The 56,284-nt window shown below is 59.5% G+C and carries 42 protein-coding genes and 1 other RNA gene; 20 read left to right on the top strand and 23 right to left on the bottom strand.

Annotated elements, in window-relative coordinates:
• From KDL09_RS19195 to cysS, 3 genes are all read right to left on the bottom strand, one after another.
• Positions 1 to 409: DUF1552 domain-containing protein (locus KDL09_RS19195; RefSeq protein WP_294388820.1), on the bottom strand; the 409-nt coding region annotated here is incomplete at its 3' end.
• Positions 410 to 464: 55 nt separating this feature from the next.
• Positions 465 to 1,067, bottom strand: coding sequence for a DUF1080 domain-containing protein (locus KDL09_RS19190; RefSeq protein WP_294388818.1), 603 nt, complete (start codon positions 1,065 to 1,067; stop codon positions 465 to 467).
• A gap of 17 nt (positions 1,068 to 1,084) precedes the next feature.
• Positions 1,085 to 2,494, bottom strand: coding sequence for a cysteine--tRNA ligase (gene cysS / locus KDL09_RS19185; protein ID WP_294388817.1), 1,410 nt, complete (start codon positions 2,492 to 2,494; stop codon positions 1,085 to 1,087).
• Positions 2,495 to 2,598: 104 nt separating this feature from the next.
• On the opposite strand from cysS, the gene ssrA reads away from it, so the two are divergent.
• The 3 genes from ssrA (at position 2,599) to KDL09_RS19170 (ending at position 5,842) form a co-directional block, all read left to right on the top strand.
• Positions 2,599 to 2,950, top strand: a transfer-messenger RNA (tmRNA) gene (gene ssrA, locus KDL09_RS19180).
• Between the two features lie 128 nt (positions 2,951 to 3,078).
• Positions 3,079 to 4,533, top strand: coding sequence for a DUF1501 domain-containing protein (locus KDL09_RS19175; RefSeq protein ID WP_294388815.1), 1,455 nt, complete (start codon positions 3,079 to 3,081; stop codon positions 4,531 to 4,533).
• Positions 4,534 to 4,588: 55 nt separating this feature from the next.
• Positions 4,589 to 5,842, top strand: coding sequence for an NAD(P)/FAD-dependent oxidoreductase (locus tag KDL09_RS19170; protein ID WP_294388813.1), 1,254 nt, complete (start codon positions 4,589 to 4,591; stop codon positions 5,840 to 5,842).
• Here the strand turns inward: KDL09_RS19170 and KDL09_RS19165 are convergent, their stop codons facing one another.
• Both KDL09_RS19165 and KDL09_RS19160 read right to left on the bottom strand, forming a co-directional pair.
• Positions 5,843 to 7,261 (bottom strand): DNRLRE domain-containing protein, encoded by a 1,419-nt coding sequence (locus KDL09_RS19165; protein ID WP_294388812.1) that lies wholly within the window; start codon positions 7,259 to 7,261, stop codon positions 5,843 to 5,845. It abuts the gene before it with no gap.
• Complete coding sequence (locus KDL09_RS19160) at positions 7,258 to 7,788, bottom strand: sigma-70 family RNA polymerase sigma factor (protein ID WP_294388810.1); 531 nt, start codon at positions 7,786 to 7,788, stop codon at positions 7,258 to 7,260. Before KDL09_RS19160 ends, KDL09_RS19165 begins: the two co-directional genes overlap by 4 nt.
• 113 nt (positions 7,789 to 7,901) lie before the next feature.
• Here KDL09_RS19160 and KDL09_RS19155 point away from each other — a divergent pair, with 113 nt between their 5' ends.
• Positions 7,902 to 11,249 carry a PSD1 and planctomycete cytochrome C domain-containing protein gene (locus tag KDL09_RS19155; RefSeq protein ID WP_294388807.1) on the top strand — a complete coding sequence of 1,116 codons (3,348 nt, stop codon included), beginning with the start codon at positions 7,902 to 7,904 and terminating at the stop codon, positions 11,247 to 11,249.
• A 16-nt stretch (positions 11,250 to 11,265) separates the two neighbouring features.
• Here the strand turns inward: KDL09_RS19155 and KDL09_RS19150 are convergent, their stop codons facing one another.
• Positions 11,266 to 12,201: a TlpA disulfide reductase family protein gene (locus tag KDL09_RS19150; RefSeq protein ID WP_294388806.1), complete on the bottom strand. Its 936-nt coding sequence runs from the start codon at positions 12,199 to 12,201 to the stop codon at positions 11,266 to 11,268.
• Positions 12,202 to 12,311: 110 nt separating this feature from the next.
• Between KDL09_RS19150 and KDL09_RS19145 the strand changes: the two genes are divergently transcribed.
• Positions 12,312 to 13,751 carry a DUF1080 domain-containing protein gene (locus KDL09_RS19145; protein WP_294388804.1) on the top strand — a complete coding sequence of 480 codons (1,440 nt, stop codon included), beginning with the start codon at positions 12,312 to 12,314 and terminating at the stop codon, positions 13,749 to 13,751.
• An 87-nt stretch (positions 13,752 to 13,838) separates the two neighbouring features.
• On the opposite strand, the gene KDL09_RS19140 is transcribed toward KDL09_RS19145, so the two are convergent.
• The 5 genes from KDL09_RS19140 to KDL09_RS19120 all read right to left on the bottom strand — a co-directional run bounded on the left by KDL09_RS19140 (position 13,839) and on the right by KDL09_RS19120 (position 21,501).
• A complete protein-coding gene (locus KDL09_RS19140; protein WP_294388802.1) occupies positions 13,839 to 15,737 on the bottom strand; it encodes a DNA topoisomerase IV subunit B in 1,899 nt (632 codons plus the stop codon).
• A gap of 152 nt (positions 15,738 to 15,889) precedes the next feature.
• Positions 15,890 to 16,774: a TIM barrel protein gene (locus tag KDL09_RS19135; protein WP_294388800.1), complete on the bottom strand. Its 885-nt coding sequence runs from the start codon at positions 16,772 to 16,774 to the stop codon at positions 15,890 to 15,892.
• A gap of 82 nt (positions 16,775 to 16,856) precedes the next feature.
• Positions 16,857 to 18,179, bottom strand: coding sequence for a hypothetical protein (locus tag KDL09_RS19130; protein WP_294388799.1), 1,323 nt, complete (start codon positions 18,177 to 18,179; stop codon positions 16,857 to 16,859).
• Between the two features lie 151 nt (positions 18,180 to 18,330).
• Positions 18,331 to 20,172 (bottom strand): GreA/GreB family elongation factor, encoded by a 1,842-nt coding sequence (locus KDL09_RS19125; protein WP_294388796.1) that lies wholly within the window; start codon positions 20,170 to 20,172, stop codon positions 18,331 to 18,333.
• A 75-nt stretch (positions 20,173 to 20,247) separates the two neighbouring features.
• The gene (locus KDL09_RS19120) at positions 20,248 to 21,501 is read right to left on the bottom strand and encodes a class I SAM-dependent rRNA methyltransferase (RefSeq protein ID WP_345781098.1); all 1,254 of its coding nucleotides are present in this window, start codon (positions 21,499 to 21,501) and stop codon (positions 20,248 to 20,250) included.
• A 131-nt stretch (positions 21,502 to 21,632) separates the two neighbouring features.
• Between KDL09_RS19120 and KDL09_RS19115 the strand changes: the two genes are divergently transcribed.
• Positions 21,633 to 23,825, top strand: a complete 2,193-nt coding sequence (locus tag KDL09_RS19115) for an AMP-binding protein (RefSeq protein ID WP_294388792.1) — start codon at positions 21,633 to 21,635, stop codon at positions 23,823 to 23,825.
• Positions 23,826 to 23,859: 34 nt separating this feature from the next.
• Positions 23,860 to 24,249: a hypothetical protein gene (locus tag KDL09_RS19110; RefSeq protein WP_294388790.1), complete on the top strand. Its 390-nt coding sequence runs from the start codon at positions 23,860 to 23,862 to the stop codon at positions 24,247 to 24,249.
• Positions 24,250 to 24,262: 13 nt separating this feature from the next.
• Here KDL09_RS19110 and queA read toward each other — a convergent pair whose 3' ends face one another.
• Positions 24,263 to 25,243 carry a tRNA preQ1(34) S-adenosylmethionine ribosyltransferase-isomerase QueA gene (gene queA, locus KDL09_RS19105; RefSeq protein WP_294388788.1) on the bottom strand — a complete coding sequence of 327 codons (981 nt, stop codon included), beginning with the start codon at positions 25,241 to 25,243 and terminating at the stop codon, positions 24,263 to 24,265.
• Between the two features lie 136 nt (positions 25,244 to 25,379).
• Between queA and KDL09_RS19100 the strand changes: the two genes are divergently transcribed.
• Together KDL09_RS19100 and KDL09_RS19095 are read left to right on the top strand one after the other, a co-directional pair.
• Positions 25,380 to 26,507, top strand: coding sequence for a Gfo/Idh/MocA family oxidoreductase (locus tag KDL09_RS19100; RefSeq protein ID WP_294388786.1), 1,128 nt, complete (start codon positions 25,380 to 25,382; stop codon positions 26,505 to 26,507).
• 97 nt (positions 26,508 to 26,604) lie between these two features.
• Positions 26,605 to 27,288, top strand: a complete 684-nt coding sequence (locus KDL09_RS19095) for an SDR family oxidoreductase (protein ID WP_294388784.1) — start codon at positions 26,605 to 26,607, stop codon at positions 27,286 to 27,288.
• Positions 27,289 to 27,344: 56 nt separating this feature from the next.
• Here KDL09_RS19095 and KDL09_RS19090 read toward each other — a convergent pair whose 3' ends face one another.
• On the bottom strand, positions 27,345 to 28,082 hold the full coding sequence (locus tag KDL09_RS19090) for an RNA pseudouridine synthase (protein WP_294388782.1): 738 nt from the start codon (positions 28,080 to 28,082) through the stop codon (positions 27,345 to 27,347).
• Complete coding sequence (locus KDL09_RS19085; protein ID WP_294388780.1) at positions 28,079 to 28,852, bottom strand: M15 family metallopeptidase; 774 nt, start codon at positions 28,850 to 28,852, stop codon at positions 28,079 to 28,081. The genes KDL09_RS19090 and KDL09_RS19085 overlap by 4 nt, the downstream gene beginning before the upstream one ends.
• Positions 28,853 to 28,914: 62 nt before the next feature.
• Between KDL09_RS19085 and KDL09_RS19080 the strand changes: the two genes are divergently transcribed.
• A complete protein-coding gene (locus KDL09_RS19080; RefSeq protein ID WP_294388778.1) occupies positions 28,915 to 30,075 on the top strand; it encodes an A24 family peptidase in 1,161 nt (386 codons plus the stop codon).
• Positions 30,076 to 30,164: 89 nt separating this feature from the next.
• On the opposite strand, the gene KDL09_RS19075 is transcribed toward KDL09_RS19080, so the two are convergent.
• Genes KDL09_RS19075 through rsfS form a run of 4 tightly spaced genes read right to left on the bottom strand, consistent with a single transcriptional unit; the run spans position 30,165 to position 34,855 of the window.
• The gene (locus tag KDL09_RS19075; RefSeq protein ID WP_294388776.1) at positions 30,165 to 31,751 is read right to left on the bottom strand and encodes a sulfatase; all 1,587 of its coding nucleotides are present in this window, start codon (positions 31,749 to 31,751) and stop codon (positions 30,165 to 30,167) included.
• A 56-nt stretch (positions 31,752 to 31,807) separates the two neighbouring features.
• On the bottom strand, positions 31,808 to 33,319 hold the full coding sequence (locus tag KDL09_RS19070) for a sugar ABC transporter ATP-binding protein (RefSeq protein WP_294388772.1): 1,512 nt from the start codon (positions 33,317 to 33,319) through the stop codon (positions 31,808 to 31,810).
• An 8-nt stretch (positions 33,320 to 33,327) separates the two neighbouring features.
• Positions 33,328 to 34,365 carry a substrate-binding domain-containing protein gene (locus tag KDL09_RS19065; protein ID WP_294388770.1) on the bottom strand — a complete coding sequence of 346 codons (1,038 nt, stop codon included), beginning with the start codon at positions 34,363 to 34,365 and terminating at the stop codon, positions 33,328 to 33,330.
• Between the two features lie 43 nt (positions 34,366 to 34,408).
• Positions 34,409 to 34,855 (bottom strand): ribosome silencing factor, encoded by a 447-nt coding sequence (gene rsfS, locus KDL09_RS19060; RefSeq protein WP_294388769.1) that lies wholly within the window; start codon positions 34,853 to 34,855, stop codon positions 34,409 to 34,411.
• 845 nt (positions 34,856 to 35,700) lie between these two features.
• On the opposite strand from rsfS, the gene KDL09_RS19055 reads away from it, so the two are divergent.
• From KDL09_RS19055 to KDL09_RS19040, 4 genes are all read left to right on the top strand, one after another.
• Positions 35,701 to 36,444, top strand: coding sequence for a fibronectin type III domain-containing protein (locus tag KDL09_RS19055; protein ID WP_294388767.1), 744 nt, complete (start codon positions 35,701 to 35,703; stop codon positions 36,442 to 36,444).
• Between the two features lie 127 nt (positions 36,445 to 36,571).
• Positions 36,572 to 37,600, top strand: a complete 1,029-nt coding sequence (locus KDL09_RS19050; RefSeq protein WP_294388766.1) for a hypothetical protein — start codon at positions 36,572 to 36,574, stop codon at positions 37,598 to 37,600.
• Positions 37,601 to 37,690: 90 nt separating this feature from the next.
• Positions 37,691 to 42,454, top strand: coding sequence for a hypothetical protein (locus tag KDL09_RS19045; RefSeq protein ID WP_294388764.1), 4,764 nt, complete (start codon positions 37,691 to 37,693; stop codon positions 42,452 to 42,454).
• A gap of 9 nt (positions 42,455 to 42,463) precedes the next feature.
• Positions 42,464 to 43,318, top strand: coding sequence for a hypothetical protein (locus KDL09_RS19040; RefSeq protein ID WP_294388761.1), 855 nt, complete (start codon positions 42,464 to 42,466; stop codon positions 43,316 to 43,318).
• A gap of 181 nt (positions 43,319 to 43,499) precedes the next feature.
• Here KDL09_RS19040 and KDL09_RS19035 read toward each other — a convergent pair whose 3' ends face one another.
• The 3 genes from KDL09_RS19035 to KDL09_RS19025 all read right to left on the bottom strand — a co-directional run bounded on the left by KDL09_RS19035 (position 43,500) and on the right by KDL09_RS19025 (position 48,087).
• Positions 43,500 to 44,750, bottom strand: a complete 1,251-nt coding sequence (locus KDL09_RS19035) for a DUF1343 domain-containing protein (RefSeq protein ID WP_294388759.1) — start codon at positions 44,748 to 44,750, stop codon at positions 43,500 to 43,502.
• Positions 44,751 to 44,819: 69 nt separating this feature from the next.
• On the bottom strand, positions 44,820 to 47,090 hold the full coding sequence (locus tag KDL09_RS19030) for a redoxin domain-containing protein (RefSeq protein WP_294388756.1): 2,271 nt from the start codon (positions 47,088 to 47,090) through the stop codon (positions 44,820 to 44,822).
• A 133-nt stretch (positions 47,091 to 47,223) separates the two neighbouring features.
• On the bottom strand, positions 47,224 to 48,087 hold the full coding sequence (locus KDL09_RS19025) for a ThuA domain-containing protein (protein WP_294388755.1): 864 nt from the start codon (positions 48,085 to 48,087) through the stop codon (positions 47,224 to 47,226).
• A 131-nt stretch (positions 48,088 to 48,218) separates the two neighbouring features.
• On the opposite strand from KDL09_RS19025, the gene aroE reads away from it, so the two are divergent.
• Positions 48,219 to 49,115, top strand: a complete 897-nt coding sequence (gene aroE / locus KDL09_RS19020) for a shikimate dehydrogenase (protein WP_294388753.1) — start codon at positions 48,219 to 48,221, stop codon at positions 49,113 to 49,115.
• A gap of 873 nt (positions 49,116 to 49,988) precedes the next feature.
• Positions 49,989 to 50,654, top strand: a complete 666-nt coding sequence (infC, locus tag KDL09_RS19015; RefSeq protein ID WP_294388751.1) for a translation initiation factor IF-3 — start codon at positions 49,989 to 49,991, stop codon at positions 50,652 to 50,654.
• A 42-nt stretch (positions 50,655 to 50,696) separates the two neighbouring features.
• Here the strand turns inward: infC and rpe are convergent, their stop codons facing one another.
• Entirely contained in the window at positions 50,697 to 51,371 is a 675-nt protein-coding gene (rpe, locus tag KDL09_RS19010; protein ID WP_294388749.1) for a ribulose-phosphate 3-epimerase, read from the bottom strand.
• A gap of 69 nt (positions 51,372 to 51,440) precedes the next feature.
• Between rpe and tadA the strand changes: the two genes are divergently transcribed.
• Entirely contained in the window at positions 51,441 to 51,992 is a 552-nt protein-coding gene (gene tadA, locus KDL09_RS19005) for a tRNA adenosine(34) deaminase TadA (RefSeq protein WP_294388747.1), read from the top strand.
• A 102-nt stretch (positions 51,993 to 52,094) separates the two neighbouring features.
• Here tadA and KDL09_RS19000 read toward each other — a convergent pair whose 3' ends face one another.
• Positions 52,095 to 52,604, bottom strand: a complete 510-nt coding sequence (locus KDL09_RS19000; RefSeq protein WP_294388745.1) for a hypothetical protein — start codon at positions 52,602 to 52,604, stop codon at positions 52,095 to 52,097.
• 460 nt (positions 52,605 to 53,064) lie between these two features.
• Here KDL09_RS19000 and rpsL point away from each other — a divergent pair, with 460 nt between their 5' ends.
• Genes rpsL through fusA form a run of 3 tightly spaced genes read left to right on the top strand, consistent with a single transcriptional unit; the run spans position 53,065 to position 56,174 of the window.
• A complete protein-coding gene (rpsL, locus tag KDL09_RS18995) occupies positions 53,065 to 53,469 on the top strand; it encodes a 30S ribosomal protein S12 (protein WP_294388743.1) in 405 nt (134 codons plus the stop codon).
• A gap of 34 nt (positions 53,470 to 53,503) precedes the next feature.
• Positions 53,504 to 53,977, top strand: coding sequence for a 30S ribosomal protein S7 (rpsG, locus tag KDL09_RS18990; RefSeq protein ID WP_294388741.1), 474 nt, complete (start codon positions 53,504 to 53,506; stop codon positions 53,975 to 53,977).
• Positions 53,978 to 54,023: 46 nt separating this feature from the next.
• Positions 54,024 to 56,174, top strand: coding sequence for an elongation factor G (fusA, locus tag KDL09_RS18985; RefSeq protein WP_294388739.1), 2,151 nt, complete (start codon positions 54,024 to 54,026; stop codon positions 56,172 to 56,174).
• The last annotated feature ends 110 nt before the right edge of the window (positions 56,175 to 56,284 follow it).

Genomic DNA, 56,284 nt, shown 5'->3' with positions numbered 1-56,284 from the left:
TCTTCAGCTCCTGGTCGATGGAGATGTTGCTGGCCCATCCGGCGGGATTGCCACCACCACCCATGATGTTGCCCTTCATGAGCTCGTCGCAGGTCAGCAGGCAGCTCATGCCGCGCATGTGACTGTCACCGTCGCCACGCACCTTGTTGGCGATGCCATGCAGGATGAGCATCTGCTTCTTGAAGGGCTCCAGCGGCTTCAGGATCGTCTTGAAGCTGAAATCCTCGCCCTGCTGATCGGGCCAGAACTCTTTCGGCAGCGTGCCGTTCGGCGAGAACATGATGACAAGCCGCTGGCGCTTCTGCGGAGCGGGTGCGCCGGTGATGCTGGGCAGGCCGGCGAGGAAGGGCAGGGCACCGGCGGAGATGCCGAGATCGCGCAGGAATTGACGGCGGTGAAGGTGTTTCATGGGGGTAAAACTGCTACGACTTGGACGCGTTCATCTTGCGTTTGTCGTCAGCAAATCAAGGCAGCTCTTTGAGCTGAATGTGACGGTATTCCATCACACCGCGGTCGCCTTCGAGGCCGATGGGGCCGGTGGGCGGCAGCGCGAGCGCGGCTTCGAGCACCTCGCCATTGCAGGTGCAATGCGCCACGCCGTCCTTCACCTCGACAACCATCTGATTCCACTCCTGCGGCTTGTATTGCTTCAGGTCTTTGTAGGGACCGGCGACGAGGTAATCGCGGCATTGAAGCTGAGGTTTGCGGATGAAGACACCGCTGTCGGCGTTCACGCTGGCGCGAAACTCGAGCTTCAGGATGAAGTTCTTCGGGAACTCGGCCACGGTGTAAAGCTGGCCCGTGAGCTTGTCCATTTCATCGGGGAAGGTGACGGCGATGACGCCGTCTTTGACGATGTAACGGCCTGCGTCGGCGGCCTCGGTCTTGCCATCGTGCTTCTCGGTCACCTCGCCGATCTTCGGATCCTTGCGGTCAGTCTTGGCGCGAAAGCACCAGCCGGTGAGGTCCTTGCCATTGAAGAGCGAGATGAAGCCAGCCTCCGGCTGCCAGTCTTCGGCATGCAGGGTGGACGTGGCGAGGGCAATGAGGAGGGCGATGTGTTTCATGGTTGTGGAGTGAACTATTACTTCGGAACGACGGTGAATCCTTCTTTGCTGTCCTTGATCAGCCAGCCCGCGGATTCGAGCTGTTTTCTCAAAGTGTCGGCGGTGGCCCAGTCCTTGGCCTGCTTCGCGTCCCAGCGTTGTTGGGCAAGAGTCTGGATGTCAGCGGGAACCTCGGTGGGAGCTTCAGCGACGATGGCAGGGAGCTGGAGGCCAAGGGTGTTGAGCATGAAATTAAGGCCGCCACGCATGGTGGTGGCCTCCTCATTGGAAAGCGTGGCAGGCTTGAGCTTGTTGAGCGTGCCAAAAATCGAGCCGAGCGCACCCGGGACGTTGAGGTCATGGCACAGCAGTTTCCACGCCTCGGCGAACGGGCCTGGAGTGGTCGAGTGTTGGAGTGCTGGAGAAATCCCGGAGAGCGCCCTGTCGGCCTTCGCAAGTTTTTGCAGTGCCTGCCGTGCAGAGTCGAGGCTGTGCAGGGTGAAGTTCAGTGGCGCACTGTAGTGACCGTAGATGAGGACGTAGCGCACTTCGACGGCACTGTAACCCCTCTTCGCCAGATCCTCGAGCGTGTAGAGATTGCCGAGGCTCTTGCTCATCTTGGCACCGTCCACCGTGAGATGGGCGACGTGCATCCAGTGGTGCGCGAACTTGCCGTGTGTGCTGCAGCAGCTCTGAGCGATTTCGTTTTCGTGATGCGGGAAGATCAGATCCACACCACCACTGTGCAGGTCGAAGTCCTCGCCAAGATACTCGAGAATCATCGCGCTGCATTCGAGATGCCAGCCGGGACGGCCTTCGCCCCAAGGGCTGGGCCAGTAGTTCGCTCCATCCTCAGGCTTGCGGGCTTTCCAAAGGGCGAAGTCGGTGAGCGAGTCCTTCGTGTACTCGTCCCAGTCCGTTGCGCTGGCGGCTTCACTGGCGCCGAGGCGCAGTTCACGGTCTTCGAGGTGACTGAGCTTGCCGTAGTCTTTGAAGGAGGCGACCCGGAAGTACACACTGCCATCCGAACCGGCATAGGCGTGGCCGTTGGCGATGAGTTTCTCGATCATCGCAATTTGATGCGGAATGTGCGCCACAGCGCTCGGCTCGACATGCGGAGCGAGGAGGTTGAGCACGGTGCAATCCGCATGAAACTTCTCCGTCCAGCCGCGGGTGAAGTCAGTCAGACTTTGCCCGGCCTTCTGCGAATCGCGGATCGTCTTGTCATCCACGTCGGTGATATTGCGGACATGAAGCGTGGGAGTGCCTCCAGCTTCGACCACACGGCGCATGATGTCCTGGGCGACGAAAGTGCGGAAGTTTCCGATGTGAGCCGGGCCATACACGGTGGGGCCGCAGCAGTAGAAACGCAGAGTTTTGCCGTCGAGCGGAGTTACTTCGCGTTCGGTGCGGGTCAGCGTGTCGTGGAGGGTTAGACGGTTGGGCATTCGGGGCGCGAAGATGGCAGAGTCGGGCCGTGGAGCAAGGGGAAGGCGAAGCATCACTTGCTCTTTGTTCCCTCGGACGTATTCTTTCATCCCAACTCCAAAACGGGGGCGTACCGGTTTCGACGGGTAGTCTTAGTTCGGAGCTGCATGCCGAGGATGATTCGTTGGCCTCGTTAAACACCGAATCAAAAACATAAATGTGAACTCTAACGAGCTCGCCCTCGCAGCTTAAGCACTGCGACATCCTTCAGGCAATGTCTGGTAGCCTGAACGATGACACCACCAGGCTGGGCTGATGGCCGGGCGACCGGGTCACAGTCGAGATCAAACAGGACGCTGGGTGAAGAGCAGACTGTCCCTCGTCGGCTCCCACCGAGACCAAAAGAGTGACTGAGCATGGAGATGCTACGGGCAACGGTTATTCGGACAGGGGTTCAACTCCCCTCGCCTCCACCATTTTCCCTTCAGGAGCCGCTCGATCGAGGGCTCCTGAAGTGGGGAGGTGGTGTCGGACGTCGTCAGGTTTGCGGCTGCAGCCGTGAGATTTTTCGTCCAATGGCTGCGTTGTGAGAACTGATACTGCCATGAGTCAGCCAGACGTTGTTCCCCACCACGAACTCCTCACCAACCGGCGTGATTTCCTGCGTCGTGGTGGAGCGGGTTTCGGTGCCTTGGCGTTGTCGGCGCTCATGGGTGAGTCTTCGCTGATGGCCGCGCTCGGAGACTCAGGCGGAAAGCCCGGGACGCCACAGTCCGCCAGGCTTGCCCACAAGGCAGGAAAGGCGAAGAACGTGATCTTCCTCTTCATGGAAGGAGGCCCGAGCCACATCGATTTGTTTGACCCCAAGCCGCTGCTGCGACAGATCGCCGGACAGTCGCTGCCGGACAGTTTTGGAACCGTCATCACGGCCATGGGGGAAAGTCGCGCACCGTTGCTCGCGGACAAGCGCGAGTGGAAGCAGCACGGCGAAAGCGGCCTGTGGATCTCCGACTGGCTGCCGCACACTGCACAGGTGGCGGATGAACTGTGCGTGATCCGTTCCTGTGTCTCCAATGGCATCAATCATGCCGGCGGTGTGTGCCAGATGAACACCGGCAGCGTTTTCGGCGGCCGCCCTTCGCTGGGGGCCTGGGTGAATTACGGGCTGGGCACCGAGAACCGCAATCTGCCCGCCTTTGTCGTCATCAAAGACACCGAAACGCAGGTGGTGAACGGCGTGCGCAACTGGGGAGCCGGCTTCATGCCTGCAACCTATCAGGGCGTCGAGTTCGAAGGTGGCACCACGCCGATCGACAATCTTGCCACCCCGAAGGGCATCAGTCCGGCGCGGCAAAAGGGCAAGCTCGGTTTTCTCAACAAACTGAACCGCGATTTCGGCGCCAACCGCACTGACAACACTGAGCTCGATGCACGCATCCGCGCCTATGAGCTGGCTTTTCGCATGCAGGCGGAGGCGCCGGAGGCCGTCGACATGCGGGGTGAGTCTGAGGCCATCAAGAAACTCTACGGAATTGACGATCCCAAGACCGAAGTCATGGGCCGCAACTGCCTGCTCGCCCGTCGTCTCGTCGAACGCGGCGTCCGCTTTGTTCAGCTCTATCACGGCAGCGGCAGCAAGTGGGACGCACATGACAAGATCGAACAGAACCACACGAAGTACTGTGGTGAACAGGACAAGCCGGTTGCGGGGCTGCTTCGCGACCTCAAATCACGCGGTCTTCTCGATGAGACATTGGTTGTCTGGGGCGGCGAATTTGGCCGTACGCCGATGAGTGAAAAAGGGGATGGGCGCGACCACAATCCGACCGGATTCACCATGTGGATGGCCGGTGGTGGCGTGAAAGCCGGAACAACAGTCGGCAGCACCGATGATCTCGGCCTCCGTGCCGTCGAGGACAAGCTTCATGTCCATGATCTTCACGCCACCATCCTGCATTTGATGGGCATCGACCACACGCGGCTTGTTTACACCCACAAAGGCCGTCCAGAGCGCATCGACATGAACGAAGGAAATCCCTACACGCGGATTCGCGCGTAAGTTGTTACGCCTTCTTCTTGCGAGTTCCTCGGGGAATGGCATTGCCTTGGCCTGCATGAACACAACATGGGACGTCATCATCATCGGCGGAGGGCCTGCGGGCTCGACTGCCGCGATGACGTTGCGACAACTGGGCCGAAAAGTGTTGGTGCTGGAGAAGGACAGGTTTCCACGCTTTCACGTGGGCGAATCATTGCTGCCCTACAATCGGCCCATTTTTGATGAGCTAGGTGTCTGGCCTCAGATTCAGGCCGCCGGCTTCATGGTCAAACGTGGCGCGCAGTTCTGGATGGGCGACGGTTCCATGCACACGCGGCTGCATTTCGCCCGCGGATCCTTCACCGAGTTTCCTGAATCTCTCCAGGTCGAGCGTGCGAAGTTTGACGACATTCTCCTGCGTCATGCCGAATCGCTCGGAGCCAAGGTGCGTGAGGGGGCGCTCGTCACCGGACATCGGGTCGAACAGGACCGTGTCGTTGTCACCTTTTGCGGCGAGGACGCTTCGGAACACACGGCCGAAGCCGCATTCCTCATGGATGCGAGCGGCTTGGGCAATTTCACCGCAAACCGCGAGCAGTTGCGCGAGTACTATCCCGGTCACAAAAAGATCGCCATCTTCGGCCACTACGCCGGCGTGCAGATGCCTGATGGAGACGAACGTGGAGACATCCTCATCGTGCGCCGCAAAAACTCCTGGTTCTGGATGATTCCGCTGGAGGACGACAAGGTCAGCGTCGGCCTCGTGCTGGACCTGGATGAGTTCAAGACGCTCAAACAGGAGCCGCAGCTCGTCTTTGATGAAGCCGTGGCCGGCACCAAGACGGTACAGGAGCGCATGATGAACGCCCGACCGCTGACCCAGGGGCATGTGCTCAGTGACTTCTCCTACACAAATCGCAGACTGGTCTCCGATCGCGTGGTGCGTGTCGGCGATGCCGCCGGTTTCATTGACCCCATTTTTTCCAGCGGCGTCATGCTGGCGATGCACAGCGCGCAAAAGGGCGCGGAAGTTGTTCATGCGGCGATCGCGTCCGGCAGGGCGATGACTTTCGCCATGAGGCGCTACGAGTGGCTGACTCGCAGGCACGTGGGCCGTTTCTGGCAGTTCATCGAGAAGTTCTACACCAAGCACTTCGCGCAGCTTTTCTTCCAGCCGAACAACAAGTTCCGCATGGTCTGCGCCATCAACTGCATCCTCGCCGGCCGTCCTGACATGACCTTCGGCACGTGGTGGCGGCTGCGCGTCTTTTTCCTGCTTGTCTGGATTCAGAAGCGCTTCGCACTGGCGAAGCCGATCGAGATCGGGTGATCAGCGCAGCTTGACCCGCAGCATCGGCGCGGAGCGAGTGTCGTTTTCCTTGGTGGCAAAGGCGTGCACAAGGCCGCTGGCTGCGGTTTCGTTTGTTTCGCGGCAGATGATCAGCGTGGCAATCTGGTTGGTGTCCGCGGAAAGAAAATCCACCAGATCCTTGCTCCGCAGCTTGCGTGTGCCGCGGTTCACACCTTGGGCGATCTCGAACTGGCCGAGTCGTTTCACCTTTCCGGCGACGGGCTGGTAATACTCCGCCTGCGCTGGATCATGCGCCGGGGCAAGCTGCCAGGAGAGTCCGTTTTCCTCCCACGCATCCTCGCTCTCATCCAGCACGCCATACACGGCAAAAGTGCTGTCCGGCACGAAGCTGGCGAACCCGAGCTCGCTCGGCTCGATGGTCAGCACAAGTTCCGCATCTTCGATCTGGCGACCGCTGAACTTGCTCAGATCAAAGGCGATGTAGCCTTTGCGATTCAGCTCCGGTTTTGATTCGATGCTGCGTTTCACGCGGAAGAAGGGATGCTTTCCAAAGTCCTCCGTCGGCTTGTCGGTGGACTGGATGTAGCTGTCCTTGCCGTGACCGAATGCCGTTGTGATTGCCTGCCAGCCGTCGCCAGAGTCCATCACGGTGGTGGGCTGCCAGCGGTTCGGTTCTGGGTCGGTGCCTGAGGCGGGGTTCAGCAGGCCACGGAACCAGCCGCTGTCCACGCGCTCGCCTTTTTCGAGCTTCTTGCTGGCCGCTCCGGTCTTGTCATTGACCTCCACAAGACCTTCCAGCACCTGCACCATGTACTTGCCGTCTTCGCCGGCGCTGAGACCAAACTTGGTTCCCCAGTCGATCACCTTGGCATCCTTGGTGTCGATGCTGAATCCCTTGGCCTGCGGCGGAACCTCGGCCACGAGCGTGCCGCGGCGAAGTTTGCAGTTCATCGCGTCGAGCACTTCGACCGTCGCCGGTGCTTCCAGGACAAGTTCCGCACCGCTGTCGAAGCGCAGCACGGCGAGTCCCTCGATCAAATCGAGCATGCCAGGTTTCAGACGTGCTCCCTCCACTGTTGGCAGACTGCTGCCGGCCCACTGGCATTGCTGCGAGCGAATCAATGTGGCCACCGTGCCGTCCCGGCGACCGGGGAGCCAGACGATGGCAAACGTGATGCAAGCCGCGGCAGCCGCCGTGAGCGCATGACGCCACCAGGCTGGTCGTGCGGCTGGTTTGACCTCGGCGACGGTTTGTGAATGGAAAGAGTCGTCAAAGCACAGTTCTGCTCGCTGATGGAGAGCCTTGGCGAAGAAAGCGCGGGCTTCGGCGTCGTTGCGCAGCTCGGTTTCGAGCGCTGAGATTTCCTCGGCACCGAGTCTTTCGTCCGCATAGCGTTCGGACAGTTCCAACAGTCGAAATTGATCCGCAGGCTTCATGATCCGGCTCCTTCCAGTTTGAGTTCCTTTTCCACGCAGGTCAGCAAATTCATCCGAATGCGGCTCAGCGCACGGTACACCGCACCCACCGTGCTGCGAATGCGCTCCGCCACTCCGTCGATCTCCAGATCCTCGAAGTAGCGCAGCGTGACGAGCTGGCGATGGGCGGCAGGGAGCTTTGCGACGCACACACGCAGGGCATCACCACGGCGGTCGCTGCTTTCGCTGAGCTTCGAGACTTCGTCGTGGAGCAGTTCCAGCACGTCATCGCTCAGCGGCGTGGCCTCGCGCTTTTTCTGTCGGCGGTGCGTCAGCACCTGATGAAACGCCGTCTTCCGCGCCCACGCGAGAAAGTTGGTGCCCGGCTCGAACTGGTCGAAGCAGCGCCACAGGATCATCTTCGTCTGCTGGAGGATGTCGTCCGCATCATGCGGGGCCGGCACCATGCTATAGACATAGACGCCGAGCGCGCGGTCGTGGCGCGTCAGCAGTTCGAGGAATTCCTGGGTGCGATCGGTGTCAGACATGGCATGGAAACATCGTGGAAGAGGCAGTCGTACACAACAGGCCCCTGCCGCGTAGTTTTGGACAGAAATCTTGTCCAAATCGCAGCTCAGGTGTCCTTTTCAGTGCCCAGACCATGATTCGAGCCCTTTTCCTTCTCACGGCCACCATCTCCGCAGCCGTCGCTCCGGATGCGGAGTCGTTGAAGTTTTTCGAGAAGGAAGTGCGCCCGCTTCTGGTCGAGTCCTGCTATGAGTGCCACAGCGTGCAGAAGCACAAGGGCGGGCTGCGGCTCGACAACCTGCCCTACATCCTTCAGGGCGGTGAAACCGGCCCGGCCATTGTTCCGCACAAGCCGGAGGTCTCGCTGCTGATGAAGCTGGTGAAGTATGAGGATCCTGACATGGAGATGCCCCCGGATGGCAAGCTCAGTGCTGACAAGATCGAGATTCTCAATCGCTGGATCGCCATGGGCGCTCCCTGGCCGGAGGCCGAAGTCGCGGCGGCCAAACCGGCGCGCAAGCCGGGGCAGATCACTGAAGAGGACCGGAAGTGGTGGGCGTTTCAGCCGGTGAAGAGGCCCGAAGTTCCAAGTTTCAGGTTTCAAGTTGCAAGTTCTCTCCCACCGGGGGCACAGACCAACTTGAAACCTGAAACTTCCAACTTGGAACTGGGCCGCAATCCCATTGATGCCTTCATCCAGGCCAAGCTCTCAGAGAACGGACTGCACCCATCCGCGCCCGCCGATCCGGTCGCCTTCATCCGCCGTGCCACGTTTGATCTCACCGGTCTGCCGCCGACGCCTGATGAAGTTGAAGCCTTCGTGCATGATTCGTATGCGACCAACGGATCGCCGGAAACCAAGGCGAAGCTGATCGACCGCCTGCTCGATTCACCTCGTTACGGCGAACGCTGGGCGCAGCACTGGCTCGACCTCGTGCGCTACGCCGAGAGCGAGGGCTATCGCCTTGATGCGTATCGCCCGAATGTGTGGCCCTACCGTGACTACGTCGTTCGTTCACTCAACAACGACAAGCCTTACGACCAGTTCGTGCGCGAGCAGATTGCCGGTGACGAGATGCTTTACGCCCGCGGCAAATCGGTGCCTGAAACCAGCGAAGAACTCGATCTGCTTACGGCGACGGGTTTCCTGCGTCACACGATCTACGAGTACAATCAGCGCGACTCCGAAGGCCAGTGGAAGCTCATCATGAACGAGGTCACCGATGTGACCGCGGACGTCTTCATGGGCATGAGCGTTCAGTGTGCGCAATGTCACGATCACAAGTTCGACCCGATCCTGCAGAAGGATTATTACCGCCTGCAGGCCTTCCTCTCGAACATCACCTGGGCCGAGGACAAGCCCTACGCCACGCAGGCGCAGATCGACGAGTATCACGCGAAGTTGAAAGTCTGGGAGGATGCCACGCAGGAGCCGCGGGCGATCATTGATGCGATCGTCGAACCGCGGATTGCAGGTGCGCAGAAGAACGCGATCACGAAGTTTCCCGAGGAGATTCAGGCCATGTTCGCCAAGTCGCGTGAGCAGCGCACACCGTACGAGGAACAGATCGTCGAACTCGCCGGACGGCAGATTTACTACGAGCGCGTTCGCTACAAGGCTGACAAGCTCAAAGAACCCGAGGCCACACGGTATCGTGAAGCAAAGGCGAAACTCGCCGAGTTCGATCACCTCAAGCCCAAAGACCTCATACCCACGCTCGCCGTCGGAGAAACGGGGCAACAGGCGCCTCAAACGAAATTCGCATCACGCAAAGCTGGCGAGGTCACCACGGCTCCAGGCTTCCTGACCATCCTCGATCCCAACGATGCCGCAATACCTGCTCCCAAGCCCGATGCTCTCACCAGCGGGCGCCGCACCGTGCTGGCGAACTGGCTCACGAGTCCGCAGAATCCGCTCACCGCACGCGTGATCGTCAACCGTGTGTGGCAGTATCATTTCGGCAAAGGCATCGTCTCCACCGCGAGTGACTTTGGACGCCTTGGCGACAAGCCTTCGCATCCTGAACTGCTCGACTGGCTGACGAGCGAGTTCATCAAAAGCGGTTGGAAATTGAAAACGCTGCACCGGCTCATCATGGCCAGCGCCGCCTATCAGCAGAGCGCCGCCGGCAATCCGGAGGCGCTGCTCAAGGATCCAGAGAACCGTCTCCTCTGGCGTTACAGTCCGCAACGTCTGGATGCCGAGCAGGCGCGCGATTCGATGCTTGCCGCCAGCGGCGAGCTCGATCTTACGATGGGAGGGGAAGGGGTGGAGAAGTCGAAACCGCGTCGCAGCCTCTATCTGCGCAAGATGCGCAACACGCCGGACGCTTTTCTCGCGAGCCTCGACGCGCCTCCCGGATTTCAAAGCACTCCGGAACGACAGGCCACCACCACTGCGACCCAGAGCCTGCTCATGGTCAATGGGGACTGGCCGCTCGACCGCGCCCGCGCCATGGCCGCGCGTTTGATGAAGGACGATCCGAAGGATGAGGCGAAACGCGTCGCCGACGCCTATGCGCTTGTTTTTTCGCGCCAGCCCACGAAGCAGGAAGCTGGTGCCGCACTCGCATTTCTCAAAGCACAACGCTCGCTCCTTCAGCGCGAGGCACCGCCGCCTCCTCCGGTTGCGACGCCGCTGGCGGATGCTCAGAAATTCTTTGGCCCGGAACCGGCCGCCCGCACCGCGAAGACCTTCGTGCTCCAGCCCGGGACTCCGAACGAGAAGCTTCGTGTGAATCTCGAAGGCAGAACCGAGGGGGAGCAGTTCTCCGTCGAGGCTGTCATAAACCTCCGCTCGCTCTATCCCGATGCGAGTGTGAGAACCATCGCCTCCCGCTGGAACAACGACAAGGCGGCTCCCGGTTGGTCGCTTGGCGTCACGAGCACCAAGTCAGCCCACAAACCCAACAATCTGATTGTCCAGCTCAACGGTTTCGATTTCCAAGGCAGCCCTGTCTATGAGGTGGTCGTCTCAGGTATCATCATTCCAGTCGGCAAGCCTTACTACATTGCCGCAAGCTTGGACAACCATCCTGCTTCCGGTCAGAACTTTGGTGGCACGGTCACCTTCCATGCCCGTGATTTGAGCGATCCCCACGCCGAAATGCAGACGGCGACGGTCTCACACCAGATTGTCGGCGGATATGTCAACAAAGACCGCACCTTGTATGTGGGCGGTCGTGACACCGACAAGCGCAGCCTGTGGGACGGGGCGATCGCCCGCGTGGCCCTCCGCGACGGCATTTTGGACGCAGGCAGGCTCATGACTTGGACGGTGAACAGCGATCCCACCTGCATCGCCGACATCTCCGCTGATCAGGCGGCCGCCATGTTGAAGGCGCCGAAAGAGTCCCGTTGGAGCTGGGAATCGAGTGTTGCAGCGGCCAAGACAAGCGGTGCCACCGATCCGAGTCGCGAAGCTCTCACGGATCTCTGCCATGCGCTGCTAAACTCGAACGAGTTCTTCTACTTGCAGTAGGCGACCCGGTTCAAGGTCAGTTGGCAGTCGGTCTTTCGATGCTGGCGTCGATCTTCTTGAGGGCGATCCACAGATCGGGATCCTCGGGGTGGCCGTTGAACAGGATTTTCCCCTCGGAGGTGATCAAGGTCATGCGAGGCATCGTGTCGACTTCCAGAATCTTGGTGTAGGGCCGCTCGGCGGGCTCGACGAGCCAGGGAATGTTTGTGTCGAGCTCCTTCCGGAAACGCTCCGCAATGCCTTCCGCATTTTCTTCGTCTTTGTTCATGGCGACAACGACGATGCCGTGAGGGGCAAGCAGTTCGCTCTTTCGCTTCATTGCCGGCATCAACTGCAGGCAAGGGACGCAAAATGAGGCCCAGAAGTCGATGAGTATGGCCTTTTTGCCCTGAAGCTGGTCATGCAGCGTGGTGGCCTCTCCCATCGAAGTGGTGACCGGAATTTTGAGATCGACCGTCAGGCTTGCCATCTTGGCTTCGAGCTGAAACTTTTCGATCGCCTGGGTGAAAACCGACACCTGCTGAGGATTGAGCCATATGGCTTCAAGGACATTCTTCTTGAATCCGGCTTCGTCCTTCGCTTCAGCGGCGATCAGCGCCTTGATGTAGGCCGCAAAACCTTTCACGGCCTCTGCATTCGGCATGGCGGCGGCACTGTTTGGATCGAATGACGAAGCGAGGATTTCGACTTCGGGCAGAATCTGCGAGAGGAACTTCGTGTTCTGCTGCCGGAGGCCCCATACAAGTTTGGCTTCGATGATCTGCTGGCGAGGTACGCCGACCTTGTTGGCTTCCTTGGTGAGTTCCTGCAGTTCCTCCTCGTTGATCGCCATCGAGAACATGCGTTGCAGCAGCGCTTTGACTCCGGCTGCGGCCTCTTCTGCAGCTGTGGCTTGGGCGTGCAGGGAGATGGATCCGAGGCAGAGAACGAGAGCGCAGATAAACGGTTTCATGTGCTGTAAACGTCTCGTTTCCAATGCAAGTGTCGAGCAGAAAGTCAGGTTCGGCGGGATGAATGAAAGATGCTGCTCACGGCGGGCGACTCCTGTGTCTTCTCTCAACCATGAAACACACACTCACCCTGACTTGGATGCTCGCGGCGGCTACGATTGCCGGAGCTGCGGACAACACCCCGCCGGAAGGCTTCACGGCACTCTTTAATGGCAAGGACATCTCCTCCGGCTGGTATGGCTGGGGCACCCAGGATCCGACCGATCTTTGGAACATGACACCCGAACAGCGGGCCGAATACAAAAAGTTGTCCATCGACGGCGGGTTGAAGGATGCCAAGGGCAACGACAAGGGCGACCACATCAACGCACACTGGAAGGTGGAGAACGGCGAACTCGTCAATGACGGCAAGGGTTTGTATCTCACCACTGACAAGGACTACGGTGACTTCGAACTGATGGTCGACTACAAGATGCTCCCGCTGGGCGACAGCGGCATCTACCTGCGTGGCATTCCGCAGGTGCAGATCTGGGACTACACGGAAGAGGCCAAGTTCAAGCTCGGTGCCGACAAGGGTTCCGGCGGTCTTTGGAACAACAAGAACGAGGAAGGCAAGTATCCGACCAAGCTCATGGACAAGCCTTTCGGCGAGTGGAACCACTTCCACATCAAGATGATCGGCGAGCGTGTGACCGTGATCTTCAACGGCGAAACGGTGGTGAACAACGCCGTGCTCGAAAACTTCTTCGCCAACCGCAAGGCCGGCTACCTGGCCTATGGCAAGAAGGACGCCAAGGCGAAGGATGCTCCTGCTGAAAAGGCGCCGAATGGCTGGTTCCCCGATCCTGCCTTTGCCAAAGGCCCCATTCAGCTCCAGACGCACGGCAGCGAGATCCGCTGGAAGAACGTTTATGTCCGCGAAATCCCCGCGGATGAAGCAAATCAGGAGCTCGCCAAGCGTGGCGAAGAAGGCTTCACCGAATACGTCAACGGCAAGGACCTGAGCAACTGGCAGGGCGCGGTGGACAGTTACGAAGTCGTGGATGGTGCGATCACCTGCAAGCCGGGCAAGGGCGGCGATCTGTTGACGAAGGACGAGTTCGAGAACGGCATCATCCGCGTCGAGTTCAAGCTGCCGAAAGCCGGCAACAACGGCATCGCGCTGCGCACGCCGCTGGGCGGTCACTCCGCCTCGGATGGTCTCGAACTTCAGGTCATCGACAGCGACGGCTACAACGAGAAGCAGGCCGCCGCAGGCAAGGCGGGGTTGCAGCCCTATCAGTATCACGGCTCCCTCTACCACTGCGTCGGTGCCAAGCACGGCTACCTGCGTCCGGTGGGCGAATGGAACTTCCAGGAGATCGAAGTCGATGGCCAGAAGATCAAGGTCACGCTCAATGGCACCAAGATTCTCGACGTGGACATCGCCTCTCTCGATCGCAGCCAGATCGCCCACCCGCCGAAAGGCCTCGACCACACGAAGGGCTACATCGGCTTCGCCGGCCACAGTGATCCGGTCGTGTTCCGCAGCTTTCGTGTGAAGCAGAAGTAATCGCCTCTGTGCTCATTTGATAAAAACCCGTCAGACCGCAAGGTCTGACGGGTTTTTTCTTTGACGGATTGGGCGAGGTTTCGGCGATTACGCAGCCTCGGCCAGTTCCTCGGACTTGGCTTCGCCCTTGAATTCGAGCTCTTCCTCGATGCGGAGGTTCTCGACGATGTAGGTCTGGCGTTCGGGTGTGTTTTTGCCCATGTAGAACGTGAGCATCTCCTTGATGCTCTTCTGCTCGGGCATGGTGACAGGTTCGAGGCGCATGTGGGGGCCGATGAAGTGCTTGAACTCGTCGGGGGAGATTTCGCCGAGGCCTTTGAAGCGGGTGATCTCGGCGGACTTACCGCAGCGGTGGATGGCGCGCTGGCGCTCCTCATCGCTATAGCAGTAGTAGGTCTCCCGCTTGTTGCGGACGCGAAAGAGCGGCGTCTGCAGGATATAGAGGTGGCCTTTGCGCACGAGTTCTGGGAAGAACTGCAGGAAGTAGGTGATCATCAACAGACGGATGTGCATGCCGTCCACATCAGCATCGGTGGCGAGCACGACGCGGTTGAAGCGGAGTTCTTCGAGGTCCTCTTCGATCTGCAGGGCGTTTGCCAGGAGGTAAAACTCCTCGTTTTCATAGACGACCTTGCGGGTGAGACCGAAACAATTGAGGGGCTTTCCTCGCAGGCTGAAAACGGCCTGCGTCTCGACATCGCGGCTCTTGGTGATGCTGCCGGAGGCACTGTCACCTTCGGTGATGAAGAGGGTGCTGTCGTCGCGGCGTTTGTCCTTGGTGTCGAAGTGGACGCGGCAGTCGCGGAGCTTCTTGTTGCAAACCTTGGCCTTTCGGGCGTTTTCGCGGGCGGCCTTTTGGATGCCGCTGATTTCCTTCCGCTCCTTTTCGTTGGAGTTGATCTTCTCCTGCAGCGACTTGGCGATGTCGGCATGCTTATGGAGGAAGTTGTCGAGCTGGGCGGCGATGACGCTCGTGATGTGGCCGCGAAGGTTGCGCCCGTTCGGCTCCATGTGGGTGGATCCGAGCTTGGTCTTGGTCTGCGACTCGAAGACAGGCTCCTGCACCTTGACGCTGACGGCGGCGATGATGCTGCCGCGCACGTCGGCTGGGTCGTACTGCTTTTTGAAGAACTCACGGCACTCCTGCACGATGGCTTCACGGAAAGCGGCGAGGTGGGTGCCCCCCTGGGTGGTGTGCTGGCCGTTGACGAAGCTGTAGTACTCCTCGCCGTAGCCGGTGCCGTGCGTGAAGGCCACCTCCACGTCCTTGCCTTCGAGATGGATGATGGGGTACTGCGGCTCCTCGGTGAGCTTGGCGCGGATGAGATCCATCAGGCCGTCCTTGGACTTAAACTTTTCGCCGTTGAGGATGATGGTGAGGCCGGGGTTCAGCCAGGCGTAGAAACGCAGCATCTCGCGCACGAAATCGAGACGGAAATGAGTGTCCTCGGCAAAGCTCTCTGCGTCGGCGCGGAAGGCGATGCGCGTGCCGTCAGGCTCGTCGCAGGCCTTGGGCTTGCCCATGTCGTAAACGACGAGGCCTTGGCTGAATTCGATGGAGCGGGTCTGTTTTTCACGGATCGCCTGAATCTCGAAGAACTCGGAGAGGGCGTTGACCGCCTTGATGCCGACGCCGTTGAGGCCGACGGAGCGCTTGAAGACCTCACTGTCGTACTTGGCGCCTGTGTTGATCTGCGCGGCGCATTCCATCAGCTTGCCCAGCGGAATTCCGCGGCCGTAGTCGCGCACGGTGACGGTTTGATCTTCGGTGATGCTGATCTCGATGGTATTGCCGAAGCCCATGACGTGCTCGTCGATGCAGTTGTCGAGCACTTCCTTGAGCAGCACGTAGATGCCGTCCTCGGGGAGGGAACCGTCGCCCAGCTTGCCGATGTACATGCCGGGTCGGAGACGGATGTGCTCGCGCCAGTCGAGGGATTTGATGGAGTCTTCAGTGTAACCGTGTGCAGGGGCTGGTGTGGCCATGGAGAATGACGAAATGGGAATGGGAAATGACGATCGCAACTGCGTGAAATGGCAGAAGGGGAAGGGGGAGTCAAGGATGTGTCCACAACTCCGGTTCCATGAGGCAAGCACGGTACTTCCGAAAGGGAACTCCTGTCTGGTGGCGCTGGCGCCTAGTCCTTGACGGTCTTGCGTGCCTCGGTGACGAGGTTTTGGAAGAGCTGGCGCTGCTCGGCAAGCGCTGCGACACGGTCTTCCTGCTTGGCACGTGCTTCGAGGCAGACGAAGCCCTCATAGTCGGCTTCTACGAGCAGCCGGGCCAGTTTGTCATACGGATAGTCGCCCGTGTTCACCTCGCGGATGTGCACCGTGTGTCCGAGGTAATCTTTGACCTTGGCGAAATTGGCCTCGATCCCGTCACCAGAGAGGTCTTCGGCATTGGAGTTCCAGCAAACGCGAACGTTGTCGCGTGCGGCCGCCTGCATGATCGTCTGGATATGGCTAAGATTGGAGGTCTCTTTGCCATGCACTTCGAGCCGGATTTCCTGACCGAACCCGAGGGCGTAGTCGCCCAATTCAGCAAGTGCTTTACCGATTTGGGCGAGGGTTTGCTCCACCGGGACTTCTTTCGGCAATGCATTCGGTTTCACCTTGATACCGCTGCCGCCGATGTCGTGGCCGAGTTTGATGTAGGCCTTGGCCCCTTCGATGTTCTTTTTCAGTTCGTCCTCTTTGGGCGAGTGAAACTCGAAATTGGTGCCCATGCCGAGAACCTTGACAGGTGAATCGTCAAAACGACGGCGCACCTCCTGGCGCTGCTCGGGAGTGAGCGAGATGTCTACCTTGTGCGCGTGCTCGACACGAAGTTCAACGGCAAGCACTCCGGCGGTTTCACAGTTCTTGATCAGAGTGGGCAGATCCCAGTCCGCGCCCCACATGTAAGTTACGAGGCCAAACTGGATGTTTTCACCCTTGTAGGTGAGCTTGGAGTCGGCGGCGAAGGCTGCGGCGGCAGAAGTGCCGAGGACGGTGTGGAGGAAATGGCGACGTGAGGACATGGTGGTTCGGGCTTAACGCCTTCGGCCACAGGTTCATTGCATCATCACCGGTAATCCGGATGAAATACAGGCTGCGTTCGGCTCACTGGCTCGCTGCCTTCTCAGCAGCGATGTCCTTGCGGCGGAATCCCTGTACATGACCGGTACCTTGGTAAAGATAGACCTTTTCCACATCTTCAAGACGCATGATCACCCAAGGGGACAGGATGTTTCGCCCGTTTTTGGTGAACACGATATTGTCCGCCAAATGGACGCAGGAGTGGAAGGCGTCGCCGGTGGTGTTGTCTAGAAAGAAAAGGATGTCCCCATATTGGTAAGGGGGATCCACCGGAGTGAACTGCTCGAGGACTTGGCTGGTCGCTAGGCGGGCGTCCAGCAGGTATTCGTGAGGTTCGTAATTGAAGAAGTTGAGCGACGTCCAGTGACAGTCCGGCATGATGCCGTTCTTGGCCATGTCCAGACCCGGATAGGTGTAGAGGAGCTTGCGCGCCAGCGCCGGCAGGAGGTGGGAGATGCCGATGTCATCGACGCCATCGAGTTCGATCACCGACTGAACCAGCGGTTCGAGATCTTTGCGTCGAATGCCAACACCGAAGGTCCAGTAGCGGACGATTTCCTCGGCATTCGAGTTCTTGTTTAGTTTGAGGCGAACCATGAGGTTCCGGGTGCGGGTGCATGCTTTAAAGATGGAGCGCGCCTCCGAGTCAGATTCCGCGTAATTGAGCAGAAGGGGAATGTCACTGAATGCGGTGGTTTCACCGCGTGTATAACTGAGCTGCTTGATTTTGCTGACAATTTCCGGACGCAACTTGCTGCCCTTGTACCATTCTTCAACAGTGGTGCCGATGATGAGAACCGGACTCGCATGATACTCATTCTCCGGATATTTGGACAGTTCCGTATAGATCGTGGTGCGCACCTCCGGAGACATGCTTTCCAGTTCCGCTATCGGAGGAAGAAGGTGCACGTAATCACCGTCCTTCACGACATGCTGCGGGGAGAACATCTTCGAAATAAATGATTCAGAGAGCCCGGCTTTGGCAAAGAAGTCAGGCAAGCTGGCAAAACTGGATGCCGGGAAGGTCCAGCGAGGAACCGGACTCGGCAGCGGAAAGCTCTCGACGAATGTTTGCGGAGCTTCCAAATAGATGTAGGCGCACAGCAGCTTTCCCCATGGACCGGGGTTGGCTTCGAAAACGCCAGGGGGATTGCCTTCGGATTGGTGGTCTTTGGCGGATTCCTGAACTGGTGTGCTCTTGGTGCCACCAAGAATGACACTGAGGTTCTCCGCGCTGGTGATCTGTCCTTGCGAGATAGACAGGAAAGGCAGGAAAAGGGCGCACCCGGCAAGACAATTTATGAGGTTCGGCTTGCGGGCTGGTCGTAAGGTTTTTGAAGGGGGCATCGAACGTGTGTTGGGGGACAACAAAAACGTAATGATAAAACAACAAATATCACGCTGGATTTACCGGCGTGGAATCCTGCTTGTCCTTGCGGCTGCCCCACCTGTTTTGACCGGGTGATGCAGCTATTTAGGGTGGGGAGGGGGCGGAGGACTACTGCTTGTACGCGCGGATGGCGGTGACTTTGGCCTTGCGGCTGCCGTGGTGGCTGTCAGTGGGCAGTTCAAGCTCCTCACCGACGGCCTTGCCAATCAGAGCTTTGGCGGACTCGGAGAGGTAGCTGATAATGTTCAGGTCCAAGTCTCCATCCCAAGCTCCGAGAATGGTAAAAGTTTCCTTTTCGCCGGAGGGAATGTCTTCGACGTCGACGATCGTGCCGATGCCGACTTTGTCAGTCGGGACGTTCGCGAAGTCGGTGCCGCGGGCGTTGCGCAGTTCGCGCTCAAGCTTGCCCTGCATGCGCAGAAGGACGGACTGCTGGTCACGGGCTGCCTTGTAACCGCCGTTTTCGCGCAGGTCTCCTTCGTCGCGGGCGATCTGGATTTCGCGTTTGTTCTCGGGGATCTTGACGTTGACCAGGTCCTCGAGTTCCTGCTTCTTCCGCTCGAGGCTTTCCCAGGACGCGATGAGCGCATCGTTTTTGTGGGCACCTGCGCTATCATCCATCATGGATTCCATCTCAGGACGTGCCTTGATGATGCGTGCCATGAGGGAGCGGCGTGTGAGTTCGTCGAAGTGGGAGCCGTTGATTAGACGCTTGGCGAGCAACCGCACATCTTCGTCTTCAGCGTCCGTCACCAGTTCGCCCAGCAGCGTTTTGTCATCGGAGAGGAGATCTTGAAGCCGGCCCGTGCGTTTGGGGCCGCCTTCCATGTGATCACTTTCGATGACACCGAGGATGGCATGGCCGAGATCGATGTCGAAAACGGATTCGGCCAGGCCTTTGCGTTCGCGGGCCATCCAGATCAGAAGGTCTGCTGAGAGCATGCGGTTGCGCAGGGATTTTTTCAGCGCGTCGGCCAGCACGTCGAGTTCGTCATTGGCGTCGAGAACTGTCGCGATTTCAGCGACGGCGCGTCCGCCCGTCTTGGTTAGATGAATCAGGATTTCTGGAACCCAGGCACGGCTCGGGAACGCCTCGGGGAAGGCACGGTAAATCCGGCCCAGCATGCCGGCGGAGAGACCTTTGATGGAGTCGGCAAGGACCTCCTTGGTTTCGCAGATGAGATCGGAGATCTTCATCGAGCCCATCGGGGCAGTGGTGCCGAGGTTTTCGACCAGTTCATCGCGTGCCAGCAGGAGCTGCAGGCATTCTTTGAGGTTCAGCTTCACGCTCTTGCGGGCGGAGTCGGAGATGTCCTGGAAAACGGGGACCAGTTCGGTCTTGGGATCGCCGAAGAGATCGATGTCCTTCTGAATGCTGGCCAGCGTGGCGAGCTTGCCCTTCAGGTCGCGTGCGGCGAGGAAGGACCTTACCATCTGGGTGCCGGCGTTCTCCGCCTGGTCGCGCAGCACAAGCTTTTCGGAGCGTTTGGCGGGGACGACGATGTGGCGGTGCGTTTTGAGCGCACGTTTGGCAGCTTCCCACCATTTCTTGTAGTCGGCATCGGCGATGATGCGGCCTTTGAGCAGCTTCTCGAGATCGTCGAGGTGAAGCGTGTTGCCGCTGCTCTTGAGGGCGAGTTCCACCAGACCCGGAGCGTTCTTGGCGGCCATTTCCTTGAGTCCGTCAAGATCTGCAAGACGGCGGGCCAGGATGTGGTCGGACGGGATGATCTCCAGCGAACTGATGGCAAAGGAGAGCTTAAGCGGATGGCCGGGTTTCCCTTCGAAGTCGATGAGAATGCGGTCTCCCAGCAGATCCCATTCGGCGATTCGGCCGACACCCCAGCTCTTGTGGAGGCAGAAGGTTCCGGGTTCGAGTTTGGAAAGTTTTTCGCCGTCAGCAGCCGGAAGCTTGCCTGCGGCCACGATGTTTTGCACCTCTGGATTCATGGGACGTTCAGAGTAAACAGTCAGAATAAGGTAGCAAAGGAAACCTGTAACGGATTCGAGCCTCCGCACGCGCCGTCACCAAGCAAGACACCACAGCACCTTCAAATAACGGCTCTCGGGGCAGTTGGACATCACAGGGTGGTCCGCTCCGGCTCCGGTACGGTCGAGGATCTGCAGGCGGCGCTTGTTGCGGTGGGCGGCGCGCATGACAATGTCTTCAAACTCGGCGACATCGAGCAAACCGGAGCAGGAGCAGGTGACAAAGAGGCCGCCTCGTTCCAGCAGGCCGAGTGCGACGGCGTTCATGTCGTAGTATTTGTTGCGGCCGAGCTGGCCTTCCTCAGCATCACGGGAGAAGACAAGTTTGGGCGGATCGAGCACGACGGCGTCCCATTGTTTCCCATTTTGTTGCATCTGACGGCCCCAGGTGAAGGTGTCGCCATGCACCCAGTCGATGCGGACCTGGTTCAGATCGGCGTTCTTCTTCGCCTGCGCGATGGCTTTCTCGTCGAGATCGACTCCGGTGACGTCTTCGCAGCCCCCGAGGACTTTTGCGCTCAGGGCAAACCCTCCCGTGTAGCTGCACAAGTCCAGAACACGGCGGCCACGTGCGAGATGGCCTAATTTGAACCGGTTGTCACGCTGGTCGCAGAAGAAGCCGGTCTTGTGACCGTCTTCGAAACTGACCTGATAGCGCACGCCATTCTCGCGCACCCGTACGCTTCGGGGGGAGGGATCATCCGCTTCGGGCACGTCCGAGTGGCGGATTGCCTCAATTCGGGCGACGTCCGCATCGACCTCGATGACATGTTGTGAGGTGCCAAGTGCGGCGTGCAGTTTTGGCAGCCAGCGGCGCAGACGGCGCCAGACGCCGAGCGTGGTGACTTCGATCGACAGCACGTCGGCATAGCGGTCCACTACGAGTCCGCTGAGGCCGTCACCATCGGAGGAAATGGCGCGCCAGGCGTCCGTGGTTTCGTTGAGACGCAGAGTTTTCAGGCGAAGGTCGAGAGCGGCATCCAGCCGGGCATCGAGCGCATCTTCATTCAGCACATCGTCTCCATGCTGGAGCACTCGCAACGGCACCCGGGCCTTCGGATTGTAGAAGCCGCTGCCGAAAATCTGCCCTTCCTTGTCATAGACGTTCACCAGATCCCCCGGGCCCGCGTCGGGGGAGACCGCCCGGAGCATGTTCGGGTACACCGCCGGGTGAAAAGAGAAATACTTCATCTGCGCCCAAGGCCGAAGCCACGACTCACTGCCTGGAGGCGGAGTAGTGCTCGGGGAGGCGGAATCACGGCGGGGAGGTCGTGGGGAAGGGGGGCGCATGGTCTGTTTTCTATGCCTCTGGTTTCGCCTCCGAACAAGCACCGCGTGTGGTCGCCCGCAGAATGGGACCCTTTTCCTACTGGCATGCGCGTTGCTCCCCGCTTAGGTAGGACCGTACCCCGCGCTTCATCATGGCCTCTGAACAGCCCGTCACCCTCAAAGACCTCACCATCCTAGGCAAAGAAAACCTGCCATCTGGCGGCGGATTCATGATTCTGCCCAGCCAGCTGGGTTATTTTGATCTGCTGCGGCTGGAACTCGTCCTCGAAGAACGTGAGGTCATTTACGTGGTCAAGAAAGGTGCCGCCCTGCATCCGCTGCTGCGGGCGCATCTGGAGCGGGACAGCGTGCATGCAATGGAATTCACCCCTGGGGAAACCGAGGTGTCCGCCTATCGTCATGCCATGGCCGACGCCGCCAAAAGCGGAGCGGTCATCATCTACCTTCCATCTGAAGCGGCCGCGATGACTTCGCCCTTGAGCACTGTTCCGGGCACGAAACTTGAGTTCCTCCTCAAGGCCGAGATTCCCGTGCTGCCAATGCATGTGCATCGCCGTCAGGACACCGCATTGCCCATCGAGCGCCGCTACAGTGATGCCGAGGCGATCTTCAATTTCGGCAGGCTGCTTGAGGGAGCGGAGGTCAATCTGGCAAGCTATCAGGAATGTCTGTTTCTGCTGTCTGAGCAAAGCATCTGCGAATGTCCCGCTCTCGATCTCAGTCTCGGCTACGCTTTGATTCAGGGCTTCAAAAAGCACGGCACGCGCAACAGCGTCGTCGATGGCAAGGACGAAAAGGTCCTGCGCTTTGACAAGGTGTTCGCCACCGCGCTCGCCCTGTCGCAGGTGGTGAAGCGCGAGACTCAGAAAGAACGTGTGGGAATCATCCTGCCTCCAGGCCTGGGTGGTCTCATCTGCAACGTGGCCGTCGTGATGGCCGGGAAAATACCGGTGAACCTTAATTTCACCGCCGGACGCGCGGCCATTGAAAGCTCCATCCGCCGCGGCGAGATCGACCGCTTCCTTACCGCCGATATTTTCGTGCGGAAGATGCAGAGCTTCCCCTGGCCGCCGAGCAAGCAGCTCATCCTCATTGAGCGGCTCCTGCCGAAGATGAAGTTCCAAATCGCAAAGTGGCTTGTGTTGAGCAAGGTGCTGCCCTCCGTCGTCCTGGCTGCGCTCCTCGGCATCTCGAAGAAAGGGGGGCGCAAGGAGGCGCTTCTTCTCTTCACCAGTGGCAGTTCCGGCGAGCCCAAGGGCGTCGCCCTGACTCATCGAAATCTGATCTCCAACGTCATGCAGTTCGGCAGCCGCCTCGGCATGAAGAGCAATGACAGCATCCTGGGCTGCCTGCCGCTCTTCCACAGCTTCGGGTGCACCGTCACCCTTTGGTTTCCCATCATCTACGGGCTGCATCTGGTCACTTACCCGACTCCGCTGGAGGTGAAAAAACTCGCCCAGCTCATCGAGAAATACCGTGTCACTCTCATGATCTCGACGCCGACTTTCCTGCGCAGTTACCTGCGCGGGGTGAATCGTGAGGCGTTGGCTTCGATCAAACTCTGCGTCACCGGCGCTGAGAAACTGCCCAGCACCGTGGCGGATGCGTTTGAGACCCGCTTTGGCATTCGTGTGCTCGAAGGGTATGGCCTGACTGAGACGTCACCTGCGTCCAATTTGAATCTGCCTGATCCCGATCCTCTGGGCGACGAAGACAGCGGCTACTCCTGGTTGCCCAGTCATCGTCAGGGCTCCGTTGGCCACGTCGTTCCCGGCATGGCGGTCCGCATCACCAATCCTGAAAACGACCAGCCTGTCCCCCTGCATCAGAGCGGCATGATCTGGTTCAAGGGACCGAACGTTTTTGAAGGTTACCTCAACGACCCCAAACGCACTGCTGACGTGCTTCAGGACGGCTGGTTCCGCACTGGTGACATCGGACGCGTTGATCTCGATGGCTTCCTTTACATCGAGGGCCGCCTCAGCCGATTCTCGAAGATTGCCGGTGAGATGGTGCCGCATGAAACCGTCGAGGAGGCGCTCGTCAAAGCCATGGGGCTCGAAAATGAAACCGCGCGCAAAATCGCTGTTGTCGGCGTTCCTGACATCGACAAAGGCGAAGCCCTCATACTTCTGACGAGCATGCCCGGCGGTCCCGAACACCAGGAAATACTCGACCTCCGCTACCGCCTGCTCGACAAAGGAATGCCGCCGTTGTGGATCCCCAAAAAGATGATCCGAGTCAGCGACATTCCCGTCCTCGCTTCCGGCAAACTCGACGTACAGAACTGCGAGAAGATCGCACGTGCCAGCGCTGGTGTGTGATTGTTCAGGTTGGCCGGACTTGGAGGACCTTATCATGATTCCACTGCCTGACTGGAACCGGTTGAATCCTCCACGAATGCCTTCGTCGTCCGGAGGTGGTCCTAAGAGTCTCGGCCAGGGATTGCTGATTTTGGGCGCTCTGCCGCTCGTCTTCGCCGGTGCAGCTGTGGGAGGGGCTATGGCTGCGTCCTTGTGGTCCTGGCTGGCGATTCCCGGTGGAGTGATCGGATTGGCCCTGATGGTCGGACTGCTTGGAGAAGGCGGCGTCCTATGCGGGGTGATTGAGACGCTGGTTTATGCCGGAGTTACGTTTGTCTTCACGGGTGGATTGGAGCGGCCGGATCCGGCTGTCTCGTGGCTGCAGGCCGGAGTGGTGGCCGTCGTGTTCATTTTGGCCACTTGGTCGGCCGCAAAGACGCGCTGACGTCAGCATCGCTTCACACGATAAGCATGCAGTCGCCGTAGCTGAAGAAGCGGTAGCGCTCACGAATCGCCTCTGAGTAGGCCTTCATGATGAGTTCTCTTCCTGCAAAGGCGCTCACCAGCATGATCAGCGTCGATTTGGGCAGGTGGAAATTCGTCAGCAGCCCGCCAGCAACGCGAAACTCAAAACCGGGATGGATGAAGATGTCCGTGCTGCCTTGTGTGGGAATTACCCGGCCATGATCGCGGGCGACGGTTTCCAAGGTGCGCAAAGCGGTGGTGCCCACGGGAATGACACGTTTCGCTGCCTGCACGGTCTGTGCGGTCTCTTCTGGCACTTCGTAGACTTCGGAGTGCATCTTGTGGTCAGCGATGTTCTCCACCTTCACCGGTTGAAATGTGCCGACACCGACGTGGAGCGTCACAAACGTGTGAGGCAGCGTGCCAAGCACTTCAGGCGTGAAATGTAGACCTGCTGTGGGGGCGGCGATGGAGCCTTCTTCCCGTGCAAACACGGTTTGATAGCGTTCGCGGTCGGCAGGTTGGTCGTCGCGGCCCATGTAGTGCGGCAGCGCCAGATGGCCGTGTTTGGACTCGTCCACAACGCGGTCGAACTCGATGATGCGGTCGCCGTTGTCCTCTAGGATTTCGACCACGGTACCCGTGGCCTCTCCAATCGACACGGTGTGGCCTACACGGAATTTCTTCCCCGGCTTTACCATGCAACGCCAGCGCGTGGGCGTCTGCGGGTCGAGACGCAACACCTCATAGCCTTGATTGGTGAAGTAGCGCGCAGGGACCACCCGCGTGTCGTTCAACACCAGCATGTCGCCCGCGTCCTGAGACACGAACTGCCCGATCTCACGAAACATCCGATGCTCGATCTTTCCAGAACCGCGATGCACCACCATCATCCGTGATGCCGAACGGTCCGCCAGCGGTTCACTGGCGATCAATTCAGGTGGCAAATGATAATCAAAGTCCGAGGTCAGCATCGTGTCACCGTTCCCTAACTTGAAACTCGAAACCTGAAACCTGAAACTTTGTTTTCGCCGTCCGATTCCCCCTAAACTTTGTCCTTCCCATCCGCCGCCGACCGCGCCTATAAAGTCGCCGCAACTTCCAACCATCATGTCTGACAAAAAGCTCAACATCGCCGTCGTCGGCCTCGGATTCGGGGCGGAATTCATCCCCATCTGGCAGCGTCATCCGTTGACCACCTGTTACGCCATCTGCCAGCGCGATCCGAAGAAGCTCAACGCCATCGGCGACGCCTTCGACGTGGCTGTGCGCTACACGGACTTCAAGGCGATGCTCAAAGATCCGAACATCGACGCCGTCCACATCAATTCACCGATTCCTGACCATGGCTGGATGAGCATCGAGGCGCTGAAGGCCGGCAAGCATGTCGCCTGCACGGTGCCGATGGCCACCAGCATCGAAGACTGCAAAAAGATCTGCGATCTCGTCAAGAAGACCGGCCTCAAATACATGATGATGGAGACCGTCGTCTATGCCCGCGAATACCTGTTCATGAAGGAGCAACTCGATCAGGGCAAGCTCGGCAAGCTGCAGTTCGTACAGGCTTCGCATCAGCAGGACATGGACGGCTGGCCGAACTACTGGCCCGGCCTCCCTCCTATGTGGTACGCCACGCACTGCGTCGGCCCAGTCGCCGGACTCATCGGCAAGCCCGCCGAATACGTGAGCTGCTTCGGCTCCGGCTCCGTCCGCAAGGAGTTGCAGAAGTGCTACGGTTCGCCGTTCGCGGTCGAAACCGCCCACATCAAGTTCAAGGGCACCGATGTGAACGCCCGCATCATCCGCAGTCTGTTCGACACCGCGCGTCAGTATCGCGAGAGCATTGATGTCTATGGGGACAAAGTCTCCATCGAATGGCCGCTCATCGAGCATGAACCGCTTATCATGCACCGCGCCAAGCTGCCGGAGCACAAGATTCCGAAGCTCGTGAAGGCTCCCGACTTCGCCAAGCGCCTGCCCAAGCCGATTCAGCGCTTCACCACGAAGGGCGTCTATGATCTCGGCAAAAAGACGCACCTCAGTTTCACGCAGGGCAGCGGTCACGGTGGCAGTCATCCGCATCTCGCCAACGAGTTCGCCAACGCCCTTGCCTCGAAGCGCCAGCCGTTCCCGAACGCCACCCAATCCGCCAACTGGACCTGCGTCGGCCTCTGCGCCCACCAGTCCGCGATGGCAGGCGGCAAAATCGTGAAACTGCCGGCCTTCACGCTGGGCTGAGAAACGGTCGAGAAGTCAAGGCTGCGCTGTCAATGCAGTCAAGAGTCGCGACAAGGGACGATCTTGACCTCCTTGATCTCTTGACCCATTGACCTGCATGTCATCTTCGACAAGCAGCCCAGCCCGCCTCGCCGTCATCACCGGCGGCGAGGGCGATTTGGCCCAATCGATTTGCGAAGAACTCAAGCAGGCGGGTTTCGAGGTGTTTTCGCCGGGGCGTTCTGAGCTCGATGTGGCGAACGCGGCGTCCGTGAAGGCGTTTTTCGCCCACCTGAAGCAGATTGACCTGCTGGTGAACAATGCGGGTGTGTGTCGCGATGTTGCAGTCGTGAAGATGGAAGAAGCTGACTTCGATCAGGTGATGGATGTGAACCTAAAAGGAGCATTTCTTGTTTCGCAGGCGGCGGTGAAGCTGATGGCGAAGCAGCGCTGTGGACACATCGTGAACATCGGCTCGTATTCGGCGATCAGCGGTCCGGCGGGGCAGGCGAATTATGCGGCGGCAAAGGCGGGCCTGATTGGCTTTACGCAAAGCATCGCCAAAGAATATGGCGCACGCAATGTACGCGTGAACTGCGTGCTACCAGGATTTTTGGAGACGATGATGACGCGTCATCTGCTGGAGGACGCGGCGTTTCGCGAAAACCTGACGAACGCACATGCCCTCGGCCGCTTGAACACGCCGCACGACGTGGCACGCTTCATTGTCTTTCTGCACTGCCTCGAGAATGTTAGCGGTCAGGTGTTTCAGCTCGACAGCAGAGTCAAGCGGTGGAGTTGATCGAAGACTGTTCGGTAGTCCCGCCTTCAGGCGGAACAGAACCGCCTAAAGGCGGACTACAAAACGAACTCAGATGGCAGCGGGGCCTCCCAAAAACTCGGGAAGCCTTCGAGGTTGAGCTCGAGACGCGAGGAATGCAGCGCTTGCCGCGGAAGCAGCAGCTTTTTCTCCAAGACAGGCGTCCAGCCGGTCTCGATGAACTCCAGATAGCAGCGGTCATCGCGACCGTAGAGCTTGTCGCCGACGATGGGCAGACCGAGGTGATGGAGATGCACGCGGATTTGATGCATGCGGCCCGTTTCAGGCTTTGCTTCGATCAAGGCGAGTGGCATGCCGTCGCGCTCGAAGCGCTTCAGCGCGCGAAATTCGGTCCGGCAGGGAACGCCTTGCTCGTGGACGATCTGTTTGACCCAGATGTCGGAAGGCTCGACCTCCCGTGCGCTCAAGATCGGTGCGTCCACGATTTTCTCTTTCCATTCGGGCCAGCCGTGAACGAGGGCGACGTAGGTCTTGTGAATCCGGCGCTCCTGCATCGCCATCCCGAAGACGCGGGCGAGTTCGTGATTTTTGGCGACCAGCACGACGCCGCTCGTTTCGCGGTCGAGACGGTTGATGATGGAAACCTGGCCGCCGTTGGCGATTTCATACGAGAGGAGGTCGCACAGCCGATGCCAGAGCGTGGGTGGACCGTTTGGATCGCCGGGATGAATCTGCAGCGGTGCAGGCTTGTTGACGACGATGTATCCGTCGGTCTCATCGATGACCGTGAAGGTGGCGTCGTTGCGGATGCTCACGGTGTTTTCGGAGAAGTGACAGGGATGCGGAGCTGCCAACCGTAGATGACGGGCTGGGGATTCTGTGCGAAGTCGGCATCGTCGAAGTGCCACCATTCGGCTGCTGCTGTGGAGAAGCCTGCCTGCTGCATCGCTTGCTGGAGCAGACGCACATTGCGGGCAATGACGGGATCACCACCGCGATAGGTCGCGCTCGCATTTGCCAGGCCGGCATCGAACGCCGTCGGCATGCGCTGCTCGCGACCGGCGGCATCCATCAGGGTCACATCCACAGCGATTCCTCCGCAGTGTCGGCTCCAGCCCGCGCTTTCAGGGGAAATGAACATGTGAGTCGCGGCACCTGCCTGATAGAGCGCTTCCTGCACTTCCGGAGGCCGGTAGCCATCCCAGACACGGATGCCGTAGCCCTGGCTGCGCAGCAGCGCCTGTGCTGCTCGCAGTTTTTCAGCCGTTTCACGGCGCAAAAGGCAGGGCATGCTTCCGGGGTAGAGCGAGCGTTTGGCCACATTTTGTGCGGTGCCGTAACGAAGGTCGATGGAGATGTCGGGAATGACTTTGCGAACATCAACCAGGTCAAATTGCTTCGCCAGATCCTCAGTCCGTCCTGATTTGGGCACGTTCGAAGTGCGTGCGCGTGACGGCGCGGTCTCATCGAGAAACAGTGTTTCACCGCGTCCACGCTGAAAGGGGCCGTCGGCGGCGCACGCGGCGAGAAATAAGACGGCCAATAAGGGCACATGCGTCGGTCGGTGCCGGGAATCTGAGGTCATGCGGACTTTTTGCTTCCGTACACACGCACGGCAGGGCAAGTTTGCAAATTCTGCTGTCCTCCATGCGCTTTCAAATTCTCAACACCCTGCTGCACATCCTCGCCTTCTACATGGGCGCAGGTATCGGCTCCTTTCTGAATGTGGTCATCTATCGCCTGCCATTGGGCATTTCGGTGAACAATCCGAAGCGCAGTTTCTGCCCCTCCTGCAAATACAAGATCCCCATGTGGCAGAACATTCCGCTGCTGAGCTGGCTGCTGCTGCGCGGGAAGTGTGCGAACTGCGGCGGGAAGATTTCCATCCGCTACTTCATGGTGGAGCTGCTCACGGGCGTGATGTTCTACCTCGTGTTTTTGAAGGTCAGCGGAGATTACTCCGCCACGAACCCCTGGCCCTTGATTCGCCTCTGGGGGCCGCAGGTCCTGTGCCTGTGGGTGTTCATGAGCCTGTTGATCTCAGGCACGTTCATCGACATCGACCATTTCATCCTGCCGCACTCGATCACGATCGGCGGTGCTGTGGTCGGAGTCCTTTCCTCCTGGTGGGTGCCGGCGTTAGTCGGGCAGGAGACCCATACAAACGGGCTCTTGGCTTCGCTAGCGAGCGCTGCTCTTGGACTCGGTGGTCTTTGGTTGGTCGTCGAGCTGGGAAAGCTGGCCTTTGGGCGGAAGAAGTTCGTCTTTGCCAAGGAGGAGAGCTGGGAGGTGACGCAGCCGGACGAAAACGAGCCTCCGGTCGTCGTGTTCGGTGAACACAAGTATGACTGGGCGGACCTCTTCATGCGCGCGACCGATCGCATGGTGGTCGCGTGCAACGAGCTTCAAGTCAATGAACGCTCCTTCGGCACAGTGACCGCGGAACTGTGGATGGAGAAGCTGAAGGTGCGTGAAGGAGCGAACCTTGAGGAGTTCCCGCTCGAAGGCGTGACGAAGTTGCGCGCGAAAACAACTCAGGTCGTCATCCCGCGTGAGGCGATGGGGTTCGGCGACGTATTGTTCCTGATGATGATCGGCGCCTTTACCGGCTGGCAGTCGGTGCTGTTCACAATCCTCGCCGCGTCGGTGCTGGGCACGGTGTTTGCCGTGATTCATCGAGTCACGGGCAAGGCCGAGTGGGGGGCGAAGATTCCCTTCGGCCCCTATCTCGCGATGGGAGCCGTGTTGTGGGTCTTCTATGGGCCGCAATTCGTCGAATGGTATGTGAGCAAGACGATGTGGCGTTGATCAATCCCTCGGCGCCAAATAAAAAGGCGAACCGCATTTGCGGTTCGCCTCAATTGATTGCTCAAGTGAGCGATTAACGAAGCCTCAGGCTATTCCTGCTTCTTCGCTCCGGCCTTCTTTTTGCCTGCTCCTTTGTTCTTCGGCTGCACCGGCGGATTGACCTCGCCTTCGAAGGCTTTGTTGCCATGCGCGAGACGCGGTGGCGGCATTGTTTCCTTCAGTTCGCCCTGGAGTCGAAGAATCTCGGCTTTGAGCTCCTTCACGGTGTCGGCGTATTCAGGATCGTTGTAGAAACTCTTCAGTTCCTGAGGATCCTTTTGGCGGTCGAGCAGTTCCCAGTCGTCCACGTCGGGCTTGTAGTAGTGCACGAGCTTGTAGCGCTCGGTGATGACGCCATAGTGCGGGCGGACGCGATGCGGCACGGGATACTCATAGTAATGGTAGTAGAGCGACTTGCGCCAGTCGGCGGGCGTCTCACCCTTCATGAGAGGAACGATGCTTCGGCCTTGTACGCCTTCCATCGGCGGGGCGCCTGCGATTTCGAGGAAGGTGCTCGCGAAATCCACCGGGCTCACAATCTTCTCGCAGGTGCTGCCGGGTTTGATGACGCCGGGCCAGCGGACGAGCATCGGGGTGCGCAGCGACTCCTCGAAGATCCAGCGTTTGTCGAACCAGCCGTGTTCGCCGAGGTAGAAGCCTTGGTCGCTGCTCAGGATGACGACCGTGTTCTTGGTGAGGTCGTTCTTGTCGAGGTAGTCGAGCACACGGCCAACGTTTTCGTCCACCGCCTTCACGCAGGCGAGGTAGTCGTGCATGTAGCGCTGATAGCGCCATTTCACGAGGTCACGGCCTGCGGGGACGGCTGCGCGGTACTTTGCGTTGCGCGGCTCATAATAGGCGTCCCACTCTTTCTTCTGCTCGGGGGTGAGGTTGCCGGGTGTGACGAGTTTGACGTCCCGATCTGTCATGGTGCGATCGATCCCCATGTCGTGATCGCTTACCGCCTTGCTGCGACCGCTGTAGCTGTCGAACAAGGTCTCAGGCTCTTCGTAAACCCGGTCATTGTCGAAACCGAGCAGGCGCGTCGGCGGCTCCCACTCGCGATGGGGCGCCTTGTGCTGGCTCATCATCATAAACGGCTTCGATTTGTCGCGCTGGTCGAGCCATTTCAAGGTGAGATCGCCGATGATGTCGGTGGTGTAGCCTTCGTATTTCACCTGCTTGCCATTGTCGATCATTGGCGGGTTGTAGTAGGCACCCTGGCCGGGAAGGACGTTCCAATAATCATAGCCGACCGGATCGGTCATGAGATGCCATTTGCCGATGATGGCCATCTGGTAGCCGTTGGCGTGCATCACTTTCGGAAAGGTGGGCTGGCTGCTGTCAAAGCGGCTGTTGCTGTTGTTGTAGAAGCCGTTGGCGTGCGAGTATTTGCCCGTCTGGATCACGGCGCGCATGGGACCGCAGATGGAGTTGGTGACGAGGCAGCGGTCAAAGCGCATGCCTTCCTTGGCCAGGCGGTCCATGTTCGGCGTTTCGAGCAGTTTGCGCTTGTCACCGTAGGCGCTGATCGCCTGGCAGGTGAGGTCATCACAGAAAATGAAGACGATGTTTGGCGGTTGTGCGGCACCAGCGGTGACCGCGAGCGCGAGTGAGGCTAGGATAGAACGAATCATGGTTGGAGGATTGAATTAAAGTCGAACGATGGAAAGTCGGGTGCTTTTCAAAAGAATCAGCCTGCATGTCCCATGGCGGCGGCCATGAGTTTTTCCTGATTGGCCTCGGCGCGGGTAAAGGAACCTCCGATGCGGCCTTCGTTGAGCATGAGAATGCGGTCGCTCATGCCAATGAGCTCGGGCAGTTCGCTGGAGACGAGGATGACCGCTTTACCGGCTGCAGTGAGCTGATTGATGATCTCATAGATCTCAAGCTTCGCTCCGACATCGATGCCGCGCGTTGGCTCATCGAGCAGAATGACCGATGGCTCGGTCAGCAGCGCCTTGCCGAGCACGACCTTCTGCTGATTGCCACCGGAGAGCTTGCCAACGATGGCCTCTAGCCCGGTCGCTTTGACACGAAGAGATTCAAAGATGCCCTGGTTGCGTCGAATCTCGGTATTGCGCTGGATGAATCCGCCACGCGTGACACTGGCGAGCGAGGACAGCGAGAGATTGAAGCCGATCTCGTGTTCCAAGTGCAATCCATAGCGACGTCGGTCCTCCGACGCGAGCACGAGACCTTTTTGAATGATTGTTTCCGGCGTGAGTCCGCCCAACGACTGTCCGCGTAGCTGCATGGTGCCCGAGATGCTCTGTCCCCAGGCACCAAACAAATGCATGAGCAGTTCCGTGCGTCCTGCGCCCATCAGGCCGCCAATGCCCAGCACTTCACCGGCGCGAAGCTCGAAGTTGATGTCGTGAAGTTTGGTCGCGCCGGATTCTGCATCGGCCACGGCCAGCGAATCGACGCGCAGGATGACCTCGCCCGGCTGCGTGGTGCGACGTGGGAATAGATCGCCCAACTCGCGGCCCACCATGTGACGGATGACCTCGGCCTTGTTTGTATCAGCGGCGTTTTTCGTGCTCACGGTGGTGCCGTCGCGGAGCACCGTGATGCGGTCGGCGATGCTGAACACCTCGTCGAGCTTGTGGGAGATGTAGATGCTGGCGATGCCGCGTTTGTGGAGGTCACGCAGGATGTCGAGCAGGATCAACACCTCGTGCTCGGCCAGTGCTGCAGTCGGTTCGTCGAGAATGAGGATCTTCGAGTCTTTGGCGAGCGCTTTGATGATCTCGACTAGTTGTTTCTGGCCGACGCCGAGCGTGCGCACGGGCGCGGCAGGATCGAGATCGACTTTGAAGCGGTTCAGTAGCGCCTGCGCCTCGCGATACATACGCGGCCAGTCGATGAATGCGCCCCAGCGTCGCGGTTCGCGGCCGAGGAAGATGTTCTCCGCCACGGTCATTTCCTCCACGAGTGCCAGTTCCTGATAAATCACCGCCAACCCGGCCTTCTCGGCGTCTTTGATGGTTTCAAACTTCGCCTCGGTGCCATTCACCTCGAAACGCCCTTCATAACTGCCGTGCGGGTGGATGCCGGAGAGCAGTTTGATCAGCGTGCTCTTGCCTGCGCCATTCTCGCCGCAAAGCGCGTGGATTTCTCCGGCCTGAAGATCAAACGAGACGTCCTTGAGTGCAGTGACGCCCGGGAAGCGCTTGGTGATGTGGTCGGCGCGGAGAATCATGTCGGTGGTCACTGAAATACGTCGCTCTCTTTGCGGAAGCCGTCTTTGACGACGGTGTCGCGCAGGTTGTCCTTTGTCACGGAGACGATGCCGAGCAGCACGGAAGGCACATCGATCTTGCCGTTCGCGATGGCATCGCGGGCGATCACGGGCTGGCGGCGGGCGAGTTTGAGCGCGAGTTCGGCGGCCTGGTTGGCGATGGTTTGGATAGGTTTGTAAACGGTCATCGCCTGCGTGCCTTGTGCAATGCGCTGGCAGGCTGCGAGATCGGCGTCCTGACCGGTCACGATGATTTTTCCGGCGAGCCCTTCCTCGGTGAGAGCCTGGATCGCGCCACCCGCAGTGCCGTCGTTGCTGGCCAGGATCGCATCAAAGTTCGGGCCGATCTTGGTGATCGCAGCATTCGTGATCTTTTTGGCGTTTTCGGGTTTCCAGTCTTCGGCCCAGTCTTCAAACAGTACCTCGACTTTGCCCGCGGCGATGAGTGGATTGAGAATGTTATCCTGCCCTTGCTTGAAGAGCTTGGCGTTGTTGTCGGTCTTTGCGCCATAGATGCGGATGAGGCGCAGTTTGCCGCCCTGAGGAATGCGATCAGCAAGAAACTTCGCCTGCAATTCACCGACCTTCACGTTGTCGAAGGTCAGGTAGAGATCGAGGTCGCAGCCGGTGATGAGGCGGTCGTAGGAGAGCACGGGAATGCCGGCTTGATGGGCAAGATTGACCGCCTTCGCCATCGCCGCGCCGTCATGGGGGATGATGACGAGCGCATCGACTTTCTGGGTGATGAGACTCTCGATGTTTTGGAGTTGGACGGCGTCGTTGCTGTTGGCGGACTGAACGAGGACATCGGCACCAGCGGCCTGCACTTTGGCAGTGAAGAGATCACGGTCCACCTGCCAGCGCTCTTCCTTGAGCGTATCCATTGAGAGACCGATGAGCGGCCGCTGTCGTGCAGTCGTCGTTCCAACACCGCCGCGTGCAACCACGAGGCCGGTGACCACGCTGAGTGCGCAGGAAACGAGGACGAGCAGGACGCGGACGTTCATCCCTGCTGTTTAGCGAACAGAGCCGGGAATGACGAGAAGAAAATCAGTCCGCCTTCTTCTTGGCAGCGCGCTTTGCAGGAGCCTTTTTGGCTGCGGCTTTCTTGGCCGGAGTTTTCTTCGCCTTGGGCTCGGGTGCCGGCTTTTCCACGGTCAGCGCCAGTTCAGGCGCGTCGCCCCAGAGTTCTTCGAGGGCGTAGTATTCGCGCTTCTCAGGGGTGAGGATGTGCACCATCACACTGCCATAGACGAGAATGATCCACTGGCTTTCGAAGTTGCCGTCTTTGACGCTGGGAGCCGTGGCATGCTCCTCCTTCATGCGCTCGATGATCTCGTCCCGCACAGCGCGAAGCTGGGGCGTGGAAAGGGCGGTGCAGAGCACAAAGTAGTCAGAGATGGGGCTGAGTCCGCGCAGGTCGAGGATGCGGATGTTCTCCGCTTTTTTGTCATCAGCGTAAAGGGCGCAGGCGCGGGCGATTTCGAGGTCTTCCATGGTTGTTTTGAGCTTACAGAGAGCCATAAGCACGCATTGGTGGCTTTTGACAGGACTTTTACACCCATGAAATCCCGTCTGAAGCACGCGCTTGGACATCTGCTGTGGCGGTTGTGAGCCCTCCTGACCTAGGGATAAAAGTATTTTTGGACCTGATTCAGTGTTGATAATCAATCAGTTTCTCTCTGGTGCTTAGGTGTGGTTTGGGTGCGAATAAGGATTTAGATTGAGTTGAAATACGTCTTTGGCATAGCGTCATTGATAATTCAGTTAAATTCATGAGCGCCCTCAACCATCGTTCAGAAGTTCGCGGTTCGCGGTTCGCGGTTCGCGGTTCGCGGTTCGCGGTTCGCGGTTCGCGGTTCGCGGTTCGCGGTTCTCGATAGTGGGTGGGCTGGGGCGTCAAGCGGATTCCGGAAGCGGTCAGGGCAGGGGCGTGGTGGATGGCGGTTGCGTGGTGATGGACTCAACTCGTTCGCTTGCCGACGCCATTTTCTCCACGGTGGAACAGACTCTCTCCGTCGCGGAGCCAATCTTGTCCGCTGCGGACAAAACTGTCTCGGTCACAGCGAAGACTCTTTCGACCACGGAAATGACTCTCTCCGTTGTGGTAAAGACTCGTTCCCTCATGGAGACAGTCTTTCTGACAGGGAGAAGACTCGTTCAGTGCCGCCGAATACTCGCTCGATCACGGACAAGACTCTCGCAGCAGCGGAGAAGACTCGTTCGATGCCGGACCAGACTCGTTCGGTGCGCCGCAGCGGCCGTGCGTGGGCAGATCAGCCTGCCATCCGGACCGCCCTTCCTTTTCGAGCCGACGGCTCAAACCCAACCGACCACCAACCATGGCAAACACTCCACTCACCTGGGACGGCCAGGACGCCCAGGGCCATCCGCTGCGCTGGGATTCTCCCGGCCTGACTTGGGATGGATTTTTGCCGCAACCCAGCCCTAAACGCATGCCTCAGCTACGTGTACTCCTCGGTTTCGCCTCGGCGGCCGATCATTCATTGGAAGAGACGGCCACCGCCGTGGCCATGAAGTTGTATGGAAACGCCGCCTACCCCGCGCCACCGGTGGTGCAGGCGGATTTCACCGCCGCATTGACGGCCTTCAGCAACGCCATCGCCACTGCCCAGCAGGGCGGTCCGGCGGACACGGCGGACAAGAATGCGAAGCGCGACATGCTCATCGGCCTTATGCGCCAGCTCGCGGGCTATGTGCAGGCGAACTGCGGCAATGACCTGGCCGTGCTGCTCTCCAGCGGCTTTGACGCGGTGAGCACGAACCACGCCTCCGCGCCGCTGGCCGCGCCCACCATCAGGGACATCGTCAACGGCATCTCCGGCCAGCTCATCGTGCGCGTGGGCCCGGTGGCCAATGCCAAGTGCTACGAGCTGCGTTACGCCCTCATCGGCGCGGGAGGCGCGCCCGGCCCGTGGCAGGACGGCGGCCTGTTTACCAATTCCCGCTCCATGGCCGTCAACGGTCTGACCCCCGGCGGCAACTACCAGTTCCAAGTCCGCGCCGTGGGCGGCAGCACCGGCTACAGCGACTGGAGCGACCCCGTCAGCCACATGAGCCTGTAGGCCGGTGGCCGGCAGGCGCTGGCCAACAGTCAGTCGTCAGTGAGCCAGCCAACCAAGCACCAAGAACGAAGAACAGCGAACCGAGAACTGCGAACCCACAACCCTGCCCCTCCCTTCTTTCATCATCATGAAACCACTGCTCCATCGATTCATCGCTCCGGGCCTGCTGCTCGGTCTTTTGGCATCCGGCTCCGCCTGGGCGGAGAGTTTCAGCAACGTTGACGTGTCCAACAATGCCACCATTGCCGGGGCGGCGTTCTTTGGAAGCATTCAGGTCGATCCGCTGGGCAATTCCTCATCCTATGGCATGGCCTTGGATGTGAGCCAGGAAACCGAGGAGGTGTGGGGCGGCTACATCACCCCGGCACACTATGAGGACAACTGGGTGACGGTGGAGGACTGGGGCTGGGTGGAGTCGGGCGGGTACTGGAGCCCGCAATACTCATGGGGGGTGGTGGGGCAGGACTATTTCCCGCCCGTTTACGACGAGTTTAACAACGTCATCGAACCGGAACACTGGGAGGACCGGTATGACAACGTGTACATCGGAGACACGTGGATCGCGGGCAACCAGAATTGGGGCATTACCGGAACGCATACGGAGAACCAGCAGATCTGGGTGGAGGAGGTGAACAGCACGTATTCTGAACTGCGCTACAATGCCCCGGTGATTCATCAGCGGGCGACGCGGTCGGATGCCAACTGGGTCTGGGAGGTGCCGGATGGCGGCGCCGGGACGCACGAGATCATGCGGTTGTGGGATGGCGGGCTGGCGTTGGCAGACACCAGCGGGATTGGCATGGTCCTGTCACCTTCTTCGCTGACCTACACGCGCAGCGGCACCGTGGCCGGAGCGAGCAGTTCCAGCACGACGGCGCTTGTGGGAGCACTGGCGGCAACTTATACGACGACCTCGGTCACCAGCGGCGTGTGGGGGCAGAGCAAGACGGAAGTGCGGCCGGAGATGCTGCGGCTGACCCGCACGGAGACCGCCAGCGGCACGACGACCATCGGCCAGACGCAGATCGCGGCCAGGAGCGCGAGCTTTGCAGGCGTGGTCACCGTGCAGGGTGATCTGAAGGTGCAGGGCGTGCTACGGGTCGCAGCCCATGGGGACATCAGCATGGGCGAGTTCACGAACGGGCCGATGCCGTGACCGGCGGGCGGAAGACCGGGAGATGAGGAGCCCCTGGGACAGGGAGACCACCGCGAGCGGGGAACAGCGAACCGTGAACTTTTTGAAGCCATGAAACCGAATCTTTTTCGTGAACTGACTGCCGCGCTGATGTGCGCGGGCGTGCTGCTGCAAAGTGCCACCGCCGCCGTGCCTAGCTGGTGGACAAGCCAAGGTGTCATCAATTCGCAGCGATCTGCGGATGACTACGCAGTGCTCAACCAAGGGCAGTTGAAGCTCCTCGCATCGAGCGCCTGGCTGCACATGGAGCTGGGGCTGTCCGGAGGCGCGGGACCGGAGCTGACGCAGATGATTTCCGGCTGGAAGCTCGTCAAGCCGCAGACGGATGATTTCGCGGTGGTCAACCTGGGCCAGTTGAAGGCGGTGGCCCGGCCGTTTTACGAGCGGCTGGCGGGGGCGGGGCTCGCCCCTCTTCCTGTCTGGATGACGCAACCCGACGCCCCATCGGTTGATGACTTCGCGGTGGTGAACCTCGGGCAGGCGAAAAACATTTTCAGCTTTGGCATTCCGCAATCGCTTGGACTTGTGCCGCAACGCCTTTCCGGCAATGGGATCAACGATGGGGCGATTCCAAGCGGTCATATCTGGGGATCGGGCCGCCCACCCATGGCAGCGCCCACGGCGGCGCTGGCGGCCCGCTCCCCTTCAAGCGATACGGAAGTGGCCGAATCACCCGTCTCGGCGATGGATTTTGAAGACCTTGAGACTTCAGGCGTCGTGGTTGAGCTGAGGTCGGCCTCAGGTTCGGTGGATAAGTTGCCAACCGACGATGGCTGGGAAACCACCGGCATCGCTTACTCCCAGCAGACGGGTGAATTTGCAGATGATCTTCAGTCCACTGGAGCCCTGCTTTCCGCGCTTGAAGGACTCACCCAGCTTCAATCCGGTGGCGAGGTCTGGGCGGGGGCTCAGGGCACGCGCATCAGCGGGATTCGCTCTCTTCATTCAGGCTATGCGACCACCCATGGGGAGGACCCGACTACCTCGCAATACGGCGAGCTGCTGTCTGAGACCTGGGTCGGTTCCCAGGTCCAGTTTCGTCTGTATGGCAGCGGCGAGTCATCCGTCCCGCGGCAGGCGTGGCTGCGGATCGAACGCACGATCTTCAATCTAGGCGGCGTTGTGGGCCGCACAGTGGAGCACCAGCCCTGTCTCATCGCCGCCTCCGCCGCGGAAGCCACGACCGGCAGCATTGTCTCGCAGCATTGGGGCACGTCGGATGAATGGGAGACGCTCGATGTTTCTGTGTTCCTGCCGCAGGTCATCCAGGTCAACGATGGTGATACGGACGGGGATGACATCCCGGATTTTGCGGATGGGTTCAACGTGCAGTATCCTGATCCGGAGGACGAACCAGACGTGCCGGAAACCGCACAGCTTTTCGGAGTGAACCGAGGAGCCTCCGGCCACCCGGACGAGCGTGTGCGCTTCCTCTACTCCGCCTCCGATCCGGCGGCGGTGGACGTGCAGCCCGCCGCGGACGGCACGAATACCTACACTCCCGCGCCCGGCGCGCTGCGGGTGTGGCGGTCCAGGATCTTCGAATGGTACACCACGAGTCGCAATCCCCAGAGCGTCAGTGCGGGGGGGGACTACATCCCGCCGGGCGAGTGGTTCAACGCGGCGGAGCTGGGCGCCACGCATGTCGAAAGCGTGGCGCTGAGCCAGCAGCCTCACGATCAGATCGTGGATGTGGAGGTGGACCCGGACGGGGACGGGCCGGAGGGGCCCTACATCGCCCATCGTTATGTGTTTACCTCCCTCGGCATGCATTTGGAGAAGGTGGAAAACGGCATCATCGGCCAGCGGGAACGGCGCCTGCAGCCCTCCCTGCCCAATCCCACCATCGACCTGCAAAACGTCAGCGTGACGAATCCACGTGTGGCTGACGACGGTTCCGGGCTGCTGGTGGACATCGCGCTTTCCGGGAAGGTGCGCTCCGCCGTGTGTGATCTGACGCCGGGAGAGGAGACGGGGACCATTCAAAGCGCCTACGCCAGTGTGAACGACGAGCCGCTGCCGCAGAGCGTGGTGTCCCTGCAGGTGACGAAGGGGGACACGCCCGCCGGGCAGGACCGGCCCTATCCGTATGAGGGGTCGTTCAGCCACACGCTGAGCGGCGTGAAGGTGACGGAGGGGCAGAATACGCTTGGCCTCATCGTCAGTGATCCGTTGTATCACCTCTCCGGAACGGCGGAAGTCAGCTTTGAAATCAATGCCACCCCGCCCGATGCGCTGGGTGGCGGCACTGGCAGTGAGGTGATGCTGGAACTGCCCGTGGCGGGCGGCACACTGGCAGCGGACGAGGCGCGGTTGAGCATCAGCGTGGATGACGAGCCGCTGGTCAATGAGGTGGTGCTCAAGCGGCAGGCCGGCAACGCGCTGCTCTACCGCAGCGCGGACGGGCAGGCGGTGTTCCAGTTCACGCAGGCTCCGGCGCTCACCAGCACCGCGCCGGAGGCGCTGCACGGCTTCATCACGCTGCCGCAGAGCGGCTGGCAGGGCGCGGCGTTTTCTCCCATGATCGAGACGGAGGTGAACAGCGGAACCTTTGTCTGGAGCGCGCAGGAGGAGTATGGCGGTTACTGGGGCTGGAGCGTGGGCGTGGGGCAGGTGGGCGAGGCGGTGGAAAGCGGTGCGGGGGAGTTCCATGCTTATACCCTGCGGCTGATGGGGCCGATGGCGCTGCTGGAGCAGGTGCGGCGCATCCACATCGCCGGACAGGCGCTCCCGGTGCTGATCAAGGACGGCATCGCCCGTGTGGCGGACCTGCTCCATCCAGACCAGCCGGTGACGGTGGCGGCATTGCCGATGGAGGCACGGCAGGCCTATCCCGTGTTGGAGGAGGAAGAGGAGGCGACCTCGCCAGGCATGGTGGAGCTGGGGGCGGAGGAAAGCTGGGAGGAGCAGGACTTGCCGGAGAGCTTTTATGCAGGTGAAGGCTACTCAGGAGCGAAGGGGCGCGCTGCGGTGGTGCCGGGAAACGGCATGACCCTGATGCAGCGGGTTCAGCGCCAGGCGGGGGTCTGGTGGCAGGACAGGACGAGCACGGGCTACTACAAGGGATTCGTGCACGGGTTCTTCGACAACCCCTGGAGCACGGGCAAGGACATGGTGGTCTCCGTGGCCGGCATCAGTGAAAAGGCGGCCAACGTGATATGGTTGAGCACCCCGATGGGCACGATATGGGAGATGACCTTTGGCGATGCCTATCAGGGGGAGGTCAAGGCGGCGATCCATGCCGCGCAGCGCGCGGAAGAGCTGGGCGCGCAGGTGGGGCATGTGCTCAAGGACTGGGGGCCGGAGGTGTGGGATTTTTGGTGGAAGCTCAACTTTCAGGTCAACGAGACGGTGGTGCGCAGCGCGCTGCAGGGCGAGTTCCCGCAGAAAGAGAAGATGGGGCCGGAGCTGCGGCTGGCGCTGGAGCTGCTGGAGCAAATCCTCATCATGGCCGATGACACCTGGTCGGGGATGGAGTCGTACGAGCGGGGCTACTGGCAGGGCTACATCACCTTTGAGATCGTGGCGATGGTTGTGGGCGCGGTGCTTACGGCACCGGAAGGGATGGTCGGTGGCGCGGCGATGCTGGCACGGCACGCACCGAAGGTGACGCGCGCGTTCAAATTCCTGGAGATCCTGCTGGACCGCTTTGCTGATGTGCCTGGCATAGGCAGGCTGGTGGCGAAGATCCGGGGGTTCAATGTCATCGCCGACAAGCTCGGGGACTTCTGCTTCGTGGCAGGAACACCCGTTCTCACGCTGAGCGGACTGCGACCCATTGAGCAGATCAAGGATGGAGACTGGGTTTGGTCACGCAACGACGAGACCGGCGAATGGGGCTGGCGGCCCGTGGTGCGCACGTTCGTGACGCACCCCGACACACTGGTGCATGTGCATTATGAAGCCAGTGGCGGCGCGGTGGATGCCGAAGCGAGCCAGGGACTGGGCCTGGCGCGGCATGCGGTGCAGCCGGAAGCAGCGCCGGCGGAAATCGCCTGCACGCCGGGCCATCTGGTTCACGCACGACGAAGCGTCGGCGGCATGCTGGCCGCGTTCGTGGCCGCAGGCACGCTGGCGGCGGGTGATCTGCTGACACTGGCGGATGGCCGCGATGCGGCGGTGCAGGAGGCGCGCATCGAGCACGCCGCGCCGGGCACCACGTTCACCACCTACAACTTCACCGTCGCCGGCCACCACACCTACTTCGCCGGAGCGTTGCCGGTGTGGGTGCATAACGACGGGCTGGATGATTGCGGCAGGCTCGGCGAACGGCTGGTGAAGATCATCGCCAAGAAGGGTGACGATCCGGCGAGATACTTTGAGTACTTGAAGGAGGCGCGTGAGGCGATCTCCGGAACGATCAAGAGCGACCGCATCTGGGGCAACGGCTACAAGAAGATGACGCAGAAGATGGTGAAAGCCTTTGAAGACGGCGACATCACGGATGTGGACTTGATCCCGACCTACAACCAGATCAAGGCATCCTACGCGGGAAGCACCACGATCCGCAAACTCAAGCAGGCGGACACGGACATTCATCACATCGTGCCGAAGTCGGTATTAAAGTTGATGCGTGGATTTCCTGGCGGCTTACCGACTGATCATTCCTTGGGTGATGTTGCGGCTGTCGCACTGTCCAAAGCAGATCATGCGAAAATCACTAAGGCGATGCAGAAGCTTTTGGTCTCCAAAGACTTTAGAAATGGAAGCCCTGCCGACAAAGCCAACGCAATTGTCCAATGGTATCAAGATAATGGTTATCAAGGAATGAAGAAGGTGTCGCTCGCATGGTTTAAGAAACGAAGCATACTGTAAAAACAGCCAATGAAACTCATCGCTCGATTTACCATCCACGAAGCAGAAAACGACCGAGAAACATGTGGTCGAGAAGTTCCTAAAAAAGTGTTGTCACAAATGCGTGCGAAGTGGCCGCAGTTCTTTCCGAAAGAACTCGTCGGCTTCCATCTTCAGGCTGAGCCCGGCACTCCGGTGATTGATGAAGTGATTGGATTCTTGCGTGCCACAGGACGGGAACCAAATTGGAATTATCGCCCTCAGGTGCCAAATGCTCATCCCACGCTTTATCAAGTCCGAGGCGAACGAGTTTGGGATCCGGAAGAGCTAAATCAATCCGAATACTTTGAACTTCATGTGACCAAGGAAATTTGCGACAGCAAGCTGCTTCCTCCGGAAGGCATTCCTGAGATCGCCTTTAGCAGTTACCGTGGCAGTCCAGTCGGCATTGCCGTCGCCATGTCCAACCCGATCTGCTCGGATGCCTTTCGCAAGGAGCTGGAGGCGCAGAACTTCAAGGGGCTAACATTCCGTCAGGCGACCATCAAAAGCCGGAAGCCGGAAAATCTCGCGCTCTGGCAGATTTGGAGCAGCATCACGCTCCCGCCGGTGCTGACGCCGACGGTGGGCGTTGATGGCGAGCCTTTCGATCCTGCCAAGAGTCTGGCCTGTTATGTGAACGACATCTACTTTCCCTGGCAGCATCATTACTCAGCCGCAGCGTTCAAGACGATTGGCCCGTTTGATGTCGCGATCTCTGCCGAGCGGTGGGGCTACGGCTACACACACCAGCGGGAGCCAGCCATCATCGTCTCTCGTCGTTTCCGGGAGTGGTTCATGACGCAGAAGGTGCCGGTGGAGTGGTGGCCTGTGGCGCTGGAGTAGCTGCGACAGTGCTCCTCGGAAAGAAAAGATGCCTGACCATACGCCGGTGCTGTCGAGCGTCCTGCTTCGTACACAGACTGGTTTGGCAGCGTCTACGAGCGGCTCAGATGCGAACCGGCTGTGAAGCGGGTTGTGAAAGCGTCGGCGTTCGGATTTCCCGGGAAGAGGGACGGGCAGGAGTTCAGGGATAAAGCAGGAAACGCTGTCTTTGCGAGCGGAAGCTCTGGTTATAGCTTTCCCATCGGGCGACGATGCTGGTGGCGGGAGTGCCGCGACGGAGGTCGTGGTAGAGGGATTCGCTGCCATACACCTTGTTGAAGAGGTTGAGTTTTGAGCCGCTCATCCGGCTAACAACCTTGCCGCCGGAGAGGCGGTTGATTTCGGTGAGCAGGAGGACGTCCAATGCGGTGATGTTGGCCCTGGCGCGGGGATGAATGCTGAGGCGCACGCCGCCAAACCCGTTCTTGGAGTAAGGCGAGAAGCTGACGCCGGGTGTGTTCAGACGCCGACAGTAGGCGAGCAGGGCGTCGGGATTGACGCCGCTGCCACCGGCATAGCCAAAGGGATTCTCTGTGCCGATGCCTATGTCCACTGATGTCGCGCCACCGAGGATGCCTGTGGCGACGTAGTAGAAGGGCGAGGTGGCGTGAGGAATGTTGGGGGACGTTTGATACCAACGCAGCCCGGTGTCCTGCCAGACCATGCCGCGGTTCCAGCCCTGCATTTTGACGACATCGAGACGCGGGACACGGGACACCCAGCCGCGACCGCAGGCCATCATGGCGAGTTCACCGGCCGTCATGCCATGGACGTAAGGCACAGGGATCTGACCGACGAAGGACTTCCATTTGGATTCCAGCGGCGGGCCCTCTACGCGCCATCCGCCGAGAGGATTGGGGCGGTCGAGCACGACGAACTGCTTGCCGTTTTCCGCTGCGGCCTCCATCGCGACGATCATGGTGCTGATGTAAGTGTAGCTGCGGCAGCCGATGTCCTGCAGGTCAAACACGAGGACGTCGATGGGCGCAAGCATCGCGGGTGTCGGTTTGCGTGTGGGGCCGTAGAGCGAATAGACGGTCAGACCTGTCACCGAATCGCGACGAGTGCTCACATGAAGTCCCGCGCCGATGGTGCCGTCGATGCCATGTTCCGGTGCGTAAAGCGCGACGAGATTGGCGCCAAGCCCTCGCTGCATAGCGGTGCGAGTGCGTTCTCCGCGGCCGGTCATGCTGGTCTGGTTCGTGATGAGACCGACGCGCTTTCCGCGGATCAGATCAAAGCCGCGTGACGCCAGGACGTCGATGCCCAGCATGAAAGGGCCAGCCTGGGCCGGCTGCGGCTGGTAAGCCTGCGGTGCAGGCATCTGGCAGGCGGCGAGAAGGAGAGCGGTGAATGCAGCGACGGTCCAGAGACAAACGCGGGAGGAAAGCATGCGCAGCATTAACGGAGGATGCCGCGCGCGGCAACGTCACGGATGAGCGAATTGAAATTCGCTCGGGAGTCACTCACTGGCATGGCCGGCCTCTGCGGTCTCCGTGTCGAGCTGAAGCAGGCGCTTGGACTCCTCCAAGGCAAATTTGGCATTGGTGAAGGGCTCCCAGCTAATGTCCTGCCAGCGCTGTTTGCCATGGGTGTCGATGAGAAGGGTGGCGTGGAGGTTTTCGTTTTCGAAATCGTCATGGGCTCGCACGGCCTTGAACGCAGCGAGGCTTGAGTCGCTGAGAATCGGGAAGGGGAGTGGTGCGTCTGGCTTGAGGTTAAGCTTGGGACGAATGCCTGCGGCCACGGTCGTTGGCTCAAGAGTGATGGCGACGAGCTGAATGCCGGCTTTGTCAAAGTCACCTGCAACTTTGGAAAATGCCTGCATCTGCTCGACGCAATGACCGCAGTCATGGCCGAGATAGAAGATGAACAGCGTGGGTTTCTTCGAGGTGAAGTCGGTGCTTTTGACAAACCGGTTGTCGAGCGTGAGGGCCTCGAAGACCGGAGCGTCCGGGGCGTGCCAGTGGACAGGGCCGAGTGTGGTGATTTCAGGCCGCACTCCGCTGTCAGTGCGTTTGGGCGCGGGAGCGGGCCAGTCACCGGTGATGCCGAAGGTTTTGGCGAGCGTATCGAGGCGTTTGGCGATGGGGAGGTCGCGATCCATGGCGAAGGCCTGTTTGCGTGTTTCTTCGAAGGCCTTTTTGGCGTCGTCCATTTTGCCGCAGGCCTGGAGGATCTCCGTTTTGATGGCGAGGCCGACGAGATCCTGCGTGAAGTTCTTGGTGAGTTCGACGGCCTTGGTTTTATCCCCGAGCTTGAGCCAATAACGTGCCTGGCGCTCTTTGGGAACGTCGGTGGTTTTGAGGGCGTCCAGGAGTTTGGTGGCTTCTGAAGTGTCCTTCCCGTTTAGGGCCACAAGCGCCTTGAGTTCGGCGGTGGCGTTGTTTTTGGCTTTGACCTCTGGCTTCTCGGCAGGTTTGGGCGGTGTTGAGGATTTGGACGTGCCGGATTTGCCGGTGGTGGTGCTCGCACCGCTTTGTGGCTTGGCCGATTTGATTTTGCTGGTGTCGACATTGACGAGTTTGGTCTCTGTCTTGAGGGTGCCGAGTTCCTTGAGCGCGGCCGCGAGCGCGTTGGCGTCGTCGAGGTGATAGGCGGCGAGGCCGGCTGCGCGCAAGCGGGTGATGTCGTGGGCGGGATGACCAGCCGGCGTGGCGGTGAACTTTTTCAAATCATTCCAGAGCTCCCATTTGATGAGCGTCTCGATCAGGCGGGTGCGGCCGTAGCTGGAAGAGGTGCTGTTTTTGTCCAGCGTGTTGTAGGCTGGATGGCGGGGGATGGCGATGAGGCTGCGGGCAAGTGCGGCGGCGTCGTTGGCCCGCCCCAGATCGTTGTAAGTGCGTGTGAGCCACTCTTCGTTGTGTGCGTAGTTGTGAATCTGATCGGGCAGGATGTAGGTGCGGATCATGTAGGCATGATCGACTCGCGTGCTGGCTTCCTGCTGCCAGGCAGCGTCGTCAGGTCGCTTCAGTTTGGAAAACGTGTGCCCGGGCATGTGCCACATGTGGGCGATCCCCGGGGCTGCCTGACCACATTGAGCGTCGGATTTGAGGGCGAGGATCGGCTTGCTCTGATCCCACAAGTGAATGCGGTAGTGGTGAGCGGGATGATTGGGGACGGCGGCAAAGATCTGATCGAGCAGGGCGTCAACGGCCTGAAGGCTTGATATGGGCGCTTCATCACGTGAGAACCAGATGCGCCAGACGAGAAAGGCTTTGGCCTCGATGTCATTGCGGTCTTCCTGAACGAGCGCTTCGAAGTCTTTGATGCAGTCGAGGCTCTTCTGCTTCTTGTCCCGTTTGTCATTGTCGCGATACAGGTTTTCGAGAATGGCGATCCACTTTTGTTCACGCGGCGTGGCCTTGGATTTCAGCGGGGTGGCCTTTTGGATGAAGGCCCTCGCTCGTTTTTCATTGTTTACGTTGGCCATGCTCATGCCCCAGTAGGCCATGGCGCAGTCAGGATCGATGGCGGCGACCTGACGGAAGGTGCGTTCGGCCTCGTAATACCAGAAGCCGTGAAGCTGGCCGACACCTTGCTTGAAGAACTTCTGCACCTCCGGGTTTTTCGAACTGATCGGGAAGTTGACCGCATCACCGCAGCCTGGAATGAACACGGCGGCCTGACGCGGGCCTTCATTGAAAGCTTCGCCATGCGCTGAGTGGCCGGGGTCACCATGTGCGCGGAGAAGAACCGTGAGAGAAAGGGTGAGAACGAGAAAAGGACGCATGAGAAGATGCCTAGAACGCTGATCGGAACGGGAAACTGAGGATTGTAGAGCGAAAAACGCAAAATGCCCGGCGGTGTTGCCGCCGGGCATTTTTTAAGTGGAGGTTCGGTTACACCGCCGGGTGAGCGACGGCTTATTTGCCGTAGCCGGGAGCAGGCTGGCCATTTTCGTTGATATGGCCGGTGGTCCAGAGAATACCGCGGCACACGAGATCAAGGTAGCGGGCATCAGACACGGTCTCGGTTTGATGGCCGATGGTGGTGGAAAAGATCTTCGTTTTGTTCGGGCCGTATTCGTTGGTCCAGGCGACGACTGAAGTCGCTTCCGTGGCCTTGGCGTCAGGGGGCAGAGTTTCGCCCTTCTTGGCCTTCGGCGGAACGATCTGGACGCCTGAGGCAAGCGGTTTGCCAGTGAGGATCTGGATGTTGTTGTAGAGCTCTTCGTTGATGGTCGTCCAGTTTTCGAGGCCCTGGGTGATCGGGTGGTTTTTGTCAGTGAAGGTGATGGAGATGGGCTCCTTGGGGCCGTGGGCGGTGGACTGGAGGCCGAGCATCTCATACCAGCCGGCGTTGTCAGCTCCGGCGGCCACGGCTTCGCGGAAATTGCCCCAACGGTAGCTGTGCATGGCACAGTGGAGATTGACAGCGGGCTTGCCGGCCTTGTGCGCTGCGAGAATGGCGCCGACGTAGGCGGGATCGGTCACGTCGGCGCTGCACTCGTCATGCACGATGACGTCGAAGTCCTTGTCCCAGTCCTTGGCCTTGTAGATTTCAAAGGTGGCCTTGGTGGTCTTGTCGGGATTGTAGGCGACATCGACGATGGCGTTCAGGCGAGCCTCGATACCTTCTTTAAGTATGAGGTGTTGCTTGTCATATTCATGGCAGCAGCCGCCGGCGACGACAAGAACGCGGAGGGGCTTGACCGCAGTATCGGCGGCCTGGGCCAGAAAAATGGCGGCAGTGATGCCGAGGGTGAGCAGGGGGAGGAAGAGTCGCATGGAGTGGAGGTGGTTGGGACGATGTGCTGATAGCAGCGCGGATGGAACGAGATGTCGAGTGGGAAAATTGCGCACAGCTTTGACAGGTGGGTGATCTACGCCATCACTGCGGTGTGGGTGATTTTTTAACCTTGGATGATTTGATGAACTGGGACGCGGTGGCGGGGCGCTTCACGCCGCCTGCGCGGCTGGCAGTGATCGGTGATCCGATCGCGCACTCGAGAAGTCCACAGATGCACAATCCCGCGCTGAAAGCCTGTGGCATCGACGCGCAGTACGTGCGCGTGCAGGTGCCGGTGAGAAACGTGGCCAAGGCGTTCAGGCAGTTTGCGGCCAGCGGGTTTCTCGGGGTGAACATCACGATCCCCCACAAGTTTGAAGCGCTGGACGCGGTGGATGAACTGGATCCGCTGGCCAGGGCGCTCGGCGCTGTGAACACGCTTGCCATCAGGGATGGCCGATTGTTCGGCTACAATAGCGACGGACCGGGATTTTTGCGCAGCGTGAAAGAGGCGTTCGGCGTCGAGGTGAAAGATCTGAGGGTGCTGATCCTCGGCGCAGGCGGTGGTGCGGGGAGGGCCGTGGCGGTGCAGTGTGCTTTGAAAAGATGCCCCCGACTAGTTCTGGCCAATCGCACGGTTTCAAAGGCAACTGCTCTGGCAGATGAGGTGAAGCAGTGGTCGCCAGAGACCGAGGTGAGCGTGGTCGCGTGGACCGACGAGGAAGTGGCAGAATACATGAGCCAGATTGATTTGATCGTGAATGCCACTTCGTTGGGAATGAAAACCGATGATGCAAAACTTGCTCCTGCCGACGCACTGCTACCGCGACACCTCGTCTTTGACATGGTTTACCGTGCGAATGGTGTGACGCCGCTTGTGGAGGATGCCGCGGCTGCCGGGGCGAAGACCGTCGATGGGCTGACGTTGCTTTTGCACCAAGGCGCCATCTCGTTCGAGCACTGGTTTGACCGACCTGCGCCGCTGCAAGCGATGCGTGAAGGCTTGCGCAATGCTCTGATAGTGTGAGATTCCGCAGACGTAAAAATGACTGCCTCGCGCCATTTCGTTCTCAGCTTTTTCGGACCAGTCCTGACGAGTGGGCTGTATTGTGGCGTCATTTTTCTGATCTGGAGCTGGCTGGAATTTCACCACATCTCACCCTTGGTGACGATGCTGGTCGGGGGGATGGTGGTTGCGATTAGTACACGCTGGTTCGTGAGGAATTTCGTCCCGGTGAGCTGCCCTTTCTGTCAGGGGAAAAGCTACGAAATCCCTGGCAGGGGGAATCGTTTCATGTGCCGGGTTTGTGGCAAAGACCACTAGGAATCGTTTTTGTGGCAATAAATCGGCTTGCTCAATCTCGTGAAAGTCGTTACCTGTCCACGGCGTTTGAGTCCACGGCTCCGCCAGCAGCTTTCTGTGAAAAGCGCTTCCTCATCTGACTTTCCCCGCATGATTATTTCTTTGTCGCGCCCACACACCCCGCATGATCGGGAGGCGAGTGGCGCGTGCATGTCGGAATCGAGTCCGTGCTGATATGATGTTCGCAGCGCGTCTTTTCCCAATGATTTTCCGAGCGGCTGCCGCATGGCCGTCAGGAGTAATGAACACAACCGGAGGTATCCCATAAGCAATCCATTCCAGCAATTGAGCGGCGGCAGTTTCGCACCGCGTCCCCAGCAGAATCAAAGTACAGGCGGCCCGCCACGGCCAGCGGGTCAAGGAGGTCCTCCCGGTTCAAGTCCGCGTCCAGCAGGTCCCCCCATGGGAGCACCAAGGCCTTCAGGTCCCCCTCGTCCGGCGGGTGGCTATGCGGGATCAAGTGGAGGATTTCGGCCAGGGGGCAATCGTCCGGGTGGACGTGACAGGCCGAACGGACGTTTCGTTGATCAGACACGTGTGAACGAGCGCATTCGTGCGCCCAAGGTTCGTGTCGTTGAAGAAGACGGACATCATCAGTTGGGCGTGATTCCGACATCACAGGCCATTCGCATCGCGAAAGAGCGTGGACTGGACCTGGTCGAAGTTGCTCCGAATGCCGATCCGCCCGTGTGCAAGATCGTCAACTACGGCAAATACAAGTACATCCAGGAGAAGCACAAGAAGGAGGCTCATAAGCATCATAAGGGCGGCAAGGTGAAGGAGATGAAGTTCCGCATCGGGATCGACCCGCATGACTACCTCATCAAGATCACCCACGCCGAAGACTTCCTCGCGGAAGGTCACAAGGTGCGCATCCAGCTCCAGTTCCGCGGTCGCCAGATGGCGCATCAGGAGCTTGGGCACCAGCTGGCGAAGAAGATCAAAGAGGATCTGCTTACCATGGGCCATGTCGATCAGGATCCGCGCATGGCGGGCCGCAACATCAACATGCAGATCAGTCCTCTTCCGGAGCGTCAGCGCCACCGCAAGTTCAAGACACACCTCAAGGGCGTGACTGAACACAAGGATATTCTGCACCACGAAGGACATGACCCTCGTGAGGACAAGCACGACCACGATGATCATGATGACGATCACCACGAAGGCGGAAATCATACCGAGCCTCCGCCGCCGGCAGCTTGAACCAATCATGAAGGGCAGGATTCACCTCCTGCCCTTTTTCTTTTAAGCCACGGACGCCGCCAGGTCGCTCATCGACTGCTTCATGTCCGGCGGTCCAAAGGATGACGTCCCGCAGACGAAGAGATTCGCGCCGTGCTTTTTCGCGATCGGCGCGGTGTTCGTGTAGATGCCGCCATCCACTTCAAGGTTGAACTTCAAGCCGTGCGCATCGCGGTAATCACGTGCGGCGGCCAATTTTGGCATCGTTTCCTTCTCCATGAACGGCTGCCCGCCAAAGCCCGGCACCACCGTCATCACCAGCAGCAGGTCGATGTCGTTCACAAACGGCAGCGCCGCTTCAAATGGCGTGTTCGGGTGCAGCGCGATGCCGCAGTGCAGGCCCGCCGCGCGGATGCGCTTCAGAGTCTCTGCCACGGAGGTGTTGTAGTTCGCCTCGACGTGAATCGTGATGTTGTTCGCGCCTGCCTTGATGAAACGCTCCAGATAATGATCAGCGCGGTGGACCATGAGATGGACATCGAGATACATTTCGGTGCATTTCCGAACGACCTGGACCATCTGCGGCCCGAAGGAGATGTTGTCCACGAAAGCTCCATCCATCACATCCAGGTGCAGCCATTGAGCTCCGGCGTCGGCGGCTCGTTGCACTTCAGCGCCCACCTTGGACCAGTCGGAAGCCAGGAGGGAGGGGAGGATGAGATTCGTCTTGTGATCCATTCTCTGAGATAAGGTTCAGGGTTCAAAGTTCAAGGTTTGAGTTGGTGGCGGAACCGTTTATAAGCACGCGTGGCTGATACCCTGATCATCAATCCTTTCGACGACGAGCATTTCATGCGCGAGGCGCTGCGGCAGGCACGCAAGGCCGCCAAGCAGGACGAGGTGCCCATCGGTGCGATCATTGTCCATCAGGGCAATGTGATCGGCCGCGCTTGGAATCAGGTCGAGACGCTCAAGGACGCCACGGCCCATGCCGAAATGCTTGCCCTCACCCAGGCCGAGAGCGCCCTCGGCGACTGGCGACTCAACGAATGCGATCTTTATGTCACCAAGGAGCCCTGTCCCATGTGTGCCGGTGCCATCATGCATTGTCGCGTCCGCAGGGTCATCTTTGGCTGTCCTGATGTGAAAGGTGGTGCCGCTGGCGGTTTCTGGAATCTCCTCCAGGCCCCCAACCTCAATCACCGCACCGAGATCACCGCTGGGGTGCTCAACGATGATTGCGTTTGCATCCTCAAGGAGTTCTTCGCTGAAGCGAGGCGTCGCCGGGCAGAGGGATTGGAGCACAAGAAGGGTGTCGCCAAAGACAGCGAAGGTCCGGTCGTGTTCGACGGGCCGTGAAACTGCTCACCGAGACGAGTGAACCAAGTGGGGAGTGAAAACAGGCGGCCTGTCCTTCAGGACCGACGGGAATGATTGAGTCATTGGGACCAGTTTGCCCCCTCACTCCTCCCCTAGGAAACTTGCCACCACCCGCGGTTCGCTGCCGGTCTTGATCGAGAAGACCTCGCAACTGGCGGCGTAGGCGTCTGAGGCGTAGCGCTCGGCGAGGTCGGCGGCGAAGGCCTGGACAAGGCCGGGATTGGCGGGGAAGACGTAGAGTGCGTGGCGGTCCGGCGCGGCGACCCAGATCTCCTTGCCGAAGAGTTCCTCGAACAGCTTGGGCAGGGAAGGGGCGAGAAGCAAGGTGGCGAAGAGCGGGGACTCACCGCGATAGACGGCATAGGCGATTTTCCCGTCCTCGCCTTTAATGAGTTCAGGTTTCAGCAACTGCAGCCTCTTGTCCGCCGCAGTTCTGGCCCGGTTGGCGAAGGATTCGATGCTCAGGCCTAGTCTGGTAAATGTCTCGGAGGTGTAGGGTTCGACGCCACTGAGGGCTGAGGTGGACTCCCGGCAGGGAGTGAACACCGTCTGCTGCGCATTCGGCGGGGTTATGGAGTAGGCGCTACGCATGGCCTTTGGCTCCGGCATAAGCAGAAGGGACTCAAGCTTGCGTTCAGGGATGGTGGGTATTTGAGCGGGAGCCAAGCCTCCTGCCAAGGTCACGAGGCATAAGATTAGACGCATGACGGGGAATGTGGAGGGGGCCAGCCATGGATGCAAATGCCGTCCTTGAGGTTCGAGTGCGCGTACGTAGGTTCGGAAGCGGCCTTAGCCCCCGAACACAGGGGGATTGGCGGGAAATTATTTCAAAAAGCCTGAAATACTGCTTGCGGGAACTGGGGGACTCGCCAGAATGCGCGCTCCCAAGGCCCAGCCTCCTTTGTGAAGCTGGTAGATCAAGGCGCTCCACGGAGCGCCTTCATTATCGGAGCCAGAACCGGAAAAGTCTGCGCGTGCTCACTGTGAGCATGGCGCGCTGTCTTCCGAAACCGGCTACGAACAAAGCCAAGGATTACAGCTCTTTCACACCATGCCCACCATCAATCAACTCGTCAGACACGGCCGCAAAGACAAGGCGGTAAAGTCGAAGTCTCCAGCGCTTGCCAAGTGCCCGCAGCGTCGTGGCGTCTGCCTTCAGGTGATGACCCGCACACCGAAGAAGCCGAACTCAGCTCTTCGTAAAGTGGCCAAGGTGCGCCTGACCAACGGATTTGAAGTTATCGCCTACATCGGTGGTGAAGGTCACAACCTCCAGGAGCACAGCATCGTGCTGGTCCGTGGCGGACGTGTGAAGGACTTGCCGGGTGTGCGTTACCACATCGTTCGCGGCACTCTGGACTGCCTTGGAGTCGAAGCCCGCCGTCGCGGCCGTTCGAAGTATGGTGCGAAACGTCCAAAGGCCGGTGCTGCCGCCGCCGCTGCCAAAAAGAAATAATTTCCGCTGATTTCACCCTCCATCTCAACCAGTCATGGCCCGCAGAAAACGCGTTTATAACAAAGAGGTTCGCAAGGACAGCCGCTACGACAGCGAACTCGTCGCCTCCCTCATCAGCAACATCATGCTTGATGGCAAGAAGTCGCTCGCTGAGCGAATTGTCTATTCCGCCATCGAGGCTCTCAACGAGAAGACCGACAGCGTTGATCCTTTGGAGCTGTTCAACCGCGCCATCGAGAACACTAAGCCGCGTGTGGAAGTCAAGGCCCGCCGCGTCGGTGGTGCCACCTATCAGGTGCCTCTTGAAGTCTCCCCTCGTCGTCAAGAATCCCTCGCTATGCGCTGGATCGTTGGTTTCGCACGTGGCCGCAAAGGTCAGGCCATGCATCGCGCCCTCGCCAATGAGCTGAAGGACGCCGCCCAAGGGCAGGGGAACGCCGTTCGCAAGCGCGACGACGTCCACAAGCAGGCGCAGGCCAACCGCGCGTTCGCTCACTTCCGCTTCTAAGCGTTCCACATCACATTTTTCGTCCACTTTTCGTTTTCCCCGACCCATGTCGAACCCCAATTCCCCCAACCGCGAATTCCCTCTTGAGCGTACCCGCAATATCGGGATCTGCGCGCACATTGACGCGGGCAAGACCACCCTTACCGAGCGTGTGCTGTTCTACACCGGCATGATCCATAAGATCGGTGAGGTGCATGATGGTGCTGCCACCACGGACTGGATGGAGCAGGAAAAGGAGCGTGGTATCACGATCACCTCCGCCGCTGTGACTGCGAGCTGGAAGCAGCTCAAGGAAGAAGGCGTGTACAAGTCCCGCGAAATGGAAAACATGCGGGTGAACATCATCGACACCCCTGGGCACGTGGACTTCACCGCTGAAGTGGAACGTTCCCTGCGCGTGCTGGATGGCGCGATCTTCGTGCTCTGTGGTGTGGCCGGTGTGCAGCCGCAGTCGGAAACCGTCTATCGCCAGGCTGAAAAGTACGGCGTTCCCCGCATCGCCTTCGTGAACAAGATGGACCGCACGGGCGCCAACTTTGACAATGTGGTCAAAGATGTGCGTGAAAAGCTCGGCGCTCCGGCATTCCCGATCCTCATTCCGATCGGAGCCGAAGACAATCTGATCGGCCAGATCGACGTGGTGAACCAGAAGGCCATCATTTACTCTGACGATGAAAAGTTCGGCTCCAAGTACACGGTTCGTGACTTGCAGGGTGATGAAGTTGCCAAGGCCAAGCAGGCCTATGACGAGTTGCTGGACGCTGTTTGCAGCGCCGACGACGAACTGGGCATGATGTTCCTTGAAGAACAGCCTATCGGCCCGAAAGAACTGAAGGCCGGTCTTCGCCGTGCGGTTATCGCCAACAAAATCATCCCGATGGCAGGCGGTTCTGCCTTCAAGAACAAAGGGGTGCAGTATTTGATCGATGCCGTCATCGACTATCTTCCGGGTCCCCTCGACATCGAACCTCAGAAGGGGCATGTCATTGATGAGCCTGAAAACGTCATTGAGGCCAGGCCTGATGACAACGGCAAGTTCATTGCCTTGGGCTTCAAGCTCTGGTCTGACAAGTTCGGCCGTCTCGTTTTCTTCCGTGTTTACTCTGGCTGTGTGCGCAAAGGCGACACCATCTACAATCCCCGCACCCGCAAGTCGGAACGCGTGGGCCGCTTGATTCAGATTCAGGCCTCTGTCCACAAGGACATCGACTGCTGCTACTCGGGTGACATCGCCGCCCTCGTGGGTGTGAAGGATGTTCGCACTGGCGACACCTTCTGCGACGAGAGCCTTGAAGTTCTTCTTGAGCCTCCAACCTTCCCGGAACCGGTTATCTCGATGGCTGTCGAGCCGAAGACCAAGGGAGACCAAGAGCGCATGGCCAACGCCCTGCAGCGCCTCTCTGAAGAAGATCCGACGTTCTTCGTCAAGACCGACGAGGAAACCGGCCAGACCATCATCGCCGGCATGGGCGAGCTTCACTTGGAAATTCTTTGCGACCGCCTCAAGCGCGAGCACAAAGTCGAGACAAACACTGGCAAGCCTCAGATCGCCTACCGCGAGACCCTCACGAAGGAGGCCGACGGTGAAGGCAAGCTGGTCAAGCAGTCCGGTGGTCGCGGCCAGTATGGCCACGTGATCATCAAGGTCCGCCCTGGTGAGAAGGGGTCCGGCATCGTCGTCGAAAACAAGGTTGTCGGCGGAACGATCCCTAAAGAATTTATCAATCCTGCCAAAGCGGGTTGCATCGAGGCCGCTCTCAACGGCATCATCGCTGGTTATCCGGTGATCGACATGCACATCGACCTTATCGACGGCTCCAGCCACGATGTGGACTCGAATGAAAACGCCTTCAAGATGGCCGGCATCTTCGCGGTGAAAGACGCGTTGAAGAAAGCCAAGTGCATCCTTCTTGAGCCCATCATGGCCGTGGAAGCCTCCACTCCAGAAGACTATCAGGGCGACATCATGGGCGACCTTAACCGCCGCCGTGGCAAGATTCAGGGCATGGACACACGCGGTGCGACCGCGATCCTTCGCGCTGAAGTGCCATTGGCAGAAATGTTCGGTTACTCGACCGCCATCCGCACCCTTTCCTCCGGCCGTGCCAGCTATTCCATGCAGCCTTCGCACTTCGAGCAGGTGCCGCAGCAGATTGTTGAGCAGATCGTCGAACAGCGCGGAGGCGCCAAGGCATAAAGATCCGCCCGCCCTTTTACAAACCATCACCTCACGGACCCCGTCATGACTAATCAACGCATCAGAATCCGCCTCCGCGCGTATGACTATCGCGTGCTCGACAAGAGCAC

The organism is Prosthecobacter sp., from assembly GCF_020439865.1.
Classification (GTDB): Bacteria; Verrucomicrobiota; Verrucomicrobiia; order Verrucomicrobiales; family Verrucomicrobiaceae; genus Prosthecobacter.
The sequence above is the reverse complement of the archived record's forward strand: the minus strand, read 5'-3'. Positions and strand labels throughout refer to the sequence as shown.

Coding starts and splice junctions, on each gene's coding strand:
- KDL09_RS19190 (WP_294388818.1), bottom strand. CDS start 1,067: ATGAAACACATCGCCCTCCTCATTGCCCTCGCCACGTCCACCCTGCAT.
- cysS (WP_294388817.1), bottom strand. CDS start 2,494: ATGCCCAACCGTCTAACCCTCCACGACACGCTGACCCGCACCGAACGC.
- KDL09_RS19175 (WP_294388815.1), top strand. CDS start 3,079: ATGAGTCAGCCAGACGTTGTTCCCCACCACGAACTCCTCACCAACCGG.
- KDL09_RS19170 (WP_294388813.1), top strand. CDS start 4,589: ATGAACACAACATGGGACGTCATCATCATCGGCGGAGGGCCTGCGGGC.
- KDL09_RS19165 (WP_294388812.1), bottom strand. CDS start 7,261: ATGAAGCCTGCGGATCAATTTCGACTGTTGGAACTGTCCGAACGCTAT.
- KDL09_RS19160 (WP_294388810.1), bottom strand. CDS start 7,788: ATGTCTGACACCGATCGCACCCAGGAATTCCTCGAACTGCTGACGCGC.
- KDL09_RS19155 (WP_294388807.1), top strand. CDS start 7,902: ATGATTCGAGCCCTTTTCCTTCTCACGGCCACCATCTCCGCAGCCGTC.
- KDL09_RS19150 (WP_294388806.1), bottom strand. CDS start 12,201: ATGAAACCGTTTATCTGCGCTCTCGTTCTCTGCCTCGGATCCATCTCC.
- KDL09_RS19145 (WP_294388804.1), top strand. CDS start 12,312: ATGAAACACACACTCACCCTGACTTGGATGCTCGCGGCGGCTACGATT.
- KDL09_RS19140 (WP_294388802.1), bottom strand. CDS start 15,737: ATGGCCACACCAGCCCCTGCACACGGTTACACTGAAGACTCCATCAAA.
- KDL09_RS19135 (WP_294388800.1), bottom strand. CDS start 16,774: ATGTCCTCACGTCGCCATTTCCTCCACACCGTCCTCGGCACTTCTGCC.
- KDL09_RS19130 (WP_294388799.1), bottom strand. CDS start 18,179: ATGCCCCCTTCAAAAACCTTACGACCAGCCCGCAAGCCGAACCTCATA.
- KDL09_RS19125 (WP_294388796.1), bottom strand. CDS start 20,172: ATGAATCCAGAGGTGCAAAACATCGTGGCCGCAGGCAAGCTTCCGGCT.
- KDL09_RS19120 (WP_345781098.1), bottom strand. CDS start 21,501: ATGCGCCCCCCTTCCCCACGACCTCCCCGCCGTGATTCCGCCTCCCCG.
- KDL09_RS19115 (WP_294388792.1), top strand. CDS start 21,633: ATGGCCTCTGAACAGCCCGTCACCCTCAAAGACCTCACCATCCTAGGC.
- KDL09_RS19110 (WP_294388790.1), top strand. CDS start 23,860: ATGATTCCACTGCCTGACTGGAACCGGTTGAATCCTCCACGAATGCCT.
- queA (WP_294388788.1), bottom strand. CDS start 25,243: ATGCTGACCTCGGACTTTGATTATCATTTGCCACCTGAATTGATCGCC.
- KDL09_RS19100 (WP_294388786.1), top strand. CDS start 25,380: ATGTCTGACAAAAAGCTCAACATCGCCGTCGTCGGCCTCGGATTCGGG.
- KDL09_RS19095 (WP_294388784.1), top strand. CDS start 26,605: ATGTCATCTTCGACAAGCAGCCCAGCCCGCCTCGCCGTCATCACCGGC.
- KDL09_RS19085 (WP_294388780.1), bottom strand. CDS start 28,852: ATGACCTCAGATTCCCGGCACCGACCGACGCATGTGCCCTTATTGGCC.
- KDL09_RS19080 (WP_294388778.1), top strand. CDS start 28,915: ATGCGCTTTCAAATTCTCAACACCCTGCTGCACATCCTCGCCTTCTAC.
- KDL09_RS19075 (WP_294388776.1), bottom strand. CDS start 31,751: ATGATTCGTTCTATCCTAGCCTCACTCGCGCTCGCGGTCACCGCTGGT.
- KDL09_RS19070 (WP_294388772.1), bottom strand. CDS start 33,319: ATGATTCTCCGCGCCGACCACATCACCAAGCGCTTCCCGGGCGTCACT.
- KDL09_RS19065 (WP_294388770.1), bottom strand. CDS start 34,365: ATGAACGTCCGCGTCCTGCTCGTCCTCGTTTCCTGCGCACTCAGCGTG.
- rsfS (WP_294388769.1), bottom strand. CDS start 34,855: ATGGAAGACCTCGAAATCGCCCGCGCCTGCGCCCTTTACGCTGATGAC.
- KDL09_RS19055 (WP_294388767.1), top strand. CDS start 35,701: ATGGCAAACACTCCACTCACCTGGGACGGCCAGGACGCCCAGGGCCAT.
- KDL09_RS19050 (WP_294388766.1), top strand. CDS start 36,572: ATGAAACCACTGCTCCATCGATTCATCGCTCCGGGCCTGCTGCTCGGT.
- KDL09_RS19045 (WP_294388764.1), top strand. CDS start 37,691: ATGAAACCGAATCTTTTTCGTGAACTGACTGCCGCGCTGATGTGCGCG.
- KDL09_RS19040 (WP_294388761.1), top strand. CDS start 42,464: ATGAAACTCATCGCTCGATTTACCATCCACGAAGCAGAAAACGACCGA.
- KDL09_RS19035 (WP_294388759.1), bottom strand. CDS start 44,750: ATGCTTTCCTCCCGCGTTTGTCTCTGGACCGTCGCTGCATTCACCGCT.
- KDL09_RS19030 (WP_294388756.1), bottom strand. CDS start 47,090: ATGCGTCCTTTTCTCGTTCTCACCCTTTCTCTCACGGTTCTTCTCCGC.
- KDL09_RS19025 (WP_294388755.1), bottom strand. CDS start 48,087: ATGCGACTCTTCCTCCCCCTGCTCACCCTCGGCATCACTGCCGCCATT.
- rpe (WP_294388749.1), bottom strand. CDS start 51,371: ATGGATCACAAGACGAATCTCATCCTCCCCTCCCTCCTGGCTTCCGAC.
- KDL09_RS19000 (WP_294388745.1), bottom strand. CDS start 52,604: ATGCGTAGCGCCTACTCCATAACCCCGCCGAATGCGCAGCAGACGGTG.
- rpsL (WP_294388743.1), top strand. CDS start 53,065: ATGCCCACCATCAATCAACTCGTCAGACACGGCCGCAAAGACAAGGCG.
- rpsG (WP_294388741.1), top strand. CDS start 53,504: ATGGCCCGCAGAAAACGCGTTTATAACAAAGAGGTTCGCAAGGACAGC.
- fusA (WP_294388739.1), top strand. CDS start 54,024: ATGTCGAACCCCAATTCCCCCAACCGCGAATTCCCTCTTGAGCGTACC.